The sequence below is a fragment of the Corynebacterium sp. HMSC08C04 genome, from assembly GCF_001807495.1.
GTDB lineage: Bacteria > Actinomycetota > Actinomycetes > Mycobacteriales > Mycobacteriaceae > Corynebacterium > Corynebacterium simulans.
The window spans coordinates 55,343-99,432 of sequence record NZ_KV789215.1 but is presented as its reverse complement, the minus strand read 5'-3'; the positions used below and the strand labels follow the sequence as shown (position 1 = coordinate 99,432).

Annotated in this window: 49 protein-coding genes and 1 pseudogene (1 of these 50 cut by a window edge); 32 read left to right on the top strand and 18 right to left on the bottom strand. The window is 60.5% G+C overall.

Annotation, left to right across the window (positions count from 1 at the left end):
* Nucleotides 1-250: 250 nt before the first annotated feature.
* The 4 genes from HMPREF3169_RS07485 to HMPREF3169_RS07470 form a co-directional block, all read right to left on the bottom strand.
* On the bottom strand, nucleotides 251-1,063 hold the full coding sequence (locus HMPREF3169_RS07485; protein ID WP_070432358.1) for a trypsin-like serine protease: 813 nt from the start codon (nucleotides 1,061-1,063) through the stop codon (nucleotides 251-253).
* On the bottom strand, nucleotides 1,060-1,242 hold the full coding sequence (locus HMPREF3169_RS07480; protein WP_070432357.1) for a hypothetical protein: 183 nt from the start codon (nucleotides 1,240-1,242) through the stop codon (nucleotides 1,060-1,062). The genes HMPREF3169_RS07485 and HMPREF3169_RS07480 overlap by 4 nt, the downstream gene beginning before the upstream one ends.
* A 14-nt stretch (nucleotides 1,243-1,256) precedes the next feature.
* The gene (locus tag HMPREF3169_RS07475; RefSeq protein ID WP_070432356.1) at nucleotides 1,257-2,033 is read right to left on the bottom strand and encodes a hypothetical protein; all 777 of its coding nucleotides are present in this window, start codon (nucleotides 2,031-2,033) and stop codon (nucleotides 1,257-1,259) included.
* A 312-nt stretch (nucleotides 2,034-2,345) separates the two neighbouring features.
* On the bottom strand, nucleotides 2,346-2,645 hold the full coding sequence (locus HMPREF3169_RS07470) for a hypothetical protein (RefSeq protein WP_239239153.1): 300 nt from the start codon (nucleotides 2,643-2,645) through the stop codon (nucleotides 2,346-2,348).
* Nucleotides 2,646-3,421: 776 nt separating this feature from the next.
* Between HMPREF3169_RS07470 and eccCb the strand changes: the two are divergent.
* From eccCb to HMPREF3169_RS07425, 9 genes and pseudogenes are all read left to right on the top strand, one after another.
* A pseudogene (gene eccCb, locus HMPREF3169_RS07465) lies at nucleotides 3,422-5,827 on the top strand (type VII secretion protein EccCb); the annotation flags it as partial.
* On the top strand, nucleotides 5,824-6,954 hold the full coding sequence (locus tag HMPREF3169_RS07460) for a type VII secretion-associated protein (RefSeq protein WP_070456047.1): 1,131 nt from the start codon (nucleotides 5,824-5,826) through the stop codon (nucleotides 6,952-6,954). The pseudogene eccCb and the gene HMPREF3169_RS07460, both read left to right, overlap by 4 nt.
* 130 nt (nucleotides 6,955-7,084) lie before the next feature.
* Nucleotides 7,085-7,402 carry a WXG100 family type VII secretion target gene (locus tag HMPREF3169_RS07455; RefSeq protein WP_061920581.1) on the top strand — a complete coding sequence of 106 codons (318 nt, stop codon included), beginning with the start codon at nucleotides 7,085-7,087 and terminating at the stop codon, nucleotides 7,400-7,402.
* 46 nt (nucleotides 7,403-7,448) lie between these two features.
* Nucleotides 7,449-7,736, top strand: coding sequence for a WXG100 family type VII secretion target (locus HMPREF3169_RS07450; protein ID WP_061920583.1), 288 nt, complete (start codon nucleotides 7,449-7,451; stop codon nucleotides 7,734-7,736).
* 324 nt (nucleotides 7,737-8,060) lie between these two features.
* Nucleotides 8,061-8,504, top strand: coding sequence for a 50S ribosomal protein L13 (gene rplM / locus HMPREF3169_RS07445; protein ID WP_034656527.1), 444 nt, complete (start codon nucleotides 8,061-8,063; stop codon nucleotides 8,502-8,504).
* A complete protein-coding gene (rpsI, locus tag HMPREF3169_RS07440) occupies nucleotides 8,504-9,046 on the top strand; it encodes a 30S ribosomal protein S9 (protein ID WP_061920585.1) in 543 nt (180 codons plus the stop codon). Before rplM ends, rpsI begins: the two co-directional genes overlap by 1 nt.
* A gap of 125 nt (nucleotides 9,047-9,171) precedes the next feature.
* On the top strand, nucleotides 9,172-10,515 hold the full coding sequence (glmM, locus tag HMPREF3169_RS07435; RefSeq protein ID WP_061920587.1) for a phosphoglucosamine mutase: 1,344 nt from the start codon (nucleotides 9,172-9,174) through the stop codon (nucleotides 10,513-10,515).
* Between the two features lie 147 nt (nucleotides 10,516-10,662).
* The gene (locus HMPREF3169_RS07430; protein ID WP_070456046.1) at nucleotides 10,663-10,986 is read left to right on the top strand and encodes a hypothetical protein; all 324 of its coding nucleotides are present in this window, start codon (nucleotides 10,663-10,665) and stop codon (nucleotides 10,984-10,986) included.
* A complete protein-coding gene (locus HMPREF3169_RS07425) occupies nucleotides 10,983-12,113 on the top strand; it encodes a hypothetical protein (RefSeq protein ID WP_070456045.1) in 1,131 nt (376 codons plus the stop codon). Before HMPREF3169_RS07430 ends, HMPREF3169_RS07425 begins: the two co-directional genes overlap by 4 nt.
* A 96-nt stretch (nucleotides 12,114-12,209) precedes the next feature.
* Here HMPREF3169_RS07425 and HMPREF3169_RS13255 read toward each other — a convergent pair whose 3' ends face one another.
* Together HMPREF3169_RS13255 and HMPREF3169_RS13525 are read right to left on the bottom strand one after the other, a co-directional pair.
* Nucleotides 12,210-12,365: a hypothetical protein gene (locus HMPREF3169_RS13255; RefSeq protein ID WP_210387472.1), complete on the bottom strand. Its 156-nt coding sequence runs from the start codon at nucleotides 12,363-12,365 to the stop codon at nucleotides 12,210-12,212.
* Nucleotides 12,366-12,431: 66 nt separating this feature from the next.
* The gene (locus tag HMPREF3169_RS13525; RefSeq protein WP_256375025.1) at nucleotides 12,432-12,557 is read right to left on the bottom strand and encodes a hypothetical protein; all 126 of its coding nucleotides are present in this window, start codon (nucleotides 12,555-12,557) and stop codon (nucleotides 12,432-12,434) included.
* Nucleotides 12,558-12,576: 19 nt separating this feature from the next.
* Here HMPREF3169_RS13525 and HMPREF3169_RS07415 point away from each other — a divergent pair, with 19 nt between their 5' ends.
* Nucleotides 12,577-12,840 (top strand): hypothetical protein, encoded by a 264-nt coding sequence (locus tag HMPREF3169_RS07415; RefSeq protein ID WP_061920593.1) that lies wholly within the window; start codon nucleotides 12,577-12,579, stop codon nucleotides 12,838-12,840.
* 62 nt (nucleotides 12,841-12,902) lie between these two features.
* Here the strand turns inward: HMPREF3169_RS07415 and HMPREF3169_RS07410 are convergent, their stop codons facing one another.
* Nucleotides 12,903-13,730, bottom strand: coding sequence for a dienelactone hydrolase family protein (locus tag HMPREF3169_RS07410; RefSeq protein WP_061920822.1), 828 nt, complete (start codon nucleotides 13,728-13,730; stop codon nucleotides 12,903-12,905).
* A 152-nt stretch (nucleotides 13,731-13,882) separates the two neighbouring features.
* On the opposite strand from HMPREF3169_RS07410, the gene glmS reads away from it, so the two are divergent.
* From glmS to HMPREF3169_RS07355, 11 genes are all read left to right on the top strand, one after another.
* A complete protein-coding gene (gene glmS, locus HMPREF3169_RS07405; protein ID WP_070456043.1) occupies nucleotides 13,883-15,754 on the top strand; it encodes a glutamine--fructose-6-phosphate transaminase (isomerizing) in 1,872 nt (623 codons plus the stop codon).
* Nucleotides 15,755-15,890: 136 nt separating this feature from the next.
* Nucleotides 15,891-16,985, top strand: a complete 1,095-nt coding sequence (alr, locus tag HMPREF3169_RS07400) for an alanine racemase (RefSeq protein WP_070456042.1) — start codon at nucleotides 15,891-15,893, stop codon at nucleotides 16,983-16,985.
* Entirely contained in the window at nucleotides 16,978-17,442 is a 465-nt protein-coding gene (gene tsaE, locus HMPREF3169_RS07395) for a tRNA (adenosine(37)-N6)-threonylcarbamoyltransferase complex ATPase subunit type 1 TsaE (protein WP_061920598.1), read from the top strand. The genes alr and tsaE overlap by 8 nt, the downstream gene beginning before the upstream one ends.
* 66 nt (nucleotides 17,443-17,508) lie before the next feature.
* Nucleotides 17,509-17,976 carry a hypothetical protein gene (locus HMPREF3169_RS07390; protein WP_061920600.1) on the top strand — a complete coding sequence of 156 codons (468 nt, stop codon included), beginning with the start codon at nucleotides 17,509-17,511 and terminating at the stop codon, nucleotides 17,974-17,976.
* Complete coding sequence (gene tsaB / locus HMPREF3169_RS07385) at nucleotides 17,976-18,644, top strand: tRNA (adenosine(37)-N6)-threonylcarbamoyltransferase complex dimerization subunit type 1 TsaB (protein ID WP_062042203.1); 669 nt, start codon at nucleotides 17,976-17,978, stop codon at nucleotides 18,642-18,644. The genes HMPREF3169_RS07390 and tsaB overlap by 1 nt, the downstream gene beginning before the upstream one ends.
* Entirely contained in the window at nucleotides 18,641-19,111 is a 471-nt protein-coding gene (gene rimI, locus HMPREF3169_RS07380; RefSeq protein ID WP_061920604.1) for a ribosomal protein S18-alanine N-acetyltransferase, read from the top strand. The genes tsaB and rimI overlap by 4 nt, the downstream gene beginning before the upstream one ends.
* Nucleotides 19,108-20,157: a tRNA (adenosine(37)-N6)-threonylcarbamoyltransferase complex transferase subunit TsaD gene (gene tsaD / locus HMPREF3169_RS07375; protein WP_070456041.1), complete on the top strand. Its 1,050-nt coding sequence runs from the start codon at nucleotides 19,108-19,110 to the stop codon at nucleotides 20,155-20,157. Before rimI ends, tsaD begins: the two co-directional genes overlap by 4 nt.
* 105 nt (nucleotides 20,158-20,262) lie before the next feature.
* Nucleotides 20,263-20,691 carry a hypothetical protein gene (locus HMPREF3169_RS07370; RefSeq protein ID WP_062042197.1) on the top strand — a complete coding sequence of 143 codons (429 nt, stop codon included), beginning with the start codon at nucleotides 20,263-20,265 and terminating at the stop codon, nucleotides 20,689-20,691.
* Nucleotides 20,692-20,854: 163 nt separating this feature from the next.
* The gene (gene groES / locus HMPREF3169_RS07365; RefSeq protein WP_269465448.1) at nucleotides 20,855-21,154 is read left to right on the top strand and encodes a co-chaperone GroES; all 300 of its coding nucleotides are present in this window, start codon (nucleotides 20,855-20,857) and stop codon (nucleotides 21,152-21,154) included.
* A gap of 6 nt (nucleotides 21,155-21,160) precedes the next feature.
* Entirely contained in the window at nucleotides 21,161-22,777 is a 1,617-nt protein-coding gene (groL, locus tag HMPREF3169_RS07360) for a chaperonin GroEL (RefSeq protein WP_070456040.1), read from the top strand.
* Between the two features lie 66 nt (nucleotides 22,778-22,843).
* Nucleotides 22,844-25,192, top strand: a complete 2,349-nt coding sequence (locus tag HMPREF3169_RS07355; RefSeq protein ID WP_070456039.1) for an ATP-binding cassette domain-containing protein — start codon at nucleotides 22,844-22,846, stop codon at nucleotides 25,190-25,192.
* Between the two features lie 10 nt (nucleotides 25,193-25,202).
* Here HMPREF3169_RS07355 and HMPREF3169_RS07350 read toward each other — a convergent pair whose 3' ends face one another.
* Complete coding sequence (locus HMPREF3169_RS07350; RefSeq protein WP_061920616.1) at nucleotides 25,203-25,493, bottom strand: WhiB family transcriptional regulator; 291 nt, start codon at nucleotides 25,491-25,493, stop codon at nucleotides 25,203-25,205.
* A 315-nt stretch (nucleotides 25,494-25,808) separates the two neighbouring features.
* Here HMPREF3169_RS07350 and HMPREF3169_RS07345 point away from each other — a divergent pair, with 315 nt between their 5' ends.
* Nucleotides 25,809-26,372 (top strand): sigma-70 family RNA polymerase sigma factor, encoded by a 564-nt coding sequence (locus HMPREF3169_RS07345; RefSeq protein WP_061920618.1) that lies wholly within the window; start codon nucleotides 25,809-25,811, stop codon nucleotides 26,370-26,372.
* Nucleotides 26,373-26,434: 62 nt separating this feature from the next.
* Nucleotides 26,435-27,238: a hypothetical protein gene (locus tag HMPREF3169_RS07340; RefSeq protein ID WP_210385628.1), complete on the top strand. Its 804-nt coding sequence runs from the start codon at nucleotides 26,435-26,437 to the stop codon at nucleotides 27,236-27,238.
* 52 nt (nucleotides 27,239-27,290) lie between these two features.
* Here HMPREF3169_RS07340 and HMPREF3169_RS07335 read toward each other — a convergent pair whose 3' ends face one another.
* A complete protein-coding gene (locus HMPREF3169_RS07335) occupies nucleotides 27,291-27,662 on the bottom strand; it encodes a DUF5319 domain-containing protein (RefSeq protein WP_062039157.1) in 372 nt (123 codons plus the stop codon).
* Between the two features lie 162 nt (nucleotides 27,663-27,824).
* Between HMPREF3169_RS07335 and guaB the strand changes: the two genes are divergently transcribed.
* Nucleotides 27,825-29,345 (top strand): IMP dehydrogenase, encoded by a 1,521-nt coding sequence (gene guaB / locus HMPREF3169_RS07330; RefSeq protein ID WP_062042188.1) that lies wholly within the window; start codon nucleotides 27,825-27,827, stop codon nucleotides 29,343-29,345.
* 24 nt (nucleotides 29,346-29,369) lie between these two features.
* Complete coding sequence (locus HMPREF3169_RS07325; protein ID WP_070456038.1) at nucleotides 29,370-30,506, top strand: GuaB3 family IMP dehydrogenase-related protein; 1,137 nt, start codon at nucleotides 29,370-29,372, stop codon at nucleotides 30,504-30,506.
* On the opposite strand, the gene HMPREF3169_RS13600 is transcribed toward HMPREF3169_RS07325, so the two are convergent.
* Entirely contained in the window at nucleotides 30,503-30,868 is a 366-nt protein-coding gene (locus tag HMPREF3169_RS13600) for a hypothetical protein (RefSeq protein ID WP_062042182.1), read from the bottom strand. The genes HMPREF3169_RS07325 and HMPREF3169_RS13600 overlap by 4 nt on opposite strands.
* 9 nt (nucleotides 30,869-30,877) lie before the next feature.
* Between HMPREF3169_RS13600 and HMPREF3169_RS13520 the strand changes: the two genes are divergently transcribed.
* Both HMPREF3169_RS13520 and guaA read left to right on the top strand, forming a co-directional pair.
* Nucleotides 30,878-31,009 carry a hypothetical protein gene (locus tag HMPREF3169_RS13520; protein WP_256374585.1) on the top strand — a complete coding sequence of 44 codons (132 nt, stop codon included), beginning with the start codon at nucleotides 30,878-30,880 and terminating at the stop codon, nucleotides 31,007-31,009.
* A 121-nt stretch (nucleotides 31,010-31,130) separates the two neighbouring features.
* Entirely contained in the window at nucleotides 31,131-32,705 is a 1,575-nt protein-coding gene (guaA, locus tag HMPREF3169_RS07315; protein WP_061920626.1) for a glutamine-hydrolyzing GMP synthase, read from the top strand.
* Between the two features lie 52 nt (nucleotides 32,706-32,757).
* On the opposite strand, the gene HMPREF3169_RS07310 is transcribed toward guaA, so the two are convergent.
* Nucleotides 32,758-34,095, bottom strand: a complete 1,338-nt coding sequence (locus tag HMPREF3169_RS07310) for a DUF2252 domain-containing protein (protein ID WP_070432347.1) — start codon at nucleotides 34,093-34,095, stop codon at nucleotides 32,758-32,760.
* A gap of 181 nt (nucleotides 34,096-34,276) precedes the next feature.
* On the opposite strand from HMPREF3169_RS07310, the gene HMPREF3169_RS13125 reads away from it, so the two are divergent.
* Nucleotides 34,277-34,432 carry a hypothetical protein gene (locus HMPREF3169_RS13125; RefSeq protein ID WP_168162625.1) on the top strand — a complete coding sequence of 52 codons (156 nt, stop codon included), beginning with the start codon at nucleotides 34,277-34,279 and terminating at the stop codon, nucleotides 34,430-34,432.
* Between the two features lie 51 nt (nucleotides 34,433-34,483).
* Here the strand turns inward: HMPREF3169_RS13125 and HMPREF3169_RS07305 are convergent, their stop codons facing one another.
* The 6 genes from HMPREF3169_RS07305 to HMPREF3169_RS07280 all read right to left on the bottom strand — a co-directional run bounded on the left by HMPREF3169_RS07305 (nucleotide 34,484) and on the right by HMPREF3169_RS07280 (nucleotide 40,374).
* Nucleotides 34,484-35,443, bottom strand: coding sequence for an HNH endonuclease signature motif containing protein (locus HMPREF3169_RS07305; RefSeq protein WP_070456037.1), 960 nt, complete (start codon nucleotides 35,441-35,443; stop codon nucleotides 34,484-34,486).
* A gap of 86 nt (nucleotides 35,444-35,529) precedes the next feature.
* The gene (locus HMPREF3169_RS13250; RefSeq protein ID WP_061920637.1) at nucleotides 35,530-35,733 is read right to left on the bottom strand and encodes a hypothetical protein; all 204 of its coding nucleotides are present in this window, start codon (nucleotides 35,731-35,733) and stop codon (nucleotides 35,530-35,532) included.
* A 63-nt stretch (nucleotides 35,734-35,796) separates the two neighbouring features.
* Nucleotides 35,797-37,068, bottom strand: a complete 1,272-nt coding sequence (locus tag HMPREF3169_RS07295) for an ABC transporter permease (RefSeq protein WP_061920638.1) — start codon at nucleotides 37,066-37,068, stop codon at nucleotides 35,797-35,799.
* On the bottom strand, nucleotides 37,065-37,736 hold the full coding sequence (locus HMPREF3169_RS07290) for an ABC transporter ATP-binding protein (RefSeq protein ID WP_061920640.1): 672 nt from the start codon (nucleotides 37,734-37,736) through the stop codon (nucleotides 37,065-37,067). The genes HMPREF3169_RS07295 and HMPREF3169_RS07290 overlap by 4 nt, the downstream gene beginning before the upstream one ends.
* Entirely contained in the window at nucleotides 37,733-39,358 is a 1,626-nt protein-coding gene (locus HMPREF3169_RS07285) for a permuted SH3 domain-containing protein (protein ID WP_070456036.1), read from the bottom strand. Before HMPREF3169_RS07285 ends, HMPREF3169_RS07290 begins: the two co-directional genes overlap by 4 nt.
* Entirely contained in the window at nucleotides 39,358-40,374 is a 1,017-nt protein-coding gene (locus HMPREF3169_RS07280) for a PspC domain-containing protein (protein ID WP_070456035.1), read from the bottom strand. Before HMPREF3169_RS07280 ends, HMPREF3169_RS07285 begins: the two co-directional genes overlap by 1 nt.
* Before the next feature lie 112 nt (nucleotides 40,375-40,486).
* On the opposite strand from HMPREF3169_RS07280, the gene HMPREF3169_RS07275 reads away from it, so the two are divergent.
* The 3 genes from HMPREF3169_RS07275 to HMPREF3169_RS07265 are packed head-to-tail and all read left to right on the top strand — an operon-like array spanning nucleotide 40,487 to nucleotide 43,469.
* On the top strand, nucleotides 40,487-41,635 hold the full coding sequence (locus HMPREF3169_RS07275; protein WP_062035807.1) for an ATP-binding protein: 1,149 nt from the start codon (nucleotides 40,487-40,489) through the stop codon (nucleotides 41,633-41,635).
* A gap of 2 nt (nucleotides 41,636-41,637) precedes the next feature.
* Nucleotides 41,638-42,291: a response regulator transcription factor gene (locus tag HMPREF3169_RS07270; RefSeq protein ID WP_062042154.1), complete on the top strand. Its 654-nt coding sequence runs from the start codon at nucleotides 41,638-41,640 to the stop codon at nucleotides 42,289-42,291.
* A gap of 35 nt (nucleotides 42,292-42,326) precedes the next feature.
* Nucleotides 42,327-43,469, top strand: coding sequence for a hypothetical protein (locus HMPREF3169_RS07265; protein ID WP_141744831.1), 1,143 nt, complete (start codon nucleotides 42,327-42,329; stop codon nucleotides 43,467-43,469).
* Here HMPREF3169_RS07265 and HMPREF3169_RS07260 read toward each other — a convergent pair.
* Nucleotides 43,466-43,879, bottom strand: coding sequence for a hypothetical protein (locus tag HMPREF3169_RS07260; RefSeq protein WP_070432682.1), 414 nt, complete (start codon nucleotides 43,877-43,879; stop codon nucleotides 43,466-43,468). The two genes, HMPREF3169_RS07265 and HMPREF3169_RS07260, sit on opposite strands and share 4 nt — an antisense overlap.
* Before the next feature lie 58 nt (nucleotides 43,880-43,937).
* Between HMPREF3169_RS07260 and HMPREF3169_RS07255 the strand changes: the two genes are divergently transcribed.
* A protein-coding gene (locus HMPREF3169_RS07255; RefSeq protein WP_246815039.1) for a hypothetical protein crosses the window boundary here: on the top strand, nucleotides 43,938-44,090 show its beginning. Its footprint extends 531 nt past the window's final position; 153 of the gene's 684 nt are visible here — the first part of the coding sequence; it begins with the start codon at nucleotides 43,938-43,940; the stop codon falls past the right edge of the window.

Genomic DNA, 44,090 nt, shown 5'->3' with positions numbered 1-44,090 from the left:
CTTCTCCCCAGTGCTTCCAACGACGAGAAGCACTGGGGAGTTTCCTTTGTCACTGGAAGCCAAGAATTAAGATCCGTCAACCTGCCGGAAATAAGCACAGCCGTGAAATCTAGTCCGCAAAAAGATGCAGATTGGGTTTAGGCGGAAAACTAGATCCATCTAAACCCAATCTGCATAAGTCCGAAACATGCGCTCTAACTATCTTGGCATCTTCCGCTCTTTTGGTTCCCAAAGGAGAATCTTCCCAAGATTAACGGTAACCTTCACTGCTATCCTGCGTCTCCTTCATAAGGGAATTAATCCAATCAGCATACGGGAAGATATCTGAGTGCCACATCTTCCCACCCCTACGGTCTTGGCAAGTGGGATTCGCTCCTCCTGCTGTATGGACAGCATAAATAGTGTTTCCGGAGTATATTGCACCGCCGGAGTCTCCAGAGCACGACCAGGCGTCGGTAGTAGCAACGCTCTGGAGAATGTTGGAAAAGCTGCCTGCTTCAAATGAGTACTTATCATAGTACGCAACTACACGAACCTCAGCTGTGGAGGGGAAATCATGGTATCCCCCATACCCAATCAAACTAGCTTCATCATTAAAGGTTAAGGACTTTGTGGGTAGCTCAAAAGAATCAGCATTAATTCCGTCAGAAACTTTAATCAATGCAACATCTTCTGTTTCTCCCTTAGTATATACGTCTTCCACCTTCGCGCTTTGACCGTCATATTGCCTAATGAATCCCGAAGCACTCTGACCATTGAGTCCTTGGACACAGTGACGTGCGGTTATCCAAAAACCATTTCTCAGGTGATTGACCGTGCATCGCTTTTTCATTGTTTTCTCCGATTCTTTTATCCAAAGTTGTCCAACCCGGTCGTCTTGTTGCACAACTTTGCTCGAAGATTTTAGAGAAATCATTTCAGCAGGAAGTCCCTCTCGACCGCTATCCATCAACAGAGTACTTTCAAACTTCATCCCTATAAAAAGGGAGCCAAACACCAAAAGAACAGGTAACAGCGGTGAGAGAAAAGCTAGCTGCATTATGTGGCGCAGGGAGCCAGTCATTTCCTGCCAGAGCGCTCAGCACTCATAGCTCTCGCCAACATCAAAAAGCCGACGGACAGCAAAGAGAAAAATGCTATGGCGCCAATCTCTAAGGTACTAGGATCGTCAAAGCACCTTGGCAGCAGGACAACGACCAGCGCTGCAGAAAAAGCACCAAAGAAAAGAATTGCAGCTTTCATTCCGCACCCCTCAACTAAAGCTTAAAGCATTCGATGGCACCGGCGATATCGCCGGTGCCGATGGTGGCAATCGCTCCAATGCAGGCTGCACATACCGCCGCGCCGATAGGCTCTACACCACAGGCTGTTACACAAGTCGAACCGATCAGTCCAGCAACCACTCCATTAACACCAAGAATGGCACCAATGCACGCGGTCTTCTCTCCCCAGCCCTGTAGCTCAGGGGTGTCAGGATCGGCCTTTGGGACATTTTGGTTAGCCTGAAGGGTGGCTCCGTCAACGTAGTCAATGTCAAGGCCTTCGTCTTTAACAAGCTGATCATCCTTGAATACTTGGACGTTAAACTTGTTGTCAGAGCCTTTTGTATAAAGCGTCTCCGATTGGCCAATTGGAGACGAATGATCTTCCGTCTTGTAGGCAACGGTTATGTTACTGAGGTAATTATATTCTCCCTCGTTCGAATAAGGTACAGTAACGAGATCAAAGCTTTCTCCGTCATCACTCTTTACCGTCGTAACCTTTGTATTGTCGAGATCTAGGCGATCGGCGTCACCATGAGCATGGATTTTTCCCTTACTGACATTTTCCTTAGCGTCTTTTAGAAGTTCCGCTTTGTCTGGAGACTGGGTTGTATCCTTCGTGTTGGATGGGCCATTCGACGCTGCACAAGTACTGTTTGAAGCATTAGCTTCCTTATGTGGCATATCGACAGCGGTAGCAGTAGAAGCAGACCCAATCAAAATGGTGCCGGCTGCAAAGAAAGACATAATCTTGGAAGCAGATTTCAACATGATACCTCCTCCTGGCTCGTTGACGTGAAGTAACTATTGGAAATCGCCGGAAAATACCCTTTTTAGATCATAAATCTACAGAATTGTCAGAAATAGAAAGGGCAATTTCAATAACTTTCCGACGTTAACATGCAGCATACATCATATGAGAATAAATAAATATCTTTCATGTTTAAATTTTAGTTAAACTTATATTTCAATATAGTTAATTAAACTATATTGAAATTCCTTCTACCCTTTAGAATTTAAAGGTGCCTCCACAATTTGAACTCCAGTGCTTCCAACGACGAGAAGCACTGGGGGAGTTTCCTTTTATTGAGAGTCTTCCAGCCGTTCTTTGAGACTGGTGGCTAAGCCTAGAAGTTCGTCCGGGTTATCTGCAGGACACTGTTGGGCCAGATTCCTCTGTGTCGCGCGCACAAACTTGGCGAGTATGCCGGCGTCGCGGGCCAGTGGGGAAGTTGAAGGAAGTTCCGCCAGTATTGCTTGCAGGTGTTTGGCTGCACTGTTGGCGGCGTCTAGTGCGTACTCGTAGTCTCCAGTATCCCCGTGCGCCCCAATAAACAACGCGCACAGGTGCGTGTCCTGGGCTTCATGCACAATGCCAGCCATTGCCGTTCCTTAGTCATGTCGTTTTCCAAGTGGTTTTATTTTTAGTGAACTCTCCCATGTTCCGCGGGGCCTTCATCACCTGCAGAGCAGGAACCCCGATGAAAAACACGATTAGGGTGGTTGCGTCGTGCTAATGCAGTTGCAGAGTGGTCCGTCCTTGACACATAATGGGGACGAACAAAACAATGGTGTATGTGTGTTGTTCAAGGAAACTGTGATGATGGGTTATCACCACCACATTTCAATGTGAACCCACTGAACAGAGAGTCTTTAGTTAGGTGATTGCAGCGCCTGACTAACCCCCAGGGTTGCTCCCTGGGGGTTTTCCTTTTGGGTTGTGGAAGTTTCGCGGAGAGAGTGTCTGATGGTTTGTGTGTGGGCGCCTAACCTGCATGAGGAGATGGACAGTAGAATGACTACTGTGGCACGACGAAATCCGGCTGATAAGGCTAAGATTGATGCGATTGAAAAAGCGTGTCAAGTTGTTTGTGTGTGGGGATCGGATCACAATATCAATCTTGGTAGCACGCTGCACCTGTCAATGTCGGAAGCCTCGAGTGTATCGGGGAGGGGCTTTGAGGGCTTGGGTTACGGCTCTACATACCAAATCAGGAAAATTTAGAAACTTCGGTACATAAAATATTTTAAATTTTCCTATTTTCTAGCGCAGGGTTAAAAGTAAGCCCCTAAGCCCCCACATCAATCAGTATGTCTACCACGCGCAGTATTTCGTCCACTGCCCGTAGACGGGGTTACTGTATCGTACCTATAACCCAGGTTCTGGTAAGAGCGAGCTCCTTCGAACACTCGTGACGTCTTTGGCGGCCACACATACGCCGGCCGAGTTGAACCTGGTGCTCGTGGATTTCAAGGGTGGCGCCACCTTTTTGGGCTGTGATTCGCTACCGCACACCTCGGCGGTGATTACCAACCTGGAGGATGAATCCACGCTAGTAGAGCGCATGCACGATGCTATCTCCGGCGAGATGAATCGCCGCCAGGAGCTGCTGCGTGCGGCGGGTAACTTCGCCAACGTCGATGCCTTCAATGCTTCGGCGTCTGCGGTTGGAAAATTCGGTCCGTTGCCGGCGCTAGTCATCGTGGTCGACGAGTTCTCGGAGCTATTGGGGCAGCATCCTGATTTCGCGGAGCTTTTCGTCGCGGTGGGCAGGTTGGGCAGGTCTTTGCATGTGCACCTGCTTTTGGCATCACAGCGCCTGGAGGAAGGCCGATTGCGTGGGCTGGATTCGCACCTTTCTTATCGCATCGGTTTGAAAACTTTCTCCGCAGCCGAATCCCGTCAGGTACTTGGCGTCACGGATGCTTATCATCTGCCAGCCCAGCCGGGCGCGGGCTATCTCAAGACGGATGCCGATGCCCCAGTGAGCTTCCAGGCCACCTATGTATCGGGGCCGGTTGAACGCCAAATTCCCGTGGCTGTCAGTTCCTCCGAGGAAGGCGAGGCAGCTGCGCATGTCGCGCGCGGGCGAGTCAGCCTTTTCAATGGCTGGCCTGAAAATACGGATGCGGATGCAAAGCCTGCACAACCTGATACGCAGACGGTGGTGGACGATACGCAAACGCTTCTCGACGCCGTGGTCTCCGCCGCCGCCAGCGAGGCACAACGCCGTCAGCAGAAAGCACATCGCATCTGGTTGCCGCCGTTGCCTGATGTAGTGGAGCTTTCCAAGGTGGTGGGCAATACCCGCGAGCAATTGACAGAACAAGCAGGACCGCCGAACCTAGAAGCGGCGCTCGGCATCATCGATAGGCCATATCACCAGCGCCAGGATCGCCTCCTCGTAAACCTTGCAGAAAAAGGCGGCCATCTAGCCATTTGCGGCGGGCCGCAATCGGGTAAATCCATGGCGTTGCGCAGTCTAGTGAGCACCTTGGCGGTGCTGAACCTTCCTGCGCAGGTGCGCTTCTACGTCATCGATTTAGGCGGCGGGGACTTGGCTCCGTTGGAGCGTCTCCCGCATGTCGCCGGTGTGGCTGGACGTGCAGAACCCGAAAAGGTCCGCCGCATCGTGGATGAAGTAGCAGGGCATATTCGGTGTCCAAGTGAGACCCATACTTTTCTGGTCATCGATGGCTGGCACCACATTGGTACGGCTGGTGCGGAATACGAGGATTTATCCGAAGCTATCACCGGCATCGTTGCCGATGGTGCCTCAGCCAATATCCATGTGGCGGTAAGCACGAACCGTTGGACCAGCCTGCGGCCAAACGTGCGTGACCTTATTTCTCAACGATTGGAGCTGCGCCTCGGCGAGGCGATGGACTCGCTAATCGACCGAAAGGCCCAACAAAAACTGCCGAGCGCGCCGGGGCGGGGCCTTACTGGGGAAGGCGAGAACATGCTCATTGCGGTAACTGCCAATCAGGACATCGCTCACGTCGGGCGCCTGCATGCGGACTCACTTCCTGCCCCGGCTCTGAAGATGCTGCCGGATAGGCTTGATGAGGTACCCGCTCAAAATGCAGAAGCTGGTATCCCATGGGGAATTGGTGGACCGGATCTCGAGCCGCTTTATTGGAACCCAGACACGACTGCGCATGTTGTCTGCGTGGGCTCTCAAGGCTCTGGAAAATCTACCTTCCTGCGCACCCTGGTTCGTGGAATCGAGGCATTCCCGCGTGAGGAAGCCCGCTTGGTTGTTTTGGACCAGCGCCGCGCCCACCTGGGGGAGTTCAACCCTGAGATGGTCGCGGCCTACGCGGCAAACACCGCCGCCTGCCAACAAGTCATCAGCGATACCGTACGCACCCTGGAAGCCCGAATGCCCGGCGCGGAAGTGACCCCGTCCGAGTTGGCGGCCCGCTCGTGGTGGGAGGGGCCGGAGATCTATCTAGTCATTGAGGACCTTGAGCTCATAAGCGAGATCACTTTGGCGCCGCTCCTTGAACTACTTCCGCATGCCCGGGACATTGGCCTCCACCTCATCATGAGCCGCAAGTCTGGCGGAATCTCGCGCGCCTTGTTTAGCCAATTCCTCTCTGCAGTACGTGACCTGCAGCCGGCGGTATTCCTTCTCGATTCCGATCGCGAGGAGGGCACCATCTTCGGACTTAAGCCAGCGGTCCAACCAGCTGGCCGGGGCCAATGGTCCGTCCGCGGGGCGCTTATCGGCATTGCCCAATCTCTCTACACCGAACCAAACCAGGAGAATGACTCATGAATTCCATCCTGACCGGCGACAATCCCGCTACTGGTTGGACAGAAACCGAAACTCTCGTCGTTACCATTTTGGATGCTGCCACCATCTTTGAAGGCCCTGAAACCGTCTACCGTTATGATCTGCCAGGCACGGGCATCGTCGAAGGCTGGGCGTTAAACGCCGTCGTGGAACAATGCACGAAAATCTGCGGCCCGCAATGGCCGCAGGTTAACGCCGAGGTGATCGTTGATATTTCCGGTACCGCCGTATCTTTCGAAGCGGCAGAAATTCTGCGTCGCCAGCTCGCTGTAACCGGAGTATCCGTAGCTCCCAGTGAGGAAGAAGACTGTGTGAGGCCTGCCTCGCAACCCAGCCCGCTAGAGAGTGGGCCACTAGAAAATGAAGCGGTAGAAAACGCTGAATTTTCAGCCGGACAACCGGCACAAATGTTGCGAACAAATAACGGCGAAGAATCCGGTGATAACACCAGCCTTAAGCCAGAAAAACTACGCGTTAAAAAGGACGGCATTGTAAGCAAGGTGGCGCTGCCGGGCTGGTTCGATCCCTTCTACGCCTCCATAGCGGCAATCGTGCTCATTGTCGCTGTCCTTTCATGGTGGGCAGTGGGGCGAAGTACCGAGACTGCACCAGCGGCGAAGGCGGTGCCTTCGGAAGAGGAGGCATCGCCAAGCGCTTCTGCAAAAGAAAGCATGAGCGCTAACACGGAAGATGAGGCACAGCCGGAACTCGCGCCGGGCCAAAAAGAACTCGATGTTGAGGGCATGCACGTGGTCTTGCCCCTTGGATTTCAAACGGAGGTCAAAGACGGGCTCGTCACGGCAACTGGCGAAGACCCCAACCTGCGAATTCTGCTTGCAGCCGATCCACTCTATGCAGTGCCAGCCGACATGCTCTTGAAGGAACTCCATGCCGAAATCGAGGCCGATCCCGCCCTAGGCGAGGCTCACGAAGAAGCAGGCCGGCTTTCTTACACAGAAGACCCCGGAGATGGTTCCAAGATCGCGTGGATGACGTGGGCTGACAAGGACCATCAGCTATCCGTGGGTTGTCATACAAGGTACGAGGCCAACGTGGTGCAAAAGGCTGCCTGCCGCATGGCCGTGGAATCGCTGGTCAAAAAGATCTAAAAAATTTGGCGCTGTGGGAACCGCTTGCGGAAAAGGACAGTCCAATAAAAGTCCAATAAAGATGAGAAAGCCGCACTCGGCTTTTTCGGGGGAAATACACACCACTTGAGCCCAAAGGGAGGGGCAAGAAATGACTCAGCTGTTCAAGACTGAAGCCGATGTAATGGTGGCCACCGCTGGCCGCGTGGACACCACCAACGATGAAGTGCAGGGGGAACTGACTCGTCTCCAGGGCGTAGTGGATTCTGTACGAGCTAACTGGGACGGCCGTGCACAGGTCTCCTTCGACAACCTGATGCAGCGCTACAACACCTCGGCGCAGCAGCTGCGCGAGGCACTGACCTCGATTTCTGACAATATCCGTGACAACGCACGTCACTTCGATGACGTCGAGGCCACCAACGCACAGGCATTCAGCAACGTCGGCGGCGCGGGCCTCGCGCTTTAAACACACATCATTGGCAAATACTGGACAAGAAGAAAAGGAAGAAAGCATGTCTGCCATCAAGTACGAATTTGGTGCCATCGCCGGCGCTGCCGCTGATATCAACTCCACCTCCGGCCGCATCAACGGTCTGCTCGGTGACCTGAAATCCACCCTGCAGCCGATGGTTGCTACGTGGGAAGGCGAGTCGGCTGCTGCATATAACGAAGCACAGGCTAAGTGGGATAAGGCAGCGGCGGAGCTCAACACCGTGCTGGCCACCATCTCGAAGACCGTCTCGCAGGGCAACGACGCAATGAGCGACGTCAACCGCCGCGCAGCTGCAAGCTGGGGGTAAAAGCTTTCACGCGCACAAGCGCGCAGCCGGGCCCAGAATTTCACCGTTAGAGCAGGGGTTTCAGGAGGCGAACGCAACCAGCTGCGTGTTGTGGAAAAGTTCCTTGCACTACTTTTGGCAACAGCCTTTAGTGGGGCAGGGGACTTTTGGCGTTTTAGCGGCGTTTTGGGTTTTAAGCTGCGCCCGAGTAGAGTTATAGCCCTATGTGTTCGCGCTGTTTTATAGCGCGCGTTTTCTGCAGGTCCCCACCGGCCGCTGTAGCAAAGCGTTTGGGCATTCATAGCGTTGGCCGGCAGTCCTCAGACAGACTTTCAAGGAGTCATTTTGTCTACTTTCCACCCGAAGAGCGGTGACATCACCCGCAAGTGGTACGTCATCGACGCTACCGATGTGGTACTGGGCAAGCTTGCTTCCACCGTTGCAGACATGCTGCGCGGTAAGCACAAGCCACAGTTCGCACCGAACGTTGATTGCGGCGACCACATCATCATCCTGAACGCGGACAAGATCCACGTTTCCTCTAACAAGCGCGAGCGCGAGATGCGCTACCGTCACTCCGGTTACCCGGGCGGCCTGAAGTCCATGACTCTTGGTCAGTCCCTGGACACCAACCCGGTTCGCGTTATCGAAGAAGCTGTTAAGGGCATGATGCCGCACAACAAGCTTTCCGACGCCTCCATCAAGAAGCTGCACGTCTTCGTTGGTGAGGAGCACCCTTACGCCGGTCAAAAGCCGGAGACCTTCGAGTTTAAGCAGGTGGCACAGTAATGACCGAGCAGAACATCGCAAACGCTGACAACAACGTAGCCGACGCTGCCGACATCGCTGCAGCAACCACTGCGACCGAGGAGTTCACCAACACCATCGGTGATTCCATCGCTACTTCCACCGAGGCAGAGGCTGAGGCCGCTGCTCCGATCCACGAGGGCCCGATCCAGACCGTCGGTCGCCGTAAGCGCGCCGTCGCTCGTGTTCGCCTCGTTGCTGGTTCCGGCGAAATCACCGTTAACGGTCGTTCCTTCGAGAACTACTTCCCGAACAAGCTGCACCAGCAGGACATCCTCCTGCCGCTGACCCTGCTTGAGCGCGAAGGCCAGTTCGACATCAAGGTCACCGTTGCAGGTGGCGGCCCGACCGGCCAGGCAGGCGCTCTGCGTCTGGCTATCGCTCGTGCACTCAACGTCTACAACCCGGCTGACCGCGCTGCCCTCAAGAAGGCTGGCCTGCTCACCCGTGACGCACGTGCCGTCGAGCGTAAGAAGGCTGGTCTGCACAAGGCACGTCGTGCCCCGCAGTACTCCAAGCGTTAATCCTTCGCTTACGTACAGCTCAAGCCGTTGCTTCCTTTTGGAGGCAGCGGCTTTTGCCGTTTTCGCACCCCGCAAGGCTTACCTCATGCTGCGTGGTGGTGGGGCCAACGTGCATAATTGGATCCATGACTCGACTTTTTGGAACCGACGGTGTTCGCGGTCTTGCGAACTCGAAGCTCACCCCAATCTTGGCTCTGCAGCTGGGACAAGCAGCGGCGGAAGTGCTTACCGCCAACCGCGAGTCCTACGAGCGGCGGCCCCTGGCCATCATCGGCCGCGATCCCCGCGTCTCTGGCGAGATGCTGGATGCTGCTATTGCTTCCGGTCTGGCCTCCCGTAGCGTCGACGTCGTGCGGGTGGGCGTTTTGCCCACCCCAGCTATTGCCTTCCTGACCGATGATTATGGGGCAGACCTGGGCGTGATGATTTCCGCATCCCATAACCCGATGCCGGACAATGGAATTAAGTTCTTCTCCGCAGGCGGCAAGAAGCTGCCTGACGACGTCGAGGATCAGATCCAGGCCGCCATGGAGACGCTGACCGAACATGGTCCAACGGGCACCAAGCTGGGCCGCATCATCTCCGAGGCACCAGACGGCCGCGAGCGCTACCTGAAGCACCTAGCGGAGGTCGTTACTACCGACCTCAGCGGCATCAAGGTCGTTGTGGATGCAGCAAACGGCGCCGCCTCCAAGGTCGCACCGAAGGCGTACGCGGACGCGGGTGCTGAGGTCATTGCCATCCACAATAAGCCGAACGCCTTCAACATCAACGAGGATTGCGGTTCTACCCACATCGAGAAGGCCCAGGCGGCCGTCGTCGAGCACGGCGCTGACCTCGGCCTGGCACACGACGGCGACGCTGACCGCTGCCTGGCTGTCGACGCCGAGGGAAACGTCGTCGACGGTGACCAAATCATGGCCCTTCTGGCAGTGGGCATGAAGGAAGAAAATGACCTGCGTTTCAACACCCTCGTTGCAACGGTGATGTCCAATCTCGGACTGAAGCTTGCCATGCAGGAGCAGGGAATTGAGGTCAAGGAGACCGCCGTCGGTGACCGCTATGTCTTGGAAGAGCTCAACCGCGGCGATTATTCGCTCGGTGGTGAGCAGTCTGGTCACTTGGTGCTGCCGGATGACTGCACCACTGGCGACGGCACGCTGACCGGCCTTTCCATCATGGCTCGCATGGCTAAGTCCGGTAAGTCGCTACAGGAGCTGGCTTCCGTGATGACCGTGTTGCCGCAGGTGCTTATCAACGTCCCGGTTTCCGATAAGTCCAGCATCATGGCTTCCCAGGAAGTCCAGGACGCAATCGCTGAGGCCGAGTCTGAGCTCGGCAGCACCGGCCGCGTTTTGCTGCGTCCTTCTGGCACGGAGGAGCTTTTCCGTGTGATGGTTGAGGCAGCTGAAGAAGAGCAGGCACGCAAGGTAGCAGGACGTCTTGCAGCTGTCGTTGCTGCTGTATAAGCAGCCTTTGCGCATAATTTAAAAGCCAGCCTGTGCGGTGAATTTTCCGTGGTGGGCTGGCTTTTGCAATTAGTGGGGAACCGAAGGCGGTTGTGGACAGTCCAATAAGGGCAAGAATGAATCTTGGCAGGCCAAGGAGTGCCCACAGTGACTGACGTATTTTTCGACGAGCAAGATGTATCCCAGCGCTTAAACCGCGTGATTGAGGAAAACCAAGCCCAGCGCAGCGCCTACATGGCGGATGTTCCCGCCTTTTCCCCGGCGGCGGCAGGCCGCGACTTTGCCGGGCAAGGCGCGCGCATCCAGGCCATGTTGGAAAGGCTGCACTCGCGCGGTGTCTGGCGCTTGGATAACATCACCGCCACCGCGGAGGCTGCCCGCGCCCAGATTAAGGAATTCTCTGCCTTGGACGAGGCCAACGCGGCAAGCCTTACCCACGTGGAGCCATCCTTTGGCGGTGGGGTCCGATGAGCACCACGAAGTCTTTGTTAGGGGATTATTCGCAGGCCGTCTCCCAGTTTCAGGCCGCCAGCCAGGGCAGCTATGCAGGCCCCAGCACGCCACTAGATTTGCTGGGCAGCATGATTGGTTCCGTCGATGGAATCAAGCCACAGGAACTGGTGCGCGGTACTTCCGCCGCGATGGGCGGACGCCGGCCTGCCCGCGGTGGCGGTGGGCTGAAAGGCTTCCTAGTGGGAACGGTGCTGAGCATCGCGGGAAATGCCCTGATGGATCACCTCGGCGGAGTACAGAAGGACTTTGAGCAAGAGCGCGACGAGGCCGATGAGCTAACCGGTAAGGCGCAGCAGTGTTCCAATGCCATCGAGGACATCGTCGGTGTTTCGGATACTTCTTTGACGGAGCTGTTTTCCGCGGTGGTGCCGTTGCTCAACATCTTGACGATGATCGCCTCCAAGCACCCACTCGGCCGCTTCATCGTCCCGATTATTTCGTCTATCGGCGCCAACGTCATCGAGCAAACCAATGACATGGTGATGACCACCTGTCGCGACCGGGATTCCGCAATCGAGCAGTGCTACGACAAGTTCGAGGAGTGCTGTTCCAAGGTCTGCGAGCGCGAGCTCCCTAAGACTCCGCCCGAGCCCGCGCGCGGTTGTGAGCCACCGCTTGCCGACGCCCCCTGTCCATCCGCCCCGCCCACCGTCACCGGCCAGCCGCCTGCCGATACCACGCAGCCTGCCCAAACACCGCCGGCCGAAGTGTGCGATGCTCCAGTACCACCTTCGAAGACACCGCCTACCTGCACCACTCCCGCTGGTGCACCACCAGCTCCACCGAATCCTGCACCGAATCCTGCACCGTCTCCCGTGCCGCCTACTGCGCCGCCTACAGTTCCATCTGTAGCGCCACCGGTTGCGACACCGCCGCCGCAGTCGCCGGTTTGCCCGCCTCCTGCAGCTCCTGTTGGCAGCCTTGTACGCAGCCAGCGCAGGCGCCGGTGGCGCTCGAGCCAATCCAACCTGCACAGACGCCGTGTCCGGAGGAACAGCCGCGGCAGGTTACAGTCCAGCAGGACACCGAAGTACAGCATGACGCCGAAACTAAGCAGGAGACAGCTGAGTGTGAGCAAGAGATAGTCGAGTGTGAGCAGGAAACCACACGGGTAGCCCAACAATGTCCACCGGAGCAGTCGTGCTGTGGTTGCCTCGGCGCATTGGGCGTCGGCATTGCCATCATCGGCGTGGGATTGCTGGCTGCCGCTGCAGCTGAGTGCCTTGAGAATATGCCGATTCCTGAAGAACCATGCCCGGAACCGCCGCCAGCGCCTGAACCGCCGGCACCTGAACCGCCAGCGCCGGAACCATGTCCGCCGCCAGCGCCAGAACCACCGGCGCCTGAGCCGCCGCAGGATGGCGTCATTCCACCTCCGCCAGAGCTTGCGGAAGTAGAAGAGCCTACACCGCCGCCGGAGAAGGTTGCGCACATGCAGGCAGCGGGCGCACCAGCGCCGCCGCCACCGTCAGAGCCGGCTCCAGCACCTGAACCAGCACCAGCACCAGAAGATAAAACAGTTCACGCACGGAAGGCAGGGCAGTGGTAATGGCAGCAGTAAATGACGAGTTCGCGGAATTTGCGCGCGGCTTTAGGGAGCGGACTGCCGCTCGCCTCCTCGAATTCGAAAAGGCAATGGCACAAGCCCAAGACGAACTCGAAAAGTCCGCTGAAAAAGCAACGGCGAGGGCAAGGATGAACGCGGGGCAGGCGGCGTCGGCAAGCGAGCCGCGTCAGCACTCCGCCTTCCCAGCCCACGGCAAGCGCCGCGGAAGCGGGCAAATCAAATCTGTGCTTCGGCGCAACCAATAGCGGTAAATAAAAAGCCAGCCCGCGTTGTGCGGACTGGCTAGGCGGTGCAGTGACTGCGAATGTTAGCGGTGAATACCGGCTTTCTTGCGCAGTTCTTCACCAAAAATACTCTTCACGCCCTTAGCGCTTGCATCAGCTTCGGCGAAACCGTCGTACTTGGACTCACCTGCAAGCGTCGACAGCAGGAAGCCGGTGACCAAAGCGCGTGCGGTTTCAGTCGGGCCTGACTGGAACGCACCGGAACCGACGGCCAGTTTGAAGAGGCGATCCTCAGTGAAACCAGCCTGGGTGCCCTTGGCCAGCTCGCGGTAAGCCACCTCGCCGCCCCAGTTGTCAGCCAGCTGCGCAGGGTTGCCGGCGCGGAAAAGATCCTCGCGCTCGGAACCGATAATCAGGCCCGGAGCCGTGATGGACTTAGCCGCTGCATAAGACGAAGGTGCAGTATCTGCCGGGTACAGCGCTGCTACGGCGCGAACCTTTGGGTTATCAACCGCTGCCAGCGCGGCGATGCCGCCGCCCATGCCGTGGCCGACGATGCCGAGCTTGGAAGGCGATACCGCGATGTTGCCCGTGCCCAGCTTGACGCCAGCTGCAATTTGCAGTGCAGATTCGACGTCCGCAGCGAGATTGCGGTGGCTCGGGTTAATACCCGTCTCCGTATCAGGGGCAACCACCACGATGCCCCAGCTAGCCAAATGGCGCAGGGTAGCGTGGTAATTCTTAACCTTCTTCGTCCAATCGTGGGCGAAGGCCACAGCTGGCAGGCCCTTGCCCTCAGCTGGGGTATAAACCTTGCCGTTGATGCCGGCATAAGAAAGATCGCCGACGAGGACGCGGTGGGGGCCACGCTTGGATAGAGTTCCTAGATGCTTCTTTAGATTCGCAGACACGTATTCCAGAATAGAGGAAGAAAGCACGGCGGCGGGGGATAAGCCATATTGATGGTTCAGAATGCGGGTTTTCTTTCGCGGTTAGCGGTGAGAGAAAAGCTTTAACTTTGCAGTGAAGAGGTTCCAATTCCTATGAGGTAGGATCGAGGCTTATGTGTGGAATTGTTGGATACGTAGGTCACGCATCCAGTGGCCGTGAATACTATGCCCTGGACGTTGTGCTGGAAGGCCTTCGCCGTCTTGAGTACCGAGGCTATGACTCTGCTGGCGTCGCAATGTACGTCGATGGCGAAATTAGCTGGCGCAAAAAGGCCGGCAAAGTTGCTGCCCTCGAAGCAGAAATTGCTTCCCGCCCTTTGCAGGACTCTGTCCTGGGCATCGGACATACCCGTTGGGCAACCCACGGCGGCCCGACCGACCTGAACGCCCACCCGCATGTAGTTGACGGCGGCAAGCTGGCAGTTGTTCACAACGGCATCATCGAGAACTTTGCTGAGCTGAAGACCGAGCTGACCTCCAAGGGCTATAACTTCGTTTCCGAGACCGACACCGAAGTTGCGGCCACCCTGCTGGGCGATATTTTCCACAATGAAGCTGCGGGTGACCTCACCAAGGCGATGCAGCTGACCGGCAAGCGCCTGGAAGGTGCTTTTACCCTTCTGGCAATCCACTCCGAGCAGGCTGACCGCATTGTTGCCGCCCGCCGCGATTCCCCGCTGGTCATTGGCCTGGGTGAGGGCGAGAACTTCTTGGGCTCCGACGTCTCCGGTTTCATCGACTACACCAAGTCCGCCGTCGAGATGGAAAATGACCAGGTCGTTACCATCACTGCTGACGAAGTTTCCATCACCGACTACGAAGGCAACGCTGCACAGGGCAAGCCATTCGAAATCATGTGGGACGCAGCTGCCGCAGAAAAGGGCGGCTTCAACTCCTTCATGGAAAAGGAAATCCACGACCAACCAGCTGCTGTACGTGACACCCTGCTCGGCCGCTTTGACGGCCAAGGCAAGCTGACCCTGGACGAGGTTCACATCGATGAGACGGTTTTGAAGTCCATCGATAAGATCATCGTCATCGCCTGCGGTACCGCTGCTTATGCAGGTCACGTTGCGCGTTACGCAATCGAGCACTGGTGCCGTATCCCAACCGAGGTCGAGCTGGCGCACGAGTTCCGCTACCGCGATCCGATCGTCAACGAGAAGACCTTGGTCGTCGCTTTGTCCCAGTCCGGCGAGACCATGGATACCTTGATGGCGGTGCGCCACGCCCGTCAGCAGGGTGCCAAGGTGATCGCTATCTGCAACACCCAGGGCTCTTCCATCCCTCGCGAGGCCGACGCTGCGCTGTACACCCACGCCGGCCCGGAGATCGCCGTTGCTTCCACCAAGGCCTTCTTGGCGCAGATCACCGCGACCTACCTCCTCGGCCTGTACCTGGCGCAGCTGCGCGGCAACATGTTCGCCGACGAAGTAAACGCGGTTCTGCAGGAGCTGCGCGATATGCCGGAGAAGGTCCAAGCAGTCATCGACAACGAGAAGCAGGTCACCGATCTTGCTAACTCCATGCAAAACGCCGAGTCCGTTCTCTTCTTGGGCCGCCACGTTGGCTTCCCAGTTGCGCTTGAGGGCGCGCTGAAGCTGAAGGAGATCGCATATCTGCACGCCGAGGGCTTCGCTGCCGGCGAGCTCAAGCACGGCCCAATCGCGCTCATTGAGGAGGGCCAGCCGGTCTTCGTCATCGTTCCTTCCCCGCGTGGCCGCGATTCCCTGCACTCCAAGGTCGTATCCAACATCCAGGAAATCCGTGCCCGTGGCGCAATCACCATCGTTATTGCTGAAGAAGGCGACGATGCTGTGGAGGCATATGCTAACCACGTCATCCGCATTCCACAGTCCCCGACGCTGATGCAGCCGCTGTTGGCCACGGTTCCGCTGCAGATCTTCGCCTGTGGCGTTGCCACCGCAAAGGGCTACGACGTCGACCAGCCGCGTAACTTGGCTAAGTCCGTCACCGTCGAGTAAAAGCTCGCTTTAAATCCGGAAGTACCCCTCGCCTTATGGTGGGTGCTTCCGGATTTTGCGTTTTAACCGCACGAGAAATCCGCGCCGCGTGCTGCTGCGTTAGTCCTGCACACCAGTGCAGTGGCACAATAGACCCATGCTTCGTACCAGAATCGACCTTGACGCCATCGCCCACAATGTTTCTTTGTTAAAGAAAAAGGTGGCTCCCGCGCAGCTCATGTGCGTGGTGAAGGCGGATGCCTATGGCCACGGCGTTAAAGAAGTCGCGCCAGTGATGGCGCGTGCGGGTGCGGATGCTTTCGGTGTGGCGACTTTCAAAGAGGCCATTGAGCTGCGGCGCAGCGGAATCGATCAGCCGATTGCGGCGTGGATTTGGGACTCCACGCAGGAAATCGCGGAGGCTTTGGCATGCCGCATCCACATTGCAGTGCCCTCCTTGGTACACGCGCGCCGCTTGGTGGAATCGGAGATTCCGGCGCAGGTTTATATCAAGGTTGAAACCGGTCTGCATCGCTCCGGCGTGGAGGAAGCGAACTGGGATGCTACTTTCGCATTGCTTCGCGACGCCCCGCAGGTCGAGGTTCTAGGCCTCATGTCGCATTTTGCGTGCGCGGATGAGCCAGATAATCCCTTCAACGACGAGCAGGAAGCTAACTTTCGCCGCGCGCTGGAGCTGGCCCGGGCTGCAGGCCTGGAATGCCCAGTAAATCACTTGGCCAATTCCCCGGCTGTTTTGGACCGACCTTCCTCCCATTTCGAGATGGTCCGTCCGGGCTTGGCTTGTTATGGCCTGGAGCCGATCCCCGGCCTCGAGCACGGCTTGAAGCCGGCGATGACTTGGGCGGCGAGCGTCGTCAACGTCAAGCCGATTCAGCCAGGCGAGGGCACCTGCTACAACCTCACGTGGAAGGCCGAGAAGCCGGGATTTTTGGCCACGATTCCGTGCGGATACGCCGACGGTTTGCCGCGCAACTTTCAGGGCAGGCTTAAGGTCGGCATCGGCGGCAAGCTTTACCCACAGGTGGGCCGCGTGTGCATGGACCAGATTGTCGTGGACTTGGGTGAGAACGAGTACGGCGTCGAGCAAGGCGACGAAGCCATTATCTTCGGCGAAGGCGGCCTGAGCGCGACGGATCTGGCGGAGGCCACCGGAACCATCAATTACGAAATCATCTGCCGTCCCACTGGCCGCACTGCCCGCCACTTTGAGGGAGGAATCGGGCATGCGTAGCCAGTTTCCGCAGCAGGGCCAAAAGCAGGTAGCTACTGCCGAAGCCGCCCGCGAGCTGGGAAAGGAACTGGGGGCGGCGCTTGAGGCTGGCGACCTCGTCATCCTCGACGGCCCGCTAGGCGCAGGCAAGACCACCTTCACCCAAGGCATTGCCGAAGGCATGCAGGTCAAAGGCCGCGTCACCTCGCCGACTTTCGTCATCGCCCGCGAGCATCGCTCGACCGTCGGCGGCCCGTCGCTCGTCCACGTCGATGCTTACCGCCTGCTGGACCACTCCGACGATCCCCTAGGCGAGCTCGACGCGCTGGATTTGGACACCGAGCTTGACGACGCCGTCGTCGTCGCCGAGTGGGGCGGCGGCTTCATGGACCAGCTCGCGGAGGCCTTTTTGCTGATCAACATCAACCGTGAGGCCGCAGACGATACTCGCGTGTTTACCTGGAACTGGGTAGGTTAACTGCCTTCTTGTAGGATAAGCGGGGTCAACTAACCCCCCATATGACGTGCAAGGAGCGCTTTCAATATGACCAAGGTCGGTCAATTCATCACCACATTCCTCATCGGATTGTTCATCATCGCCCTGGGCGCGATGATTGCGCTGTCGAGCATGCGTGAGCAGCCACCCGTGGAGCGCACCCTAGAAAGCGCTGTCGACTCCCTCGATAAGACCAACTTGACTGTCAGCGCCGTCGCTCCGAGCGAGGTTCTGGGCCGTAACTGGCAGGGCATGACCACCATCTGCGCTGGCACCAAGTTGGATGAGATCAAGAAGATGTACGGCATCGACCCGCAAGCCTTGGGCATTGATGAAGACGTCGACGCGGACACCAACTACTTCGTTGCCATCGGCGGCAACAATGAGTTCTACGCAGAGAAGCTCAACCGCGAAAAGATCGACCTGTGCCCGACGGGCCAGCCGTTGCAGCCTGCTGCCACCCAGTCTCTGCTGCCATTTATCAAGGAAGGCGATACCTGGAAGCTGGGCGCCTAATGCTGGTTTTAAGCATTGATACCGCAACGACTGACCTGGTTACCGGTGTAGTAGATACCGAATCCGGTGCGGTCAGCGAGCGGATTATCACCGATACCCGCGCGCATAACGAGCAGTTGATTCCCACTATCCAGCGCCTGCTGGAGGAAAAGGGAATGGGCTTTGCCGATTTGGACGCAATCGTCGTGGGGTGTGGCCCGGGCCCGTTTACGGGTTTGCGCGTAGGCATGGCCACCGCATCCGCGCTTGGCGACGCCCTCGGTATCCCGGTCCACGGCGTCTGCTCCCACGACGCCATCGCTGCCGAACACGGCGCGGATAGGCGCATCCTCGTGGCAACCGATGCACGGCGTAAGGAAATCTACTGGGCGACCTATGCAGAAGGCGTGCGGGTGGAAGGCCCGGGCGTCGTCAAGCCGGGCGAGATAGCCGTGGAGGTGGAAGCGGTAGTTATCCCAGGTAACCTGGTTGAAAAGCTGCCCGAGGCCCTGCAGGCGCTGCCGCACGTGGCGGCGAATCCGCGCCCGGCCGGTTTGGTTGCCGTCGCCGACCTTTCCGCGACGCCAGCTCCGTTGACCCCGCTGTACCTGCGTCGTCCAGACGCCGTGCCGCCGAAGCCAAAGCCGCGCTCAGCCGCCCTTCCCGACATTTCCGGGCTAAGTCTGTGAAGCTGCGCGAACTAACCGCCGTCGATGCGCAGCGCTGCGCGGAGCTGGAGAAAGTGCTTTTTGCAGGGGAAGGGCCGTGGCCGGCGGAGGCCTTCGTGCAGGAAATCGCACACGGTCACACCTTTTATCTAGGCGTGGAAGACGAGGACGTATTGGTTGGTTATGCCGGCATCGGCATGATGGGACCTGTTACCGACCCGGAATTCGAAATTCATACCATCGGCGTCGATCCCGCGATGCAGCGCCGTGGGGTGGGCAGGATGATGATGGATAACATCGTCTATATCGCTGACCTGAAAGACGCCCCGGTTTTTCTCGAGGTTCGTGTGGGCAACGATCCCGCCATTTCCATGTACGAAGCCTACGGTTTTATTAAGACCGGCATCCGCCGCAATTACTATCAACCTTCAGGCGCGGACGCGCACACTATGTTCCGCCCGCGTAAAAGCGAAAGGACCGCGAAGTGAAAATCCTCGGAATCGAGTCTTCCTGCGACGAAACCGGTGTAGGAATCATCGAGCTGGACGCGGACGGCAATATGGAAATCCTGGCTGACAGCGTTGCCTCGTCGATGCAGCAGCACGCTCGCTTCGGCGGCGTGGTTCCGGAAATCGCCTCGCGTGCCCACCTGGAGGCTATGCCGCAGGTGATGCGCGCAGCACTGGAGGAGGCGGGGATTTCCAAGCCGGATGCCGTTGCCGCGACGGTGGGGCCGGGCCTGGCGGGTGCCTTGCTGGTGGGCGCTTCCGCGGCGAAGGCCTATGCGGCCGCCTGGGGCGTGCCTTTCTACGGCGTCAATCACTTGGGCGGGCACGTAGCAGTGGCCAACCTCGAAGGTGAACAGCTGCCGCACGCAGTGGCGCTTTTGGTCTCCGGCGGCCACACCCAGCTGCTTGAGGCCCAGGCGGTGGGAAAGCCCATGAAGGAATTGGGCAGCACGCTTGACGACGCCGCCGGCGAAGCCTACGACAAAGTCTCCCGCCTTTTGGGGCTGGGCTATCCGGGAGGACCGGTCATCGACAAGCTGGCTGCGCAAGGCGAGGCCAACATCGACTTTCCGCGGGGCCTTTCGCGTGCGGAGGATCTGCGCGGCGTGCATCGCCATGACTTTTCTTTCTCCGGCTTGAAGACCGCCGTGGCGCGGTACGTGGAAAAGGCGGAGAAGGAAGGACGCGTCGTATCCATCGAGGATATTTGCGCTTCCTTCCAGGAGGCCGTGGCGGATGTGCTGACCGCGAAGGCCGTGCGGGCCTGCCAGGACACCGGCGCCAAGGTGCTGTTGCTGGGCGGTGGCGTGGCTGCGAATTCGCGCCTGCGGCAACTGGCGGCCAAGCGTTGTGAATCGGCGGGCATCGAGCTGCGGGTGCCGCGTTTTAAGCTGTGCACCGACAACGGCGTGATGATTGCGGCCGTAGCGGCGCAGCTTATTCATGAAGGGGCGGAGCCTTCCGGCCTGGCGTGCGGCACCGATACCCAGCTTGAGGTTGAAGTCCCGCTCGTTAGCGCAGACTAACGTTCACCAAAAGTTTGCCTTCCTCCGGATGCGGGGTAGTTAAAGCGACGGTAATGTGCGGAAGCGATATTGCCCTACTGGCTATTGAAGGAGCCTTACCCCATCATGACCACCGGTTTTCTCGTTAATCCAGATTTGACCCGCCGCAAGATCGAATTCGATCTTGAGCACGCCAACCAGTTCCTGGGCGGCACCACCGAAGACCGCGTCGCCGTCGTGTTCCAAGACGACGGTTCCACCTATGCCGCGCTTTTTAACCCCAATGCCAAGGCGGAGGGCGCGGAGCCGAATCCGGTTGCCTCCCTGGCGCGCAATGCTGCCGATACCGGTAACTCGGCATTCCTGCAGGACCCAATCCGCGCTATTAGTGGTCCGGTCATCTTCGTCGAAGCAGACGGTGAGTCTGAGAACTTCGACGAGGTCATCGAGGCAGTCGAGCACGGTATCCGTGCCGTTAGCAATTACCGCGAAGACTACCCAGAAGAGTATGGCCTCTGGCGCGCGGCGGTCATCAATTCTGAAAAGTCCGTCTAAGTTTTATAGGCTTCGCCGCGCCTCCGGAGTTTGTTGAGGGTTAGCAGTCGCAAGGGTAGAGTGCTAGGAAGGTTGTTTGACCCACAGTTGTTCACCCGCGACGACGGCTGTGCTGGACATCCACAACCGGCACATACAACTAACTGATTCAAATTTCGGAGGAATCACCATGGCAAACATCAAGCCACTTGAGGACAAGGTTCTCGTCCAGATCGTAGAAGCAGAAACCACCACCGCTTCCGGCCTGGTTATCCCAGACTCCGCTAAGGAAAAGCCGCAGGAGGCTACCGTCATCGCCGTCGGCCCAGGCCGCACCAATGACAAGGGCGAGGTCGTTCCGGTCGGAGTCAACGAGGGCGACACCGTAATCTTCTCCAAGTACGGCGGCACCGAGCTGAAGTACGACGGCCAGGAGTACCTCCTGCTGTCCGCACGTGACCTGCTCGCAGTCATCGAGAAGTAGGCCTTCATGTCAAAGCTGATTGCATTTGACCAGGAAGCTCGCGAGGGCATCCAGCGCGGCGTTGACACGCTTGCTGACGCAGTCAAGGTCACCCTCGGTCCCCGCGGCCGCAACGTTGTGCTGTCCAAGGCCTTCGGCGGCCCCACCGTCACCAACGACGGCGTGACCATCGCCCGTGACATCGACATCGAGGAGCCTTTTGAGAACCTCGGTGCACAGCTGGTGAAGTCCGTGGCCGTGAAGACCAACGACATCGCCGGTGACGGCACCACCACCGCAACTTTGCTCGCCCAGGCGCTTATCTTCGAGGGCCTGCGCAACGTTGCCGCTGGTGCCAACCCAGTTGAGCTAAACCGCGGTATCGCTGCGGCGGCGGAAAAGACCGTTGAAGAGCTGATGAAGCGTGCAACGCCGGTGAACTCGGCGTCGGAAATCGCGCAGGTGGCAACCGTTTCCTCCCGTGACCCAGAGGTCGGCGAGATGGTCGCCGGCGCCATGGACAAGGTGGGCAAGGACGGCGTTGTAACCGTCGAGGAGTCCCAGTCCATCGAGTCCTCCGTGGACGTAACCGAGGGCATTTCCTTCGACAAGGGCTACCTTTCTCCGTACTTCGCTACGGAAGAAGAGACCTACAACGCAGTGCTTGACGACGCAGCCATCCTCCTCGTCCGCAACAAGATCTCCTCTCTGCCGGACTTCCTGCCGCTGCTGGAGAAGATTGCTGAGTCGTCGCGTCCTACCTTGATCATCGCGGAAGATGTGGAAGGCGAGCCGCTGCAGGCACTCGTTGTTAACTCCATCCGCAAGGTGCTCAAGGTTGCCGCAGTGAAGGCCCCGTACTTCGGCGAGCGCCGCAAGGGCTTCATGGATGACCTGGCTGTTGTCACCGGCGCCACCGTTGTGGATCCTGAGGTAGGCATCAACTTGAACGAGGTTGGCCTCGAGGTGCTGGGCTCTGCCCGCCGCGTGACGGTTTCCAAGGAAGACACCGTCATCGTTGACGGCGCTGGCGAAGCTAGCGCTGTGGAAGAGCGTCGCGAGCAGCTGCGCCGCGAAATCGAGCGCACCGATTCCACCTGGGATCGCGAGAAGCTCGAGGAGCGTCTGGCGAAGCTCTCCGGCGGCGTTGCCGTCATCCGCGTCGGTGCTGCTACCGAGACTGAGGTTAACGAGCGCAAGCTGCGCGTCGAGGACGCCATCAACGCTGCCCGCGCGGCCGTCGATGAGGGCGTCATCGCAGGCGGCGGTTCCGCACTCGTGCAGATCTCCAAGGAACTGGAAAAGTTTGCCGAGGAGTTCGAGGGCGAGGCCAAGACCGGCGTGCTCTCCGTATCCCGCGCGCTGACCCGCCCGGCTTACTGGATCGCGCAGAACGCTGGCCTGGACGGCTCCGTCATCGTTGACCACGTTTCCGCACTCGAGAACGGCCACGGCTTCAACGCCGCCACCCTGGAGTACGGCAACCTGCTGGAGCAGGGCATCATCGACCCAGTTAAGGTCACCCACTCCGCAGTGGTTAACGCCACCTCCGTTGCCCGCATGGTTCTGACCACCGAGGCATCCGTAGTGGAAAAGCCAGCTGAGGAAGAAGCTCCCGCTGCTTCTCATGGCCATCACCACTAATTTTTAGCCGCGAATCACCCCGGGTCTCCCACGTGGAGGCCCGGGGTTTCGTCTTAGGATGGCTAGGTGCACAATCAAGAATTCATCCGCGTTGTCGGCGCGCGCGATAATGATCTCAAAGAGATAAGCGTCGATATCCCTAAGCGGAAACTCACCGTGTTCACCGGTGTCTCTGGTTCTGGCAAGTCCTCTCTCGTATTCGGAACCATCGCTGCAGAATCTCAGCGGCTTATCAACGAGACCTACCCGGGTTTCGTGCAGGGCTTTATGCAATCCCAGGCCCATCCCGACGTCGACGAGCTCAGTGGCCTTACCGCCGCCATTGTGGTGGGGCAGGAGCGGATGGCAGCCAACTCGCGTTCCACTTTCGGTACCGCAACGGATATCACCGGCGCTCTGCGCGTGCTTTTCTCGCGCATTGCCTCTCCGCGCGTGGGCGGCCCGGCGGCGTATTCCTTCAACGTTCCTTCCGCCAGCGGGCAGGGCGCTATCGAGGTCAATGGCGTGAAAGAGGTTCGCCGTTTTGAGCGGACCGGTGGAATGTGCCCGACCTGCGAGGGCATGGGCCGCGCCTCGCAAATCGACCTGAAAGAAGTCGTGGACGAGTCCTTGAGCCTAAACGACGGCGCCATCTTGTACCCCGGCATGAAAGTCGGCTCCTGGCTGTGGAAGGCCTACGCAGAGTCAGGGTTGTACCCGGCAGATAAGCCGGTCGAGGATTTCACAGAGGAGCAAAAACACGCGCTGTATTACCTGAGCGACGTCAAGACCAAAATCAACGGCATCAACATGAGCTACCAAGGTCTTGTTGTGCGCTTGCAGGCCTCCGTGCTGTCGAAGGACAAAGATAGCCTCCAAAAACATATGAAGGCCTTCGTGGAACGCGCAGTGGTCTTCGCGGACTGTCCCGACTGCGGCGGCACACGTCTGGCGCAGCATGCCCGCGAATCTTTTATTGCAGGCAAGTCCATCGCCGATGTCTCCGACATGGAGCTTACTGAGCTCGACGAGTGGCTTTCTGCCATCGACGCCCCGTCCGCCGCGCCGCTGCTGGCCTCGATTAGGCGCTCGGTGGCTAATGCGGTGGAAATCGGTTTGGGCTACCTTACCTTGAGTCGTGCCACGGGCACGCTCTCAGGCGGCGAGGCGCAGCGCACCCGAATGGTACGTCACTTGGGCTCCGCGCTTACCGACGCCACCTATGTCTTCGACGAGCCCACCGCCGGCCTGCACCCGCATGATATCGCACGGATGAATAAACTCTTGCTGCAGCTGCGCGATAAGGGAAACACCGTTCTCGTGGTGGAGCATAAACCGGAGACCATCGCTATTGCCGATTACGTCGTCGACTTAGGGCCCCGCGCTGGCAGCCAGGGTGGGGAAGTGGTCTTTACCGGTTCCGTCGATAAACTGCGCGAGGCGGATACCTTAACCGGCCGCCACCTGGCGGACCGCGCCCAGTTCAAGGAAGAAACTCGCACTCCTTCGGGCGCCATCGAAATCCATAACGCCCAGCGCAACAACCTACGCGGCATCGACGTAGACATCCCGCTCGGGGTGCTCAGCGCGATTACCGGCGTGGCCGGTTCCGGTAAGTCCTCGCTTTTGGCGTGCCTGCCAGAAGAAGTCCAAGAACGCATCTTCTTCGTCGACCAAACCCCGATCAAAGGCTCGCGTCGCTCCAACCCCGCGACGTATACCGGCGCGTTGGACTCCATCCGCAAGGCGTTTGCGAAGGCGAACAGTTTTGAAAGCGACGTCGTCAAGCCTGCCCTGTTTTCTGCGAACTCCGAAGGCGCGTGCCCAAATTGCAATGGTGCGGGAGTCATCTACGTGGAATTCGGATTCATGGACGGCGCTGACGTGCCGTGTGAGGTCTGTGAAGGCAGGCGCTTTTCCGAAGACGTGCTGCGTTACGAGCTAGGCGGCAAAAACATCGCCGACGTATTGGAAACGCCAGCTGCTGAGGCTGCGGCTTACTTCGCGGAAAATAAAGTTGCCGCTGCGAAGAAGGTCTGTGAGATCCTGGTCGCCGTGGGGCTGGGATATATCACCTTGGGCCAACCACTCAACACCCTTTCCGGCGGTGAGCGTCAGCGCCTGAAATTGGCCGTCCACATGGCGGATAAGAAGGCGCAGGCTGATGTTTTGGTGTTGGATGAGCCATCGACGGGCTTGCACTTGGCGGACGTCGATAAGCTGCTCGAATTGCTCGACCACCTGGCCGAGGAAGGCAACACCGTGGTGTGCGTGGAACATCACCTAGCTGTGGTCGCACACGCGGACCACATCATTGATTTAGGCCCCGGGGCAGGCTCCGCAGGTGGCGGGTTGGTTGCCGCATGCAGCCCTCGCGAACTCGCCGGCAACGCCTCCTCTGTGACTGGGCGTTACCTCGCTGAATATGTGGCCTAAACGGTGACCCCTAAACAGTGACCGTAGCGCGGGTGCGCAAAGCAGCCACGCGCTCGGATTCGCTCATGCCGCCCCACACGCCGTACGGTTCCGCGGAACTTAGCGCATGCTCGCGGCATAGCTCGAGGACCGGGCAGGACTGACAAATTGCCTTAGCGCGGTTCTCACGTTGGGCGCGAGCGCGGCCACGCTCGCCGTCTGGGTGATAAAACACGTCCGAATTCTCTCCTCGGCATGCACCCTGCAGCTGCCAATCCCAAAAGTCAGCGTTAGGGCCGGGAAGTGAATGGGGCTGAGACATGTTCAAAACTCCTTTAGTAAATACCCTGCGCGCATGAATTCGCGCAATGGAGGAATAAGACGATTTAGAAGTTTCGACGCACGTGGTAAACGAATGGTTACCGGATTGTTTACGCTATATGGATTCTTTACGCGGAGGGCATTTTTAGCGGGTCTGAACTGCACGAACAGCAAAGGTAAACGGTGTATGAACTTTTGGCGCGCCGGGAGTAAAAGGATATAAATCCACCCGAACGGGCTAGGGTGTAAGGGCTAAGGCGAAAACTAAAGCAGCAAACCCCAAGGAAAACCCCAAGGAAAACCCCAAGGAAAAACAGTGAGCGATACCGATAAAGAGCTAGCGGACCTCGTGCCGCTAGCTGCTGACGGCAGCCGTCGCGCACTCCAGAAGATCATGCGGATTATCCACCCGCAGGTGCTGCGCTACTGCCGCGCACGCATCGGCGGCGGGCGCCAACCCACGCCAGAAGATGTCACGCAGGAAATCTGCCTCGCTGTTGCCACATCCATCGACTCTTACGAGGACAAAGGCCGCCCGTTCATGGCCTACGTCTATGGCATTGCCTTCAACAAGGTCACCGATGCGCACCGCGCCATGGGTCGAGACCACTCCAACCCCGCCGAGGAAGTCCCGGAAAGCGCGGCCAAAGACGCAAATCCAGAGGAATCTGCGCTGGTCACGGATGGTAGTAACAGAGTGCGGGAGTTGCTCGATACATTAAGTGACAAAGCTCGAGACATAGTCATCTTGCGCGTGTTCGTGGGCCTTACAGCCGAGGAGACTGCGGAAATCGTGGAATCTACACCGGGTGCGGTACGCGTGGCGCAGCATCGAGCATTGGCACAACTGCGCAAGGCTATCGGCGCCTCTGGTCAATAGCGCAAGCGCGTATCTTCTCAAATCTCATATGTCCATATCTCATTCAAGGAAGGGAGGCCATCATGGCGAAGAAGGATGAGCCACAGCTCAATATCTCTGAGCAACTGCAGCCTTTGGTCGACGATGACGCATTCCTGACTAGCCTTTCTCAGGGCCAGGACCCTTCTGCTGGGGAAGACGAGTTGGCGGGCTTGCTTCTCGAGCTGCGTGACGACGTCGAAAAGCAAATGCCGCCAGCTCCGGTTATCGAAGGCGCCGACGAGGAAGCTGAGGTTATCTCTCTGGCCGCGGCCTCCAAGAGGCGTCGTTCGCGGCCTTTCGTCAACGGCCTAATTGGTGCAGCGGCGGCGACCTTGGTCATTGCCGGTACTGGTACTGCCGTCTACAACGCAGGCCCTGGTTCTCCGCTCTACGACGTGCACAAGTCCATGTTTGGCAGCTCGGATGCTTCCTCCGTGGAGCTTGCAGGCACGCTCGAGGAAATGGACCGTCGTTCTGCAAATGGCGACATGGCCGGCACTCGCGAATTGCTTAATGAAGCGCGCCGTATCATCGACGAATCACGCAACTCGCAGCCGGAGCCTACCTCCGCGGAAAAGCCCTCGGCCACGCCGGCTACCAAGCCATTCCCCGCAGCGCGTTCTACGGTAACTGCGACGGAGACCCTGGAAAAGGAAGTCCCAGCATCTAGCCCAGAGCCAGCGCCGGTAACCGTAACGGAATACCAGACCATCACCTCTACGGTTGTGGCTCCGGATACGCCCTCGCAGGAAACTGGCGAGCAGACCGAACCAACTTCAGTCGCCACGGACACCGCTGAGGGCCAAGGCCCTGATGGTTACCTCGGCGAAAACCAGCAGCAGTAAACCAGCAGTATTAAAAAATTCCCTGCCTCACAGCGAGGTAGGGAATTTCTTTTTAACGGGCGTCTAGGCCGTCCATGTAGCCCAGGGCGTAATCCCACGGGACGTAGCGCGTGGGGTCCGGCTGCGCGCCCGGCTCATGCACCGGGGCGAGTTCGCCGTCCAAAGTGGCGCGCATGTTAGCAGCCATGATGTCCCACTCGTAGAAGTGGCTTTCTTCGCAGTCCTCGCATAGAAAGAAGATGCCGTCGATTCCGCGCGGGCCCAGCACGCGGGCGAATTCCTGTACCAAGGCGAGGTCGTGGATGATAGCCAAGCGTTCTTCCTCGGACAAAGGCATGACCTGCTCGTCTTCCTCCAGGAAGGAAGCGGGGTCGTTGGGATCGTCTGCGAATGGGTCGCGTGGCATATTGGCGAAGAAGTTCACCTTTGCGAGCCTATAAACTTCCACCCCCTTTAGGCAATTCCTCATTGGGGTTCGCTTACCTTTCTTACGGGGTGGCCCGGCTACCATTCGGGGTGCTTTAAGCACTACAGTTGTGGTTACCGCGAAACCATCTTGGCCTTATTTAAGGAGTGTCCTTAACCCATGAGCGATAATCACATTCTCACCGGCGGCGATGACCCAAACAAGGTAGCCCTGTACGGCTTGACTTTTGATGACGTTCTGCTGCTGCCGGCAGAATCCAACATCGTTCCGTCCGAGGTGGACACCTCGGCGCAGTTCACCCGCAACATTCGTCTCGGCGTTCCGCTGGCTTCTGCCGCCATGGATACCGTTACCGAGGCTCGCATGGCAATCGCCATGGCACGCCAGGGCGGTATTGGCGTCCTGCACCGCAACCTGTCCACTGAGGATCAGGCAACCCAGGTGGAAATCGTCAAGCGCTCTGAGTCCGGCATGGTGACGGACCCTGTTACCGCTAGCCCGGATATGACCATCCAGGAAGTCGACGAGCTGTGCGCACGCTTCCGCATTTCTGGCCTGCCGGTCGTCGATGACAAGGGCACCTTGCTGGGCATTTGCACCAACCGCGATATGCGTTTCGAGCCGGACTTCGGCCGCAAAGTCTCCGAGATTATGACCCCTATGCCGCTGGTTGTGGCCAAGGAGGGCGTGGCCAAGGAGGAGGCGCTGGCGCTGCTTTCTTCCAACAAGGTTGAGAAGCTTCCTATCGTCGATGATGACAACAAGCTGGTTGGCCTGATCACGGTCAAGGACTTCGTAAAGACCGAGCAGTTCCCGAACTCCTCCAAGGATTCCTCCGGACGACTGCTGGTGGCAGCGGGTATCGGCACGGGTGAGGAATCCTATGCTCGAGCAGGCGCGCTTGTCGACGCCGGCGTTGACGTCCTCGTCGTCGACTCCGCTCATGCGCACAACAACCGCGTGCTGGAGATGGTTTCCCGTGTACAGAAGGACTTCGGCTCCAAGGTCGACGTCGTGGGCGGCAACCTCGCTACTCGCGAGGCGGCGAAGGCCATGATTGAGGCCGGCGCGGACGCTATCAAGGTCGGCATCGGCCCAGGCTCCATCTGCACCACCCGCGTCGTCGCTGGCGTTGGCGCTCCGCAGATTACGGCCATCATGGAAGCTGCGGCAGTGGCTGGTCCAGCTGGCGTGCCGGTCATTGGTGATGGCGGCATGCAGTACTCCGGCGACGTCGCCAAGGCATTGGCTGCCGGTGCAGATACCGTCATGCTGGGCTCCATGTTCGCAGGCACCACCGAGGCACCTGGCGATATCGTCGTGGTTCAGGGCAAGCAATACAAGCGCTACCGCGGCATGGGCTCCATGGGCGCTATGCAGGGCCGCGGCCTTACCGGCGAGAAGCGCTCCTACTCCAAGGACCGCTACTTCCAGGCCGACGTTAAGAGCGAGGACAAGCTGGTTCCGGAGGGCGTCGAGGGTCGCGTTCCTTTCCGCGGTGACATCGATGCCATTGTGCACCAGCTCATCGGCGGCCTGCGCGCTTCCATGGGTTACACCGGTTCGGCCACCATCGAGGAGCTGAAGACCAAGCGCTTCGTCCAGATCACCGCGGCGGGCCTGAAGGAATCTCACCCGCACCACCTGCAGCAGATCATCGAAGCTCCGAACTACCGCTAAACGAATCTTTCGAGGAAAGAGAACATGCGCGATTACGTTGAAATCGGTATCGGCCGTGAGGCACGCCGTACTTACGATCTTGATCAGATCTCCTTGGTCCCTACCCGCCGTACCCGTTCTTCTAAAGACGTCGACACCACTTGGAACATCGACGCCTATACCTTCGATACCCCGCTGGTTTCCCACCCAACCGACGCGTTGGCTACGCCCGAGTTCGTCATCGAGATGGGCAAGCAGGGCGGCTTGGGCGTCATCAACGCGGAGGGCCTGTGGGGCCGTCACGCGGACCTAGAGGCGGCTTTGGTGAAGGTCACCGAGAATCCTTTCGACCTTTCCACGCTGCAGGAGCTGCATGCAGCGCCGCTGAATGAGGAGCTGTTGGCAGAGCGCATCGCACAGGTGCGTGACTCCGGCGTGACCGTCGCGGTGCGTGTGTCGCCGCAGCGCGCGCGGGAATTGGCACCGGTGGTTATCAAGGCGGGTGCTGAGATCCTGTTTATCCAGGGCACGTTGATTTCTGCGGAGCACGTGCAGCAGGGCGGTGAGCCGCTGAACTTGAAGGAGTTCATCGGTTCCATCGATACGCCGGTTATCGCTGGTGGCGTGGCGGATTACACTACTGCGTTGCACCTGATGCGTGCTGGCGCTGCCGGCATCATCGTGGGCTCTGGCGTTAATACCAACGCCGAGACCGTGGGCATCGATGTGCCGATGGCAACCACCATTGCCGACGTCGCTGCCGCTCGCCGCGACTACCTCGACGAGACCGGCGGCCGCTACGTGCACGTGCTTGCCGACGGCGATATCTACACCTCCGCTGACGTCGCCAAGGCGATTGCCTGCGGCGCTGATTCTGTGGTCTTGGGCCCGGTTTTGGCCCGCGCTGCAGAGGCAGGCGGTAAGGGTTACTACTGGCCGTCGACGGCTGGCCACCCGCGTTTCCCACGCGGCGTCATCGAAGCTGCGGACGTGGACCTCATCGCGGCAGGATACGCGCCGTTATCGGAGCCGGAGCAGGTTTCGCTCGAGGTCATCTTGCACGGCCCGTCTAATGAGCCACACGGCCAGCTGAATCTGGTCGGTGGGCTCAAGCGTGCGATGGCTAAGTGCGGCTACACGGATCTGAAGTCTTTCCAGAAGGTTGGCCTGGCAGTACGCTAACCGACCTTTGCCCGACTGCGGCGGTGTGCCTTCCTTGGCACCCGTCGCAGTTTCGGTTTTGTGCCGCGCGCAAGCACCATCGTCTGTAGTACCGAGGCCATGATAATCAGCGCGATGGCCGCGTAGAAGAAGCCGTTCATCATGCCCAGCGAGAGTCCGAGCGCGGCTGCGGCGAGCCACTGCTCGCGGTCCCAGGTGCCGCCGTCGTCGAAAAGCTGCACTGCGAGCGCCGCACCGAGCTGCAACGCCTCGGAACCGTAACCGCAGTGGCGGAAGCTTTGCGGTACACGTACTCCGCTATCTCGCAGCAACTCGCGCACTGCGAACGTGACGTCGGGCGGCGTATCCGGCTTACCGAGCAAGGTGAGATTTTGGCAGAATATGCAGGTCGAATGCTTGCGCTTTCCGACGAAGCGGAGTCCCGCGTCCTCGCCTCGACCTCACTCGTGCGCGGAACTATCCGAGTGACGAGTTTTCAGACGGCAACGTCCGCGCCGCTTTAACCACGGCAACGCAGCACGCGCTCGCCCGCGCGCCAGAGCTCGAAGTGTAGCGGCCACCGCTTCCCACAACGAACTGGGGTACCCGTATTTAAAGGCGGTTCAATGGGCTAGACTGTAGCGCGTGACTAACCCAACCACTACTCCGCGTCCAGTCCTCGTTGTGGACTTTGGCGCTCAGTACGCGCAGCTCATCGCACGTCGCGTCCGTGAGGCCAACATCTACTCCGAGGTTGTTCCCAACTCTGCCACCGTGGAAGAAATCAAGGCCAAGAATCCGGTCGCTCTGATTCTCTCCGGCGGCCCGTCTTCTGTTTATGCGGACGGCGCTCCTTCTCTGAAGCCCGAGCTGCTTGAGCTGGGCATCCCGGTCTTCGGCATCTGCTACGGCTTCCAGGCTATGACCCAAGCGCTCGGCGGCAAGGTCGCCTCGACTGGCTCTCGTGAATACGGCCGCACCGACGTCAACGTTTCCGGCGGCGTCCTGCACCAGGGCCTCGAGGCCACACACAAGGTGTGGATGTCCCACGGCGACTCTGTCTCCGAGGCTCCGGAAGGCTTCGAGGTTACTGCCTCCTCGGCGGGTGCGCCGGTGGCGGCTTTTGAGTGCCTTGAAAAGCGCATGGCAGGCGTGCAGTACCACCCAGAGGTACTGCACTCGCCGCACGGCCAGGAAGTGCTTACCCGCTTCCTCACCGAGGTCGCAGGCCTCGAGCAGAACTGGACCGCAGACAACATTGCGGAGCAGCTCATCGCTGATATCCAGAAGCAGGTTGGTCCGGAAGGCCGCGCCATCTGCGGCCTGTCCGGCGGAGTGGACTCCGCTGTGGCTGCCGCGTTGGTGCAGCGCGCTATCGGTGACCGTCTGACCTGTGTCTTCGTCGACCATGGCCTGCTGCGCGCGGGTGAGCGTGAGCAGGTGGAGAAGGACTTCGTGGCGTCGACAGGCGCAAAGCTCGTCACCGCAGACGAACGCGAGGCGTTCCTTGCCAAGCTCGCCGGCGTTACCGAGCCGGAGGCCAAGCGTAAGGCAATCGGTGCGGAGTTTATCCGTTCCTTCGAGCGTGCTGTTGCAGGCGTGCTTAACGACGCCCCCGCAGGTTCCTCCGTTGACTTCCTCGTCCAGGGCACGCTGTACCCGGACGTCGTGGAGTCCGGCGGCGGTGACGGTACGGCGAACATCAAGTCCCACCACAACGTGGGCGGCCTGCCTGACGACGTCGAGTTTGAGCTCGTCGAGCCGCTGCGTCTGCTGTTCAAGGACGAGGTGCGTGCCGTGGGCCGCGAGCTGGGCTTGCCCGAGGAAATCGTGGCGCGCCAGCCGTTCCCGGGCCCGGGCCTGGGCATCCGCATCATCGGCGAGGTTACTGAAGAGCGTTTGGAGACCTTGCGCGAGGCAGACCTCATCGCGCGTACCGAGCTGACTGCCGCTGGCCTGGACGGCGAGATCTGGCAGTGCCCGGTGGTACTGCTTGCCGACGTCCGCTCCGTCGGCGTTCAAGGCGACGGCCGCACCTACGGCCACCCAATCGTGCTGCGTCCGGTGTCTTCGGAAGACGCCATGACCGCAGACTGGACCCGCCTGCCTTATGACGTGTTGGAGAAGATCTCCACCCGTATCACCAACGAGGTCAAGGACGTCAACCGCGTGGTCTTGGATTGCACCTCCAAGCCGCCAGGAACCATCGAGTGGGAATAGTCCCGCCCGCCCCGCAGCGCTTCGCCGATCTCGGCGGGGCGCTGCGCGCGTTTTAGAGGAATTCGGCGCGAAACGCCTGCCAGTCGGCCTCGTTCTGGTCGGCATAGGCCCGCGCAAACCGGGCGGCGGAGCGCTCGAAGGCGGTACCTTTACCCAGATAGCCCGCGATGGCTAGTCGGTCACCGGTCCGGGCGTGGGCGCGGGCGAGCGTGACGGCGGAGAGCACGGCGACCGCGTTGAGTTCCTCGGCGCTGAGGTCATCGAGATCGATGGAACCCTTGCCATTCCAAAGTTGGCGCACGTAAAAGTGGTGGTCGCCCACCTGCGTCCAGCCGAGCAGGATATCCGCCGTCGCCTGGATGGCGTGCTGGCCCTCGATGACGCGCTGACCATGATGAGCGTACTCGCTTGCCGGGAGATAGGGCGCGAGTGCTGACGGCCGCGCCTCCTTGATTTGCAGCACAAGCGGGTCGTGCTCGCCGTTGCCCTCGAACACCACCATCCACGCACGCAAGCCCACGCTGCCCACGCCCACGACCTTCATCGCTGCATCCTGGTAGCGGTACTGACGCAGCAAGCTGGCTCGCTCTGGTGCGAGCGTGGCGAGATAGGAGCTCAGCGCTTCGCGCACGACGGCATCGGCAAGCTCGCGCTCGGGGCCTTCCACGAGATCACGCAGCGGCACGAGCACCGGCGGATCCGAGATAATGCGGCGTTGCCCGTCGACGACCTCTGTGAGCTTGCCCACCGCACGCTGGCTGTCCTTGGCACGGGCCTTCGCGATGAGCTTGCGCACGCTCTTGACGGACTTCTTGCCCAGTCGTCCACCGAATTCATCGAGTGTCGCCTCCATCTCGAAGCGTGTGTACCACACGTCGAGGTTGCCCATGTCCGCGAAACGAGACATTGCCCGGTGGTAGGCGGCAACGGTGGACTCGACAAGCTCCTCCGGATCAAAGCCTCGCTCGCGCGCGCAAATTTCCACGCTGGTCACCAGTCGCGCAACGTCCCACTCCCAGGGGCCGGGCAACGTCTCATCGAAATCGTTGAGGTCGAAGACCGTGCGCCGATCCGGCGCAGAGAAGAGCCCGAAGTTCGAGATATGCGCGTCTCCGCAGGCCTGGACCGTGATGCCCGAGGTAGCCAACGACGCGAGGTCCGCCGCCATAATCGCCGCTCCGCCGCGGTAGAACGCGAACGCCGACTCCCCCATCCGCGCGTAGCGCAGCGGCAGCAGCTCCGCGACGCGCGCCGGAGCCTGCGCGTGGATGATACCCAAAGGGTCGCGGTCCTCGGCAGGCTGCCACGAGCCGAGGGTACGGCGCGGGGTGTGCTTGCGGGCTGCTTTGCCGGCAGCGCGGCGTTCGGCAGGAGTATGTTGTGGCTTCACGTCGAATCAGCCTAGTCGCGAACGATCGCCTCGTAGAGTTCGCGCGCGGGCGCCGCGGCGTGCGGGCCGGGGGCATCGGCAAGCGGGACGGACACGCGGTTTGGGCGGAGCCTGGACACATGGGTGCTAAACGCCAGCAGCGGGGAGTGGGCGAGGAGCTCGGTGCGCAGTTCATCGCGAAGTGCGCGGTGCCCATCCCGGCAGCCGCAAGCCCGAGCATTTGCGTGAGAATCTCGCCGCCGCCGACATCGTGCTCACCGCTAACGAGGTCGCTGACATCGATGCGGCCCTCGACGCCACCGCCATGTCCGACGTTTTCGGCGGCACGAAAAACTAAAACGGCATGTCGAATGACCCGCCTTTCGGGGCGGGTTGTCGTTTGTGGGGGTTAGTCCACGGTGCAGAGGTAGCGCTTGCCGTAGGGCGTGACGTACCAGTAATTGCCCTCGGCATCGTGGGTATACGAATCCCCGTCGGCCTTGCGTCCGTTATGGAACCGGCACAGCGGCACAAGGTTCGCGACGTTCGTGTCGCCGCCCTTGTTCCGCGGGATGAAATGGTCACGCTCGCACAACAGAGCCGGGGTCACACATCCCGGGTGAATACACTGCGGATGCAGCGCGAACGCCATGAGTGTTTGCTTCTCGTTGAAGATCGGCGTCGACTTAAAGCAATCCACCGGCTCCCCCCAATCAGTCACCAACGTAACGTAGCCGACCTCCGCCAACTTCTCCTGCACAAGCAAACGAGCCGGGCGCACCGTGCCATCCGTGGCACGAATGAGCTTGCCCTCGGCGAGGTACTCCTCATGCTCGTCGAGACGAATAACTACGTGCGCAGCACGGGCTGGGGCCTGAATTTGTTCTCCGTCGGCGACGAACTGTTTGAACCCGTCGAGCAGGTCGTCGCCGGGCAGCGCGCTGAGCATGTCCATCAGCCACGGGTCTTGGGTGTTAATCACCAAACGGTGCCAGCCGTCTTTGCCATAGGTATGGCGGGCGGACTCCACGCGGGTTTTCGGCTTGGCAAGACTCGCGCCGACCTCATCGAGCTTGGTCTCCGCGGTTCCACACAAGGTGATGCGGGCGGCGTTAGGGTCGTCGCAGCGCGCGGCGAGCACCTCGATGCGGGCGAGCACGCGCAGGGAATGACCGGCAGTGCGGGCGGCCTTGCGGGCCTCGGCGATGCCTTTGGGCTTAGTGCGCCAATAGACGGCGGCCAAGGGGTGGATGAACGTGGCGTCGGCGAGCGTCAGGCCGCGGTCGCGGAGTTCAGCCACGGTGAGTCCAGCGGCTTCCTTGAGAGAATCGACGCCGAGAGCAAGGGCATCGAAGATCGAGACGGTCATGCCACGGAGGTTAAGGAGGCGTCGGAAAGCCTGCAACCGATTGTCCAATGTATTTGTCGAACAGGGGTATTCGAACAGGGGTAGACCTAGAGTTGGGCGATGGAGGCGCAAAGCGCGTCGACGTCCTCGTCGCGCGTGGACCAGGACGTGCAGAAACGCACCGCGCGTAGGCCGTCGTGTTCCTCGAAGAACTGGCAGACGTACTTGCTCGAGAGCCCGGCCTCCTGGGCCGGGGTGTTGACCTGCGTGCCGCCCACCATGAAGTACACGGCTGCGGCGGGCGCGAGCACGGAGAGGACGGCGGGATGGGCGGTTTCGTTGTAGTCGTTGCCGAAATGAATTATGCAGCCAGGCTACTCGTAGCGCAGCGCCTCAATCGGGTCGAGTTTTGCCGCTTTGCCGGCGGGGTAGTAGCCGAAGAAGAGCCCGATGGCGAGCGCGAAGAGCAGCGAGACCACAATCGCGCCGAGCGGCGGGAACACGAAGTAGCCCATGAGCGACGAGCCGATCATGCCCGCCACAGAGCCGAGCACCACGCCGATGAGCCCGCCGATGAGACACACGATGATGGCCTCCGTCACGAACTGCAGGCGGATGTCACCCCGCCGCGCGCCGAGCGCCTTGCGCACGCCAATCTCGCGCGTGCGCTCCGTGACGGTAATCAGCATGATGTTCATAACGCCGATGCCGCCGACGAGCAGCGAGATCCCGCCGATTGCCGCAATTGCCGCGGACAACGCCGTGAGCAGCTGGTTGAGGCTCGCGAGGTCCTTGCTGAAGTCGGTGACCTCGACGCGGTATTCCTCGTTGTCGGCGTACATCGAGTCGAAGGCCGCTTGGAGCCGCGCGCCGAGCGCGGCCTTGTCCGTGCCGGGCGCCGCGCGCAGGGACACGGAGGAAAAGGCCTCGCCGGCTAAAGGGGCATCGGAAAGCTGGGCAGCGAGAGTATAGGGCACGAGCGCGTATTCGGCCTCGCCGCCACCGATGAGCGCGCCGGTGTCGGGGGTGTCGTAGACGCCGATGACGGTGAGCTCCAGATCCGTGCCGTCGAGCGGGGCAAAATTCAGTGTCTGGCCCACCGGGTCGGCGTCGCCGAAGAGCTCGGTGGCGGTCGTGGCGGAGAGCATGGTCACGGCACGGTCGGCCGCGATGTCGTCGTCCGTGAGCGCGCGGCCGGTGCGGACGGTGAACTGCGAGGCCGTCACGTAGTCCGGGTTGGTTGGTTTCACCATCACCGCTGAGCTTTCCGATGCCCCCTCCAACTCCAGGTCGCCCGGATACGTGTCGGATTCGCCGATGATGACGCTCTCGACGTCGGGCGCGAGTGCCGTGCGAACCTGCTCGAGCTGTTCGGGGGTGAGGAGGGAATCGGGGTCGTCGACGGAGGATTCGACGTGGTAGTCGGTCTCGCCTTCGTCGGTGCGTTCCTTGACCTGGACCTGGAAGTTATTGGCGCCGACCTTGTCGAGGTCAGAGGTGAACTGGCCCTTGAGCGCGGAGCCGAGGGTGAGGATCGCGATGACGGCGGCAATGCCGATGATGACGCCCAGCAGCGTGAGTAGCGAGCGCATCTTATTGGTGCGCAGCGAGGTGAGCGCCATGCGCAAAGATTCGGTGAGATTCATTTCAGCACCCCGTCCGTCATGGTTACGGTGCGCGAGCACTCGGCGGCAAGCTCCGGGTTGTGGGTAATAAACACGATGGAGGTGCCGCGCTCGCGGTTGAGCTCGTGGAAGAGGTCCATGACGAGGCGGCCGGTCTGGGAGTCAAGGGCACCGGTGGGCTCGTCGGCGAGGATGACCTCCGGGTTGTTGGCGAGCGCGCGGGCGATGGCGACGCGTTGCTTCTGGCCGCCGGAGAGCTCGTTGGGCAGGTGGCTGGCGCGCTCGGACATGCCTACGAGGTCGAGGAGCTCGGCGGCGCGGCGGGCGCGTTCGCGGCGGGGCACGCCGGCGTAGACCATGGGCATCTCCACGTTGGCGAGTGCGGTGATGCGGCCGATGAGGTTGAAGTTCTGGAAGACGAAGCCAAGCTTGTCGGCGCGCAGGCGGGCGAGCGCGTCATCGTCGTAGGTGGAGACGTCCTCACCGCCGAGGAAGTACTCGCCTGCGGTGGGGCGGTCGAGCAGCCCAATGATGTTCATGAGCGTGGATTTGCCGGAGCCGGACTGGCCAATGACGGCGACGAACTCGCCGGGCTCCATCTGAAAGTCGCAGCCGGGCAGGACGGTGATTTCGGCATCGGTGCCTTCGTTAAAGCGCTTGACGATGCCTCGCATGTCGATGAGGCTCATTTCTCTCCGCTCGCTGCGTCGGGCAGGGATGCCTGTTGGCCTACGTCGCCTTCGTGGGCCGCGCCCTGGGTGAGTACGCGGTCGCCGCGGTGGAGGCCAGAGGTGACGGCGGCTTCGAAATCGGTGCGGGTGCCCAATTTCACGTCGCGGCGCTCGATGGTGCCGGAGTCGGAAACGACGAGCACGGCTTTGTCGCCATCGATGAGCGCGCTGAGCGGAACCGTCAGCGCGTCTTTGTCCTCGTGCGTGACGACCTTGACCTTTGCCGTGGAACCTAAACGCAGGCCTTCGCGGTTGCCGTCCACGCGGACTTCGATGGGGAACTCGGCCTTCCCCGAACCCGTGCCGGTGCCGCTCGCCGCCGGTGCGGAGGCCCCGGAGCCGGCGGCCTCGGCGGGCGCGGCGGGGGCGGCGGGGGCGGCGGAGACGGGCGAGATGAAGGACACGGTGCCCGTGTACTCCTTATGCGGCTGGCTGGGGGAGGTGAACGTGACGTGGTCGCCGACCTCGATATCCGCGATGTCGGCTTCCTTGACCGTTGCCTTGACGAGGAGGGACGAGTCATCCGCGATCGCGAGCAGTGGCCCCTCGGCGGGGCGGCCTTGCTGCGCGGTGACGGACGTGATCACTCCATTAAGCGGAGAAAATAGCTGAGAACCAGAGATGTCGAACTCGAGTTTCGCATTGGCTTCCTCGGCGGCGACGCGTGCGCCCGCGGCGGACTTGAGGGCGTGGTTGACGGCCTGGGACTGCGCGTCGATTTGCTGTTGGGCGCTGAGCTCGGCGGCGCGCTGGGCGAGCTGGGCATCGGAAAGCTGGGCGTAGGCAGCGTTGGCGGCGCGCTGTTTGGCACCGACCTCGCGGTCCACGGCCTCGAGCGCGCGGGCGTAGGACTCCTCGGCGCGGTCAACCTGGTTCTGGGCGTCGCTGACCGCGTCATCCGCCTCGGTCGAGGCGAGCAGCGACGTGGCCATGGTGGCGCTGTCTGCGGTGGCCTCGCCAGCAGCACCGAGCGAGGCGAGCGCGGCCTGGAGCGATGCGTTATTCGCGGTGCGCAGCCCAGCGCGGGCCGTGTCTACCGCGGCGGCGGCTTCGGCGACGGAAGGATCTGCGGCGGCGCGGGACTCGGCGACGGCCTGCTGCGCGTCGTCGAAGCTGTGCTGCGCGGTGTCCACGGAGGCGCGGGCGGCATTGACCTCGCCGTTGAGGCCTTGATCCAACGCGTCCTGGAGCTGGTTGAGCTGGAGCTGCGCGTCCTCGACCTGATTGAACGCGCCGACTTCTTCCGCGGCCTGAGCGGCACGCTGACTTTGGAGCTCGCGTTCGGTAGCAGAGGTGTCGAAGGAGGCGAGGCGCTGGTTGGCCGTGACGCGCTGGCCGACCTTCGCGTCGAGCGTGACGATGGGCCCGGTCTGCGTCGTGGCGAGCGAGACCTCGCGGGCGGGTGCGATCGAGCCCGTGGCGGGCACGGACTGCGTGATGTCCTTCGCCGCGACGGTCGTGACATCGGCGGCGGTGAGCACCACGCCGTCGGGGCCGAAGGTGAGGTAGTAGGCGCCGCCACCGCCCACGGTGAGGACGGCGAGGGCGGCGGTCGTGATAGCGATAGTCTTCTTTTTCATTATTCGTGAATAGTAGTAGTGCCAATTCCGTTATCAATAATTAATGTCAGCTTAGCGCCTGGATCTGTGCGTGGAACGCAGTTGCTCTCACCAATGCCGGCGTCGCATTCGATCGCGATGGGCAGGTTGTCCGGCAGGTAGACTTCCGTGGCACCAATTCCGTTGTCGACGGTCACGGTGCGCGGGGAGTCGAGCTCCAGCTCACGCAGGTCGAGCGTGAGCTTGCCGATGCCATTGTCGTAGAGGTCCTGCAGCTCCGCGCCATCGTGCGGGGTAAACCGTACGTCGCTGGAGGTCTCGTCCTCGCTGGTCATGGTCATGGTGAGCACGAAGCCGAGGCCGGCGATGACGGCGGCGGAAATCGCGATGGCCGCAATGACGCCTTCGCGGTGCTTCTTCTTTGGCTCAGGCTGCTTGTAGGGCGCTGGGTCGGGCAGATGCCAGGCCTCGGGCACCGTGCCCAGGGGATCCCAGGACGGTGGGGTCGTGCGCCCCGGCGGAAACGGGTAGCCTTCGACGGGGGTGAAGGCGGACATATCGGGGCCCGGGGTGGTATCGGGGATCGGCGACGCGAGGACGCCGGCGGGCGGGATGGGTTGGTGTTGGTGCAGTCCGTACCAGGCTACGGCGGCGAGGATGAAGATGACGACGGTGGAGAGGGTTTGCTTCTCGCCGAACAGCGGGCCGAAGCCGGCCGTGGCGGCGAAGAGAATGATGAGCCCGATGGCGAGGCTGGATTCGGACTTTGGGCCGTCGGCCTTGCCAAAGAGGTCCTGGACGGGTGCGGTGGCCTTGCCGTAGAGCGGCATGCACATCCATGCCAGGGCGTAGAGCGCGATGCCGCCGCCGAGGACGAGCGCGGTAACAACGAAAGCCACGCGGACGAGGACCGGGTCGATTTGGTAACGCACGCCGATGCCTTCGCAGACACCGGCAATCATGGCATTGCCGCCCTGGTTTCTCGGGATGCGGGGCGGGCGCGTGTCCCACATCTGGTTGAGAGTCGCGGTGTTCATACCTATATCGTGACGCACCGCGAGGTACGCCACCATCGGGGAACGCCCTGATTTTTGAACTTCAGGGTTTACCCCGATCCGCGCGGGGTGCAGCCGTGCGAAGATTAAGCGCATGAGTTCTCCCTATGCTTCGCGCGCGACTCAGCCCGCGTTCCCGACTTTGGCACGTCCCCAGGACGGCCGCGTCGTGGCGGGCGTGGGCGCGGGGGTCGCGGCGCACCTGGGCGTTGACGTGTTGTTCGTGCGTCTGGCCTTGACCGCGTTGTGCGCCTTGGGCGGCCTCGGCGCGTTCCTCTACGCCGGGGTATGGGTTGCGACCAAGCCTGCCGATGCCCCCGCGCCCGCCTCCCGCTTCGACTTCCGGGCTAACTGGTTGCTTGTCTTCATTGCCGTGGCGGCGGTCGTCAGCGCGCTGGCCAGCGGAGCCAACATGCTGCTGCCGCTGGTCATCGTCGGCGCGGGCGCGCTCGTGACGTGGCAAGCCTATGACCGCGGGCTCGAGAACGTATCGAGCAAGCTGAGTATTGCTGCGGGTAGTGTGCTCGTCTTGTCCGGCGTGGTCATTACCATCGCGCGGTGGGACGGCGGCGCGGACTTTATTCCGGCGTTGGCGGCGGTCGCGCTGACCGTTGTCGGCCTCGGCGCCCTCGTGGTGCCGCTCGTGCTCAAGCTGTGGCGCCAGGTGGCGGATGAGGGCGCGGAGAAGGCGGCATCGGAAGCCCAGGCGATCATGGCGGCGCGCCTACATGACTCGGTGCTGCAGACCTTGGCGCTCATTCAAAAACGCGCGGAGGATCCGGCGGAGGTCGCGCGGCTCGCGCGATCGCAGGAACGCGAGCTGCGTGCCTGGCTATTTGACGCCCCCTCGGCGGCGCCGGCGACGGTCTTTGGCGCGCTGGCCGCGGCGTGTGGCGAGGTCGAAGACCTGTTCCCGGTGCGGATTGCGCCGGTGACGGTGGGCGAAGATATCGAGCTTACCGAGCCCACGAAGCTAGCGGTGCAGGCGGCGCGGGAAGCGATGGTCAACGCCAGTAAGCACGCGGGCGTCGATACGGTGGACGTGTATGCGGAAAACTTAGCCGGCGAGCTGTCCATTTTTGTGCGCGACCGTGGCGCGGGCTTTGACCCGAACGCGGTGACCGGGGACCGGCACGGAATCCGGGACTCTATCCGCGGGCGCATGGAACGCGCCGGGGGCACCGCGCGGGTGAACTCGCGTCCGGGAGAGGGCACCGAGGTGGAGCTCACGGTAGCTTTGTAGCCATGGTTTCCGTTTTCCTCGTCGATGATCATTCTGTCTTCCGCGCCGGCGTGCGTGCGGAGTTGGCCGACGCAGGGGATATCGAGGTCGTGGGCGACGTGGGCACGGTCGCCGAGGCGGTCGCGGGGATTGAGTCGGCGCACCCGGACGTGGTGCTGCTTGACGTGCATATGCCGGACGGCGGCGGGTTGGCCGTGCTGCGTGGCGCCCCGGGCCCGGTGTACCTGGCGCTGAGTGTCTCGGACGCGGCGGAAGACGTCATCGCGCTCATCCGTGCCGGCGCTCGGGGCTACGTGACGAAGAATATTTCAGGCCCGGAGCTGGCCGCGGCCGTGCGCCGCGTGCATGAGGGCGACGCGTATTTCTCGCCGCGGTTGGCGGGTTTCGTGCTCGATGCGTTCGCATCGGGTGCGCCTGCCGAGTCGAAGCCCGGTGCGCCGGACGAATCCGTGGACCCGGCGGTCGACGCGCTAACACGGCGCGAGCTCGAGGTGCTGCAGCTGCTCGCGCGCGGTTACACGTATCGCGAAATCGGCGAGCGTCTCTTTATCTCGGTGAAGACGGTGGAGACGCACGCGTCGAATATCTTGCGCAAGACGCAGCAGTCGAATCGTCATCAGTTGACTCGCTGGGCGGCTAGCCATGATCTGGATTAAGTTTTTGCATGCGTCTATCTCTCCCTATTGCTTGCGTGACCCTATCCCTTAGCCTTGTTGCGTGCTCTGCTGCGGGTTCAAAAGATGAGCCGCTCTTTGATCCAAACGCTGCGTCTGACTCCAAGGAACCGGAGTTCAACATGGTTGATTTGTGGAGCGGCGAGGCCGATAAGGACACCGTGGAAGGTGCTGAAGGATGCGCGGATCCTTTCTTTGACCTAGGCGATACCTATGCTGGCTATTACCTGATGCAGCGCAAGGTGGGGCTGGATAGCCCGCGCGGGCATTCCCTCGGAATGGGAGATGATCTGGGGCTGGTGGATAACCAGTTCGACCCGTGCGCGCCGATGAGTTACGCAGTCGTGTCTATCGACGACCGTGTCGGCCGCTACAACAGCGAGGGCAAGTCCGAGCCTTCCCAGGATCAAGGCGAGGCGGTGCTCTTCTTCGCGGGTGAGGATTTGGCTAAAGACTCCGTTATTAAGATTGCCCCGCGCGTCGAGGACGTCGACATCGAGGGCACCGAGGCCACGGTGACCTACGCGGAGGGCCAGAAGGTCTCTTACTCCCTAGATGGTGACAAACTGGTCGTGGGCGATGGCCTGGAGAAGCTGCAATCTGATTATGACGGCTACGACGATGCCTACCTGGATTTCGAGCGCGCATTGCCAGGCAGCGATGGCGGGCGCCCGGTGGGGCTGGGCAACGTGAATGTGAAGCCGTGGGATGAAAACCGCGATGAGTTGGTGCGAGATCAAAGGCCTTTCCGCATTCCTGCCCGCGAGTCAGATTATGTATGCCGCTGGGAGAACTTTTCTCTGGTTTGCGCGGCAGAGGAGGGAACGCCTTTTCCTTCTGAGGCGGACTTTGACTTGACCTCGCCGTCGGATAAAGCCGAGCGGGCGGCCAGCATCCAGCTGACCATGCCTTTCGGTGTTTTCCCGAAGGATGTCGACGATAGTTTCTTCCACGCGGACGAAGCGCTCCAGGATGAGCAGGTTACGGCCGTTGGCACGATGCTTTTTGATACCCGCGGCGATGGCATCACGCTTTTCGACGGCCACGTCGGCATGCGCTTTACCCCCGACGGGCCAAAGAAGGTGCCGGTTGAGCATAGCCTGACCAGGAAATACTGGCCGGACCCGACGGAGCTCGATAGCTTTAACGAAGCTGGCTAGGCATAAGCTAGTTTGCGGGTGCCGTCGACGTGGGGGAATACGAAAAAGGCGGCGCCGGAAATCAGCAGCCAGGTCACGGCCACGCCCCAGACGGGAAGTGCGAAAAGAGGGGCGAGCATGACGGTGAGCCATAGCAGCGTCAGGGGGATGAGCTGGCTGATATTCGGCAGCATCGTCACGTTCTTTTTGTCCGCGTAGGCCCGCAGTTGCGTGCGGTAGGGGTGCAGAAAAACGAGGGTGAAGGCCGCAATGAGAAAAAGCAGGCCAACCCCGATGGCGATGCCGAAGTGGACATCGCTGACCAACACAGCCACGGCGGCGCCGATGAGGAGGGAAGCGCCCAATCGTACCCAGTGTGGGGTGGGGATTGGGGTCTCGAGGTGGCGGATATCGCTGGCATGGGCAGTCATGCCGGTTAACGCTATCACTGCAATTGCAAGAGCGTGGGGGAAGGGCCATAATGGAGGCATGAATCAAACAAGTGTTCGCATGGCGGAGGTGGCCGCGGGGCAGAGTCGCGCGGACCAGATTGCCGCTTTGCGGGCGCAGATGCACAAGCTGGAAGCGCCTCGAATCACCCCGGCAGTGCAGCCAGATGAGGAAGTGGTGGAGGTGCCTTCT

Bases quoted from the DNA above. Each gene is read 5' to 3' on its own strand.
- HMPREF3169_RS07475 (WP_070432356.1), bottom strand. From the start codon at position 2,033: ATGTTGAAATCTGCTTCCAAGATTATGTCTTTCTTTGCAGCCGGCACC.
- HMPREF3169_RS07260 (WP_070432682.1), bottom strand. From the start codon at position 43,879: ATGACTGCCCATGCCAGCGATATCCGCCACCTCGAGACCCCAATCCCC.
- HMPREF3169_RS07370 (WP_062042197.1), top strand. From the start codon at position 20,263: ATGACCACCGGTTTTCTCGTTAATCCAGATTTGACCCGCCGCAAGATC.
- HMPREF3169_RS07275 (WP_062035807.1), top strand. From the start codon at position 40,487: ATGAGTTCTCCCTATGCTTCGCGCGCGACTCAGCCCGCGTTCCCGACT.
- HMPREF3169_RS07415 (WP_061920593.1), top strand. From the start codon at position 12,577: ATGGCAGCAGTAAATGACGAGTTCGCGGAATTTGCGCGCGGCTTTAGG.
- HMPREF3169_RS07340 (WP_210385628.1), top strand. From the start codon at position 26,435: ATGGCGAAGAAGGATGAGCCACAGCTCAATATCTCTGAGCAACTGCAG.
- glmS (WP_070456043.1), top strand. From the start codon at position 13,883: ATGTGTGGAATTGTTGGATACGTAGGTCACGCATCCAGTGGCCGTGAA.
- tsaB (WP_062042203.1), top strand. From the start codon at position 17,976: ATGCTGGTTTTAAGCATTGATACCGCAACGACTGACCTGGTTACCGGT.
- HMPREF3169_RS07455 (WP_061920581.1), top strand. From the start codon at position 7,085: ATGACTCAGCTGTTCAAGACTGAAGCCGATGTAATGGTGGCCACCGCT.
- HMPREF3169_RS07270 (WP_062042154.1), top strand. From the start codon at position 41,638: ATGGTTTCCGTTTTCCTCGTCGATGATCATTCTGTCTTCCGCGCCGGC.
- HMPREF3169_RS07480 (WP_070432357.1), bottom strand. From the start codon at position 1,242: ATGAAAGCTGCAATTCTTTTCTTTGGTGCTTTTTCTGCAGCGCTGGTC.
- HMPREF3169_RS07450 (WP_061920583.1), top strand. From the start codon at position 7,449: ATGTCTGCCATCAAGTACGAATTTGGTGCCATCGCCGGCGCTGCCGCT.
- HMPREF3169_RS07290 (WP_061920640.1), bottom strand. From the start codon at position 37,736: ATGAGCCTCATCGACATGCGAGGCATCGTCAAGCGCTTTAACGAAGGC.
- groL (WP_070456040.1), top strand. From the start codon at position 21,161: ATGTCAAAGCTGATTGCATTTGACCAGGAAGCTCGCGAGGGCATCCAG.
- HMPREF3169_RS07460 (WP_070456047.1), top strand. From the start codon at position 5,824: ATGAATTCCATCCTGACCGGCGACAATCCCGCTACTGGTTGGACAGAA.
- HMPREF3169_RS07470 (WP_239239153.1), bottom strand. From the start codon at position 2,645: ATGGCTGGCATTGTGCATGAAGCCCAGGACACGCACCTGTGCGCGTTG.
- HMPREF3169_RS07280 (WP_070456035.1), bottom strand. From the start codon at position 40,374: ATGAACACCGCGACTCTCAACCAGATGTGGGACACGCGCCCGCCCCGC.
- HMPREF3169_RS07350 (WP_061920616.1), bottom strand. From the start codon at position 25,493: ATGTCTCAGCCCCATTCACTTCCCGGCCCTAACGCTGACTTTTGGGAT.
- HMPREF3169_RS07390 (WP_061920600.1), top strand. From the start codon at position 17,509: ATGACCAAGGTCGGTCAATTCATCACCACATTCCTCATCGGATTGTTC.
- HMPREF3169_RS07285 (WP_070456036.1), bottom strand. From the start codon at position 39,358: ATGAAAAAGAAGACTATCGCTATCACGACCGCCGCCCTCGCCGTCCTC.
- HMPREF3169_RS07295 (WP_061920638.1), bottom strand. From the start codon at position 37,068: ATGAATCTCACCGAATCTTTGCGCATGGCGCTCACCTCGCTGCGCACC.
- HMPREF3169_RS07485 (WP_070432358.1), bottom strand. From the start codon at position 1,063: ATGACTGGCTCCCTGCGCCACATAATGCAGCTAGCTTTTCTCTCACCG.
- guaB (WP_062042188.1), top strand. From the start codon at position 27,825: ATGAGCGATAATCACATTCTCACCGGCGGCGATGACCCAAACAAGGTA.
- HMPREF3169_RS07425 (WP_070456045.1), top strand. From the start codon at position 10,983: ATGAGCACCACGAAGTCTTTGTTAGGGGATTATTCGCAGGCCGTCTCC.
- glmM (WP_061920587.1), top strand. From the start codon at position 9,172: ATGACTCGACTTTTTGGAACCGACGGTGTTCGCGGTCTTGCGAACTCG.
- HMPREF3169_RS07305 (WP_070456037.1), bottom strand. From the start codon at position 35,443: ATGACCGTCTCGATCTTCGATGCCCTTGCTCTCGGCGTCGATTCTCTC.
- tsaE (WP_061920598.1), top strand. From the start codon at position 16,978: ATGCGTAGCCAGTTTCCGCAGCAGGGCCAAAAGCAGGTAGCTACTGCC.
- HMPREF3169_RS07325 (WP_070456038.1), top strand. From the start codon at position 29,370: ATGCGCGATTACGTTGAAATCGGTATCGGCCGTGAGGCACGCCGTACT.
- alr (WP_070456042.1), top strand. From the start codon at position 15,891: ATGCTTCGTACCAGAATCGACCTTGACGCCATCGCCCACAATGTTTCT.
- rpsI (WP_061920585.1), top strand. From the start codon at position 8,504: ATGACCGAGCAGAACATCGCAAACGCTGACAACAACGTAGCCGACGCT.